A 57671-nucleotide genomic window follows, 5' to 3' on the forward strand; every position below is an offset into this window, starting at 1 on the left:
GCCGCAAGCGCATGCAGGGCTACGAGACGCTGTGGCAGCCCGGCATGGACCACGCCGGCATCGCGACCCAGAACGTCGTCGAGCGCGAGCTCGGCAAGGAGGGCAAGTCGCGGCACGACCTCGGCCGGGAGGCCTTCGTCGAGCGCGTCTGGCAGTGGAAGGCCGAGTCCGGCGGTCAGATCAGCGGTCAGATGCGGCGCCTCGGCGACGGTGTCGCGTGGTCCCGCGAGCGCTTCACCATGGACGAGGGCCTCTCCCAGGCCGTCCAGACCATCTTCAAGCGGCTCTACGACGACGAGCTGATCTACCGGGCCGAACGCATCATCAACTGGTGCCCGCGCTGTCTGACCGCCATCTCGGACATCGAGGTCGAGTACCAGGACGACGACGGCGAGCTCGTCTCCATCACGTACGGCGAGGGCGACGAGACGCTCGTTGTCGCCACGACCCGTGCCGAGACCATGCTCGGTGACACGGCCGTCGCCGTTCACCCCGAGGACGAGCGGTACAAGCACCTGGTCGGCAAGCTCATCAGGCTGCCGCTGACCGACCGCTCCATCCCGGTCGTCGCCGACGAGCACGTCGACCCCGAGTTCGGCACCGGCGCCGTCAAGGTCACCCCGGCCCACGACCCGAACGACTTCGAGATCGGCCAGCGCCACGACCTGCCGTCGCTCACCGTCATGGACGAGCACGCCGTCATCACCGCCCACGGCCCCTTCCAGGGCCTGGACCGCCTCGAGGCCCGCTCGGCCATCGTCGCCGCACTGCGCGCCGAGGGCCGGATCGTCGCCGAGAAGCGGCCGTATCTCCACTCCGTCGGCCACTGCTCGCGCTGCAAGACCACCATCGAGCCGCGTCTGTCCATGCAGTGGTGGGTCAAGGTCGGCCCGCTGGCGAAGGCGGCCGGTGACGCGGTCCGCGAGGGCAAGGTCAAGATCCATCCGCAGGAGATGGAGAAGCGGTACTTCGACTGGGTCGACAACCTCCACGACTGGTGCATCTCGCGGCAGCTGTGGTGGGGCCACCGCATCCCGGTCTGGTACGGCCCCGACGGCGAGGTCGTCTGCGTCGGCCCCGACGAGCAGCCGCCGACGGGTGAGGGCTGGCACCAGGACACGGACGTCCTCGACACCTGGTTCTCCTCGGGCCTGTGGCCGTTCTCCACGCTCGGCTGGCCCGAACAGACCGAGTCGCTCGCGAAGTTCTACCCGAACTCCGTCCTGGTCACCGGCTACGACATCCTCTTCTTCTGGGTCGCCCGGATGATGATGTTCGGCCTGTACGCGATGGACGGCACCCCGCCGTTCCACACCATCGCCCTGCACGGCATGGTCCGCGACCAGTTCGGCAAGAAGATGTCGAAGTCCTTCGGCAACGCGGTCAACCCGCTGGACTGGATGGACAAGTACGGCTCGGACGCCCTCCGGTTCACCCTGGCCCGCGGCGCCAACCCCGGTGTCGACGTCCCGATCGGTGAGGACTGGGTCCAGGGCTCCCGCAACTTCGCCAACAAGATCTGGAACGCCACGCGCTTCGCGCTGATGAACGGCGCGACGGTGGAGGGGCCGCTGCCGGAGCCGTCGGCCATGTCGTCGACGGACCGCTGGATCCTCTCCCGGCTGAACTCGGTGGTCGCCGAAGTCGACGCCCACTACGACGACTTCCAGTTCGCCAAGCTCTCCGACGCGCTGTTCCACTTCGCGTGGGACGAGGTCTTCGACTGGTACGTCGAGCTGTCCAAGACGACGTTCCAGGCGGGTGGCGCGGCGGCCGAGGCCAGCAAGCGCGTCCTCGGCGAGGTCCTCGACGTCACGCTGAAGCTGCTGCACCCGGTCGTCCCCTTCGTCACGGAGACGCTGTGGACCACCCTCACGGGTGGCGAGTCGGTCGTCATCGCCGAGTGGCCGAGGGACAGCGGTTTCCGGGACGCCGACGCCGAGCGGGAGATCGAGACGCTCCAGTCCGTCATCACCGAGGTCCGCCGCTTCCGCGCCGACCAGGGCCTCCAGCCGGGCCAGCGGGTTCCGGCCCGGCTGACGCTGGACGGCACGGCGCTGGCTCCGCACGAGGCCGCCATCCGTCAGCTGCTCCGGCTCCAGCCCGAGGGCGAGGCCTTCTCGGCCACGGCGACCCTGCCGGTCGCCGGTGCCACGGTCGCGCTGGACCTGTCCGGCACGATCGACGTCGCGGCGGAGCGCAAGCGGCTGGCGAAGGACCTGGCCGCCGCCGAGAAGGAGAAGGCCCAGGCCACCGCCAAGCTCGGCAACGAGGCCTTCCTGGCCAAGGCACCGGACCACGTGGTGGAGAAGATCCGCACGCGGCTGGCGAAGGCGGACGAGGACATCGCCCGCATCCGGACCCAGCTGGAGCGACTGCCGCAGGCGTAGGCGTCCGTACGCCGGCGAGGCCCCCGGAGCTGTCACAGTGCCGGGGGCCTTTCCCGTCCCCGAGGGGTGCGGGCAGCCGCGCCCGCCGCGGGCCTTCCCGTCCCCGAGGGCGCGAGGAACCGCGCGGCCGGCCCCGTACCGCCCTCGGCCGGACGACCTCGCCGGGCACCCCGCACCGGCCCTCGAGCCACCGCACGCTTTGTCACCGCGGCTCCGTAGACTGGCCCCGTGAGCGACCTCCCCGGCAACAGTGACACGCCCGACCCCCTCGACTCCTTCGAGGAGATCATCGCGGCCGAGACCGACCGCGACCCCGACCTCGCGGTGATCGAGGCCGGCAGCCGCACCCTGCGCACGCAGGGCGGTCCGCAGCAGGCCGACGTGCCGACGCGGCCCGAGGACCCCGAGGTCGACAAGGCCCTGCGCGAGGTCGAGGCCGAGCTGGCCACGCGGTGGGGCGAGACCAAGCTGGAGCCGTCCGTCAGCCGGATCGCCGCGCTGATGGACGTGCTGGGCGAGCCGCAGCGGTCGTACCCGTCGGTCCACATCACCGGGACCAACGGCAAGACCTCCACCGCACGCATGATCGAGGCCCTCCTGGGCGCCTTCGAGCTGCGCACCGGGCGGTACACCTCCCCGCACGTCCAGTCGGTCACCGAGCGGATCAGTCTCGACGGGGCGCCGATCTCCGCCGAGCGGTTCATCGAGACGTACCAGGACATCAAGCCGTACGTGGAGATGGTCGACGCGCAGCAGGAGTACCGGCTCTCCTTCTTCGAGGTGCTCACCGGCATGGCGTACGCCGCCTTCGCCGACGCGCCCGTCGACGTGGCCGTCGTCGAGGTCGGGATGGGAGGTTCCTGGGACGCGACCAACGTCATCGACGGGGACGTCGCCGTCGTCACGCCGATCGACCTCGACCACACCGACCGGCTCGGCGAGACGCCCGCCGCGATCGCCGCCGAGAAGGGCGGGATCATCAAGCAGGACGCGACGGTCATCCTGGCCCAGCAGCCGGTCGACGCCGCCCAGGTCCTGCTGAAGAAGGCCGTCGAGGTCGACGCGACCGTGGCCCGGGAGGGGCTGGAGTTCGGGGTCGTCGCCCGGCAGGTCGCCGTCGGCGGACAGCTGCTGACCCTGCGCGGGCTGGGCGGCGAGTACGGCGAGGTGTACCTCCCGCTGCACGGCGCCTACCAGGCCCACAACGCCGCCGTCGCGCTCGCCGCCGTCGAGGCGTTCTTCGGCGTCGGCTCCCAGCGGCCCGAACCGCTGGACATCGACACCGTCCGCAAGGCCTTCGCGTCCGTGTCGTCGCCGGGCCGGCTGGAGGTCGTACGGCGGTCCCCGACCGTCGTGCTGGACGCCGCCCACAATCCGGCCGGCGCCCGTGCCACCGCCGAGGCGGTCGGTGAGGCCTTCGACTTCAGCCGGCTGATCGGCGTGGTCGGGGCCAGCGGCGACAAGAACGTGCGGGGGCTGCTGGAGGCCTTCGAGCCGATCTTCGCGGAGATCGTCGTCACCCAGAACTCCAGCCACCGCGCCATGGACGCCGACGAGCTGGCCGCGATCGCCGTCGAGGTGTTCGGCGAGGAGCGCGTCCAGGTCGAGCCGCGGCTGCCCGACGCCCTGGAGGCGGCGATCACGCTCGCCGAGGAGGAGGGCGAGTTCGCGGGGGGTGGCGTGCTGGTCACCGGTTCCGTCATCACGGTCGGGGAGGCCCGACTGCTTCTGGGGAAGGGCTGAGTCCTCCACATGCGTACGCTCTGTTCCTCGACTCTGATCGGCGAGTTCTTCATCATCGGCTTCGCCGGTCTGGTCGCCATGAAGGACCCCGACCTGTCCGTGTCCACGGTGTGGACGGTGTGCGGTGTCGCGATGCTGCTGAGCGTGTTGCTGTGCGGCATGGTCACCCGGCCCGGCGGTGTCGCGCTCGGCTGGATCCTGCAGATCGCGCTGGTCGCGTCCGGCTTCTTCGTTCCGATGATGTTCGTGCTGGGGGTGCTCTTCGGGGCCCTGTGGTGGGCGTCCGTGCACTTCGGCCACAAGATCGACGAGGCGAAGGCACGGCTTGCCGCGCAGGCCGACTCCTCCCCTGCTGACGCTGTGTAACAGCAGTCCGGACACGCCCTGTAATCTCGTCCCACCGCACACCGGCAGCAGAAGGAGCCTCCCGTGAGCCAGCGCACCCTCGTCCTCCTCAAGCCCGACGCCGTCCGTCGTGGCCTGACCGGCGAGATCATCAGCCGTATCGAGCGCAAGGCCGGCTGGCGGATCACTGCGCTGGAGCTGCGCACGCTGGACCAGGACACGCTGGAGCAGCACTACGGCGAGCACAAGGGCAAGCCCTTCTACGAGCCGCTGGTGGAGTTCATGTCCTCCGGCCCGGTCGTGGCCCTGATCGTCGAGGGCGACCGCGTCATCGAGGGTGTACGCCAGTTGGCCGGTCCGACGGACCCGATCGCCGCCGCGCCCGGCTCGATCCGCGGCGACTACGGCGTCATCGTCCGCGAGAACCTCATCCACGCCTCCGACTCCGAGGAGTCCGCCGAGCGTGAGGTGAAGCTCTTCTTCCCGGGGCGTTCCTGACGACACGACGGCGGCCGGCCGCGGATCTTTCGCGGATTTTTCTGAGGGGCCGTCACCTCGCCCCTTCGTCCGACCAGGGACGGCCGTACCTTTTCGGTCGTCCCTTGGCATATGCGGTGCCGATCGGGGGAACGCGTGCCCCCGATGGACCGTCTCCACAAGCGAGGCGCTGCGGCATCTGCTGACAATGGCGAAGACCCTCGCGCAGTGTTCGTGCAGGCGCGTTTACGATGGAAGCCTTCACGTCACAGCACCCACCTCGCCGACCTGAAAAGCCCTCAAAAGCTTCACGGGAAGGCCAGTCGAATCCTGATGGGGAACTCAATGTCGTTCATCGGCCGTGACATGGCTGTCGACCTCGGGACCGCCAACACGCTGGTGTACGTCAGGGGTCGCGGGATCGTACTCAACGAGCCGTCCGTCGTCGCGATCAACACCAACACCGGCGGCATCCTCGCGGTCGGTGCCGAAGCGAAGAAGATGATCGGGCGTACCCCTGGCAACATTGTCGCCGTGCGTCCGCTGAAGGACGGCGTCATCGCCGACTTCGAGATCACCGAGCGGATGCTCCGCTACTTCATCCTCAAGATCCACAAGCGGCGGTATCTCGCCAGGCCGCGTGTCGTGGTCTGCGTGCCCTCCGGCATCACCGGCGTCGAGCGCCGCGCCGTCATCGAGGCGTCGACCCAGGCCGGCGCCCGGCAGGTGCACATCATCGAGGAGCCCATGGCGGCGGCCATCGGCTCCGGCCTGCCGGTCCACGAGGCCACGGGCAACATGGTGGTGGACATCGGCGGCGGCACCACGGAGGTCGCGGTCATCTCGCTCGGCGGCATCGTCACCGCCCAGTCCATCCGCGTCGCGGGCGACGAACTGGACAACGCGATCATCCAGCACATCAAGAAGGAGTACTCCCTCCTGCTGGGTGAGCGGACGGCCGAGCAGATCAAGATCACCATCGGCTCGGCGTACGACCTCGACTCCGACGAGCACACCGAGATCCGCGGCCGGGACCTGGTCTCCGGACTGCCCAAGACGGTCGTCATCTCCGCCACCGAGGTGCGCAAGGCGATCGAGGAGCCCGTCAACGCCATCGTCGACGCCGTGAAGACCACCCTCGACAAGTGCCCGCCCGAGCTGTCCGGCGACATCATGGACCGCGGAATCGTTCTGACCGGCGGCGGCGCTCTGCTGCGCGGTCTGGACGAGCGGCTGCGGCGCGAGACGGGCATGCCCATCCACATCGCCGAGGACCCGCTGGACAGCGTGGCGCTCGGATCCGGCAAGTGCGTCGAGGAGTTCGAGGCGCTCCAGCAGGTCCTGGACGCCGCGCCACGCAGATGACGTAACGCTTCGATTCCGCCGTACGAGATGATCTCCTCTCGTGCGGCGGATCGTTGATATAGAGGCATAAGATCCATAAAGTCTCGAAGCGCCCCATACCGCGCCCCTCGGTTTTCCCAGGGGCTACCCGAATTCCCGAAATTCCTATGAGGAAGGGCACGGCCGCCGCACGTGAGGGACACACGAGAGAGCCGGCTGCTCCTGGTGCTGCTGATCGCCGTCGCGTTCGCGCTGATCACGGTGGACATCCGCGGCGGGGAGGACTCACCGGTCGACGGTGCCCGGCAGGCCGCGGCCGCGGTCTTCGGTCCGATCGAGGACGGGGTGTCCTCGGCGGTCGACCCGGTCGGCAACGCCGTCTCCGCGATCCGCGACTCCGGTGAGCGCCACGACCGGCTCGCGGAGCTGGAGGAGGAGAACGCGGCCCTCAAGGCGAAGCTCGGCAGCGACGACCGCAACCGCAGCCGCCTGGCCCAGCTCGACAAGATGCTGAGGACCGCCGGCGCCGGCCAGTACGGCATCAAGGGCGCCCAGGTCATCGCGATCGGCGCCGCCCAGGGCTTCTCCTGGACCGTCACCATCGACGTCGGCGCCGGCGACGGCATCGAGCGCGACATGACCGTCCTGAACGGGGACGGGCTCGTCGGGCGCGTGACGACCGTCGGTCCCGACACCGCCACCGTGCTGCTCGCCAGCGACCCCGACTTCACCGTCGGCACCCGCATGGAGGCCGGCGACGAGCTCGGCTTCGCCTCCGGGCAGGGCGACCGCCCGCTGCGCGTCGAACTCCTCAACGGCAAGGCGGAGGTGAAGAAGGGCGACCGGCTCGTCACCTTCGGCTCCCAGGCCGACAAGCCCTTCGTGCCCGGCGTCCCGGTCGGCGTGGTCTCCCGCGTCGACCCCTCCGGCGGCGACCTGACCCGCACCCTCTACGTCACGCCGTACGTCAGCTTCACCAAGCTCGACATCGTCGGTGTCGTCGTCGAGGCCCCGAAGAAGGACCCGCGCGACACCGTGCTCCCCGCGAAGCCCAAGCCGGTCCCCACGCCGACGGTGACCGTCACGGTCACCCCGAACGCGAACGAACCCGCCGACGGCCAAGAGCAGTAGGAGCTGACACTTCCCATGCGCGTCAACCGGATCCTGCTCTCCGTCCCGCTGGTCGTCGTCGCCCTGGTGATCCAGGTGAGCGTCCTCGCCCGCCTCCACCTCCCGGGCGCCGTCCCCGACCTGCTCCTGCTCACCGTCCTGGGCCTCGCGATGGTCTACGGCCATGTCGGCGGCGCCCTCATCGGCTTCGGCGCCGGCCTGCTCGCCGACCTCGCCCCGCCCGCCGACCACGCCGCCGGCCGCTATGCCCTCGTGCTGTGCGTGATCGGCTACCTCGCCGGGCTCGTCAAGCCGGAGACCGGCCAGATCAAGTCGGCCACCGGCCCGATGGCCGTGGTCGTCGCCGCCGCGATCGGCTCCACCCTGCTGTACGCGGGCGTCGGCGCCCTCGTCGGCGACACCGCCGCCCGCCATGTGGGCCTGCCCGGCCTGCTGTTCACGGCGGCCCTGTACGACCTGCTGCTCGCCCCCTTCGTCGTACCCGCGGTGATGTTCCTGGCCCGGCGCGCGGAGAACGACCCGCTCGCCGAGACCGGCTCCGCCAAGGCGGCCGACATCTCCTCCGGCTGGCTCGCCTCCGGCACCGGTCTGAGGATCGGAGGCCAGCGGGGCGGCCTGAAGCTGAAGATGGCCCGCTCGCGGGTCGCCCGGGCCGGCCGTATCAAGGGGGTCAAGCGGCTGTGACCGCGGGCGCCCGCGCGCGGAGCGCGCCAGTGGACGGAGCACCCGAACGGGTGAGGTCTCGCCGGAACGGGGCCGCACAGTCCCGTCGTTCATCATTCGCACGCACACACGTCCGCGCACACACGTCCGCGTACTGAGAGGGGGAGGCAGCCGCAGTGACCAACATTCCCGAGACCGGGCGGACCCCACGGGTCCAGATCCGGCTCGTCGTGATCCAGATCCTCGTCCTCTCCCTCCTCGGCACCCTCGGCGGCCGGCTGTGGTACCTCCAGATCCGGGAGGGCGACCAGTACGCCAAGGAGGCCTCCGGCAACCACGTCCAGCAGGTCGTCGAGCCCGCCGTGCGCGGCTCCATCCTGGACGCGCGCGGGGTGCCGCTCGCCGACAACGAGACCCGGCTCGTCGTCTCCGCCTCCCGCACCGACCTGCTGAAGCAGAAGGACGACGGCAAGGCCGTCCTCACCAAGCTCGCGGCCGTCCTCGGCATGACCCCCGAGGAGGTCATGCAGAAGGTCCGGCTGTGCGACGCCGAAACCCCCCAGCCCTGCTGGAACGGCTCCCCCTACCAGCCCATCCCCATCACCGACGAGGCGACGCCCAAGCAGGCCCTGCAGATCCGTGAGCGTGCCGAGGACTTCCCCGGCATCACCGCGGAGCCCGAGGCCGTCCGCCGCTACCCGAGCCCCGGCGAGGCCAACACCGCCCAGGTCCTCGGTTACCTCTCCCCGGTCACCGACGAGGAGATCACCAAGGCCCAGGACACCGACTCGCCCTTCCTCCGCTCCGACCAGGTCGGTCGCAGCGGCCTGGAGCGCCAGTACGACAAGGAACTGCGCGGCAAGGCCGGCGTCACCCGCTACGAGGTCGACAACCTGGGCCGGGTCATCGGCCAGGCGGAGGCCACCCCGGCCGAGCCCGGCTCCAACCTCGTCACCAGCATCGACGCCCGCGTCCAGCGGGTCGCCGAGTACGAGCTGAACGAGGCGATGAAAGAGGCCCGCAGGCAGCACGACCGCAACACCGGGACCAACTACAAGGCCGACGCCGGCGCGGTGGTCGTGATGGAGGCCAGGACCGGCCGCATCGTCGCCATGGCGTCCAACCCGACGTACGACCCGAACGCGTGGGTCGGCGGCATCTCCGCCAAGGACTACAACAAGCTGACCGGGAAGTCCTCCAACTACCCGCTCCTCAACCGGGCCATACAGGGTCAGGCGGCGCCCGGCTCGATCTTCAAGGTGGTCTCCACGGCCGCCGCCGTCCAGGCCGGCTACGACTTCGACGGCCGCTACGAGTGCTCCAGCTCGTACTCGGTCGGCGGCCAGGTCTTCAAGAACTTCGAGTCGCAGAACCACGGCGCGATCGACCTCGGCCGCGCCCTGGAGGTCTCCTGCGACACCGTCTACTACCGGCTCGCGCACGCGCAGTGGCAGAAGGACGGCGGCATCAACCCCAAGAAGGGTCAGCCCAAGGACTACTTCTACAAGGCCGCTCACCAGTTCGGTCTCGGCAAGGAGACCGGCATCGACCTGCCCAACGAGGTCTCCGGCCGCGTCCCCGACCGGGAGTGGAAGCAGGCGTACTGGGAGGCCAACAAGGACGCCTGGTGCAAGACCGGCAAGAAGGACGGCAGTTACGTCGAGAAGATCGCGTACGAGAACTGCCTCGAGGGCAACAAGATGCGCGCCGGTGACGAGATCAACTACTCCATCGGCCAGGGCGACACCCTGGTGACGCCGATTCAGATGGCCACCATCTACGCGGCCATCTCCAACGGCGGCACCCTGTACGACCCGACGGTCGGCAAGGCGATCGTCAGCGCCGACGGCAAGCAGGTCACGGAGATCGAGCCGCAGTCCCACGGCAAGCTGCCGGTGAGCAAGCAGACGCTGGCCCAGATGGACGACGCCCTGGAGGGCGTGGCCACCCGCGGTACCGCCGCCTGGCGCTTCGGCGGCTGGCCGCAGGACGAGATCCCGATGCACGCCAAGACCGGTACCGCGGAGGTCTACGGCAAGCAGACCACGTCCTGGTTCGCCACGTACACCAAGGACTACGCGATCGTCATGACGATCTCCCAGGGTGGTACGGGCTCCGGCGCCTCGGGCCCGGCCGTGCGCAACATCTACGACGCGCTGTACGGCGTCGCCGACGACGGCACGATCAACGAGAAGAACGCCCTGCTGCCCACCCCGCAGAAGAGCCTGCCGAAGGTCAAGGCGGACGGCACCATCGCGTCCCCGAAGATCTCCAAGGACCCGGCCAAGGAGCAGCGGGCCGGCCAGAAGGCCACCGAGGAGGGTGCGCCCACGTCCGACGGCACGCAGCCCGCGGCGACCGTGGCCTCGCCCGAGGCGGAGAACCGTGACACCCGACGTCGGGGACGGCGTGGGCGAGGAAGGCGGAGGAAGTGCACATGACCGGCGCGAACAGCTTCTCCGTCTCCGGGTACGGACCCGAACGGGCCGGCTGGACGCGGCTCCTCGCCCGCGACTCGATGGCCCGGCGCCTGGACTGGCCGATACTGCTGTCGGCCACGGCCCTGTCGCTGATCGGCTCGCTGCTGGTGTACTCGGCGACCCGCAACCGCACCGAGATCAACCAGGGCGACCCGTACTACTTCCTGGTCCGGCACCTCATGAACACCGGCATCGGGCTCTGCCTGATGATCGGCACGGTCTGGCTCGGCCACCGCACCCTGCGCAACGCGGTGCCGTTCCTCTACGGGCTGTCGGTCCTGCTGATCCTGCTGGTGCTCACCCCGCTCGGCTCCACCGTGAACGGCGCGCACTCCTGGATCGTGCTCGGCGGCGGCTTCTCGCTCCAGCCCTCGGAGTTCGTGAAGGTCACGATCATCCTGGGCATGGCGATGCTGCTGGCGGCCCGGGTCGACGCGGGCGACAAGCCCTACCCCGACCACCGCACGGTGCTGCAGGCCCTGGGTCTGGCCGCGGTGCCGATGCTGATCGTGATGCTCATGCCCGACCTCGGGTCGGTCATGGTCATGGTGATCATCGTGCTGGGTGTGCTGCTGGCCTCCGGCGCCTCCAACCGCTGGATCTTCGGCCTGCTCGGCGCGGGCGCGGCCGGCGCGGTCGCCGTCTGGCAGCTGCACATCCTGGACGACTACCAGATCGCCCGCTTCGCGGCCTTCGCCAACCCCAGCCTCGACCCGGCGGGCGTCGGCTACAACACCAACCAGGCCCGCATCGCGATCGGTTCCGGCGGACTGACCGGCGCCGGACTGTTCCAGGGCTCGCAGACCACCGGCCAGTTCGTCCCCGAGCAGCAGACGGACTTCGTCTTCACGGTCGCCGGTGAGGAACTCGGCTTCGTCGGCGGCGGCCTGATCATCGTCCTGCTGGGTGTCGTGCTGTGGCGCGCCTGCCGCATCGCCCGTGAGACGACCGAGCTGTACGGCACGATCGTCGCCGCCGGGATCGTCGCCTGGTTCGCCTTCCAGTCCTTCGAGAACATCGGCATGACCCTGGGCATCATGCCGGTCACCGGCCTGCCCCTGCCGTTCGTGTCGTACGGCGGTTCGTCGATGTTCGCGGTGTGGGTGGCGGTGGGGCTGTTGCAGTCGATCCGGGTGCAGCGTCCGATGTCGGCATGAGACGTGTGGACGTCGCGTGACGTGCCGCCGGCCGTGCGCGAGGCGGGAGGTCGAGCCCGGTCGGCCCTGCCGCCCGGGCCCGACTGCCACTAGATTCGGGTCATGGCGGAGACGAAACGCGAGATCGAGCGCAAGTACGAATCCGACGGCAAGGGATTGCCCGACCTGACCGGCGTCGCCGGGGTCGCGGCCGTCCTCGACAGGGGCGTCGCCGAACTGGACGCCACCTACTACGACACCGCCGACGAACGGCTCGCCGCCGCCTCCCTCACCCTGCGCCGCCGCACCGGCGGTTCCGACGCGGGCTGGCATCTGAAGTTCCCGGTCGCCCCGGGCGTCCGGGACGAGATCAGAGCCCCGCTGTCCGATGCCGTGCCGCCCGTCCTCGCCGGGCTGGTCCGCTCCCGCGTCCGGGACGGCGAGCTGGTGCCGGTGGTCCGGCTGCGCTCCGCCCGGGATGTCCGTGACCTCGTCGACGAGGAGGGGCGGCTGCTCGCCGAGGTGAGTGTGGACGCCGTCCGGGCGGACCGGCTGACCGGGCGGGGCGGCTCCGCGCGGTGGACCGAGATCGAGGTCGAGCTCGCCGACGGCGGCGACCCGGCGTTCCTCGACACGGTGGAGAAACGGCTCCGCACGGCAGGCATACGGCCGTCCGTCTCCGCGTCGAAGCTGGCGCGGGCGCTGGCGGAGACGCGGCCGCAGCGGAACCAGGTGGAGCAACAACAGGGCAAACGGCAGGGGAAGGGGAAACAGCCGGGGAAGGGGAGCGGGAAGGGGAGCGGTAGGCGGAACGGGGATGAGGGCGGCAAGGCGGGCGGGCAGCGGAGCGGGAAGCGGGCGAACGCCGGGGAGGAGACACCTCCCGGCGGACCGGTGACCGCCGGGGACCACGTCCTCGCCTACCTGCGCGCCCAGCGCGACGCCCTCGTCGAGCTGGACCCGGCCGTCCGCCGGGACCTCCCCGACTCCGTGCACCGCATGCGGGTCGCCACCCGCCGAGCGCGCAGCGCCTTCCGCTCCTACGCCAAGGTCCTCGACCGCTCCGTCACCGACCCGGTCGGCGAGGAACTGAAGTGGCTCGCCGGGGAGCTGGGCGTGGACCGGGACCAGGAGGTGCTCACCGACCGTCTGACGGCCGCCCTCGACCGACTCCCGCGCCCGCTGGTCACCGGCCCGGTCCGCAACCGGCTGCGCGCCTGGTCACGGGCGCGCGGCAGCGGCTCGCGCCGGCGCCTGATCGCCGTACTGGACGGCCGGCGGTATCTGGCGCTGCTGGACGCGCTGGACCGGCTGGTGGACGACCCGCCCCTGCTCGTCGCCGCCGCGGGCGATCCGTCCGAGGTGGTCGCCAAGGCCGTGCGCAAGGACTTCCGGAGGGTGGCCGCGCGGGTGGAGGAGGCGCTCGGGCTGCCGCCCGGGCCGGAGCGGGACGTGGCGCTGCACGAGGCCCGCAAGAGGGCCAAGCGGACCCGTTACTCGGCGGAGGCGGCCGTGCCGGCGCTCGGCGAACCGGCCGTCGACCTCGTCCGGCTGATGCAGTCCCTCCAGAGCCTGCTCGGCGACCACCAGGACAGCGTGATGACCCGCGAGGCCCTGCGCGACCTCGCCGCCCAGGCGCACGCGGCGGGAGAGAACGCGTTCACGTACGGGCTGCTGTACGGCCACGAGGAACGGCGCGCGGAGCTGACGGAGGCGGCGCTGCCGCAGGCGTGGGCGACGATCGGCGCGGCGACGGCGGTCTGAGAGCTCTCCGGGCCGGGTTACGCTTGATGGTCACCCCTGTCAGCTCACGAAAGTTCCCCCGATGTCTGTCGAGTCGGTGTTCCCGCAGCTCGAAGCGCTGCTCCCGCATGTGCAGAAGCCGATCCAGTACGTGGGCGGCGAGCTGAACTCCACCGTCAAGCCCTGGGACGACTGTGACGTCCGCTGGGCGCTGATGTACCCGGACGCGTACGAGGTCGGTCTGCCCAACCAGGGCGTCATGATCCTCTACGAGGTCCTGAACGAGCAGGAGGGCGTCCTCGCCGAGCGCACCTACAGCGTGTGGCCGGATCTGGAGGCACTCATGCGGGAGCACGGCGTCCCGCAGTTCACGGTGGACAGCCACCGTCCGGTGAAGGCGTTCGACGTGCTCGGACTCTCCTTCTCGACGGAGCTGGGCTACACGAACATGCTGACCGCCCTGGACCTCGCCGGTATCCCGCTGGAGTCGAAGGACCGGACGGTCGACGACCCGATCGTGCTGGCCGGCGGCCACGCGGCCTTCAACCCGGAGCCGATCGCCGACTTCATCGACGCGGCGGTCATCGGCGACGGTGAGCAGGCCGTGCTCGACATGACGAGGATCATCCGCGCGTGGAAGGCGGAGGGACGCCCCGGCGGCCGGGAGGAGGTCCTCCTCCGCCTGGCGAAGACCGGTGGGGTGTACATCCCGGCGTTCTACGACGTGGAGTACCTGCCGGACGGCCGGATCGCGCGCGTCGTACCGAACAGGTCGGGTGTCCCGTGGCGCGTGTCCAAGCACACGGTCATGGACCTGGACGAGTGGCCGTACCCGAAGCAGCCGCTGGTTCCGCTGGCCGAGACGGTCCACGAGCGCATGTCGGTGGAGATCTTCCGCGGCTGCACCCGCGGTTGCCGCTTCTGCCAGGCCGGTATGATCACCCGCCCGGTGCGCGAGCGCTCCATCACGGGTATCGGCGACATGGTCGAGAAGGGCCTGAAGGCGACCGGCTTCGAGGAGGTCGGCCTGCTGTCGCTGTCCAGCGCCGACCACAGTGAGATCGGTGAGGTCGCCAAGGGCCTGGCGGACCGCTACGAGGACGACAAGATCGGCCTCTCCCTGCCCTCCACCCGCGTGGACGCCTTCAACATCGACCTGGCGAACGAGCTCACGCGCAACGGCCGCAGGTCGGGCCTGACCTTCGCCCCCGAGGGCGGCTCGGAGCGCATCCGCAAGGTCATCAACAAGATGGTCTCGGAGGAGGACCTGATCCGCACGGTCGCCACCGCCTACGGCAACGGCTGGCGCCAGGTGAAGCTGTACTTCATGTGCGGCCTGCCGACGGAGACCGACGAGGACGTCCTGCAGATCGCCGACATGGCGACCAAGGTGATCGCGAAGGGCCGTGAGGTCTCCCGCTCCAACGACATCCGCTGCACGGTCTCGATCGGCGGCTTCGTCCCCAAGCCCCACACCCCGTTCCAGTGGGCGCCGCAGTTGAGCGCGGAGGAGACGGACGCCCGCCTGGAGAAGCTCCGGGACAAGATCCGCGGCGACAAGAAGTACGGCCGCTCGATCGGCTTCCGCTACCACGACGGCAAGCCCGGCATCGTCGAGGGCCTGCTCTCCCGCGGCGACCGCCGCATCGGCGCGGTCATCCGTGCCGTCTACGAGGACGGCGGCCGCTTCGACGGCTGGCGCGAGCACTTCTCGTACGACCGCTGGATGAGCTGTGCCGACAAGGCGCTGGCCGTGTACGGCGTGGACGTCGACTGGTACACCACCCGTGAGCGCACCTACGAGGAGGTCCTGCCCTGGGACCACCTCGACTCCGGCCTGGACAAGGACTGGCTCTGGGAGGACTGGCAGGACGCCCTCGACGAGACGGAGGTCGAGGACTGCCGCTGGACGCCGTGCTTCGACTGCGGTGTCTGCCCGGCCATGGACACCCACATCCAGATCGGTCCGACCGGCAAGAAGCTGCTGCCGCTGTCGGTGAAGCAGCCGGCGGGGAGTGGACACAGCCACTGAGGACACACGCGCCGAGCCCCCTTCCTCCCGGGAAGGGGGCTCGGCGCTGTGGCAACCGCCCGTGCGATGGTGTCGCCGGTCAGTTGTTGCCGGGCTCCGGGGAGTTCAGCGGCGGCCTGACTTCGTCTCCTTCCTGCGTGCCTGCGACCGCCTGCCGGGCCTGCCGGGCCTGCCGGAGTCCATTCGCCGTCAGGCCGGGTTCGATCGGGAGTTCGCCGCCCGCCAGGCTGTCGCCGAGCCGTCCGCCGCGGCGCGCCGCCCGAAGGCCTCCCGCGCGGGAAAGGCCGCGGGGTCGGGGCGCCGGGAGCAGACGCGGCGAGGCCGGCGCGGCAGGACGGGATCCGGACCGGCGGCTGTGGCGTCTACGTGGACATGGACCTGGACAAGCCACCCGCCCGACAGCCCGCGCAGCAGACCCCGGAGGGCTGTCTCGTCGTCGCGATCCGGTTGCCCGTGCGGATCGTCGTGCTCGTGCTGGTCGTACCGGTGCGGATGGTGTGGGACGCGCTCGTCGCCGCCGGCCGCCTCCTCAGGGACACGGTGCTGCGGCCGGCCGGGCGGGCCTTGCTGTGGCTGGGCAAGGTCCTGGTCGTGTGGCCGCTCGCGGCCCTGTGGAGGTACGTCGTCGTCCCCGTCGGCCGGGCGCTCGCCTGGCTCGGCAAGACGCTGGTCGTCGTCCCCGCGGTGTGGTGCTACCGGCACGTCCTCACCCCCGTCGGACACGCCTGCGCCTGGCTGGCCCGCACTGCCGGTGCCGGCCTGGCCTGGCTGTACGCGCAGGTGCTGGCTCCCGCCGGCGTCGGCCTTCGCGCGGTGCTGGCCTGGCTGGCGCGCCACCTGGTCGTCGCCCCGGCCCGCTGGTTGCACGAGTGGGTCCTCGCCCCGGTCGGACGGGCGATCGTCCTGTGCGCGCGGGGCCTGGGGTGGCTGCTCGGGACGCTCGTCGCCGGGATCGGCCGGGTCCTGTACTGGACCACCCGGATCCTCCTCGTCCTGCCCGCGCTCGCGCTGTGGCGTTGGGTCCTCGCGCCGGCCGGCCGCGTCCTCGCCGTCGTCGGACGGGAGGTGTGGGACGCCCTCGGGCACGCCTGGCGGATCGCGGGACGCGTCTCGCTCGCCGTCGGGCGGTTCCTGGCGGCCCTCTTCCGGTGGATCTTCGTGGAGCCGGTGCGCTGGGTGTACCGCGCCGTGCTGACCCCGGTCGGACACGTCGTCCGCGACACCGTCCTGTGTCCCGCCGCCGAGGCCGCCCGCGCGACGGGCCGGGCCGCCCGCCAGGCCCTGACCGCCGCCCGGGAATCCGTACGGCAGGCCCGCGCCGACGTCCGGCGGATGCTGTTCGGCGAGCCCGGCAAGCGGGAGGCGGTGGTCCGGAGGGAACCTTCGCGCCGCGAGACACGTACTCTTGGTAGCAGTACGACCGCTCTCACGAAGGACTGAACGACACTGGGCAAGCGACAGCCCGAAGGCCCGCCGCCCGCACCCGCGGTGCAGCGCATCCGACTGCGCTACACCAAGCGCGGCCGCCTCCGGTTCACCAGCCACCGTGACTTCCAGCGCGCCTTCGAGCGTGCGTTGCGCCGTGCCGAGGTGCCGATGGCGTACTCGGCGGGGTTCACGCCGCACCCGAAGGTGTCGTACGCCAATGCCGCACCCACCGGCACGGGCAGCGAGGCGGAGTACCTGGAGATCGCGCTCACCGAGGCGCGGGACCCGCAGAAGCTGCGTGAGCTCCTCGACGCGTCGCTGCCCGCCGGGCTCGACGTGATCGAGGCGGTCGAGGCCCGCACCCCTGGGCTCGCCGACCGGCTCACGGCCTCCGTGTGGGAACTGCGCCTGGACGGCGTGGACCCCGGGGACGCCGACCGCGCGGTGGACGCCTTCAACGCGGCCGACACCGTCGAGGTCGAGCGCCTCACCAAGAACGGCGTCCGCACCTTCGACGCCCGCTCCGCCGTCGTACGGCTGGAAACGCACTTTCCACAGGCTGATAGGCCTATCGACCAGCCCTGTGCGATACTGCGGCTGGTGGTTCGGCACGTGACGCCTGCCGTACGACCCGACGACGTCCTGTCCGGTCTCCGCGCCGTGGCCGACCTGGCGCCGCCGGTCCCCGCAGCGGTGACCAGGCTGGCGCAGGGGCTGTTCGATGAAGAGACCGGCGCGGTGACCGACCCGCTCGCGCCCGACCGCGAGGCAGCCGAGGCCCGCTCAACGGCCGATGCGACTGCCGCCGCGAAGGCGCCGGCGTAAGGAAGGTTCCGCACAGGGACGGACGTCGTAGCGCCGCCCTCGTACTCGGGAGCCACCTGGGTCGGGCAGCGCACCGACCAGAAGACTTTCGCCAGGCCGTACGCAACATGCGTACGGAACCGGCGAGACAGGACACAGAGAGCTCCCGTGCGGCGGCCGCGCCCCGGACGGCGGCACCGCGCACAGCGCGAGCCGCGGACGTCAACGGCGATCGACGAGGTCGACGCCGGACCAGGTGCGGCGCCCGGGAGCCTGACGGGAGACACACCCGCATGCTCGAGCCGACCGAAACCACAGAGTCCGTGACGGACTCCGAAGCGAACACCCCCAGCGACACCCTGCCGCCGCGCCGTCGGCGCCGTGCCGCATCCCGCCCGGCGGGTCCGCCGGCCGCCTCCGCCGACACCCCGGCCGAGACCGTCGCGCCGGCCATACCGGCCGCCGCGCCCGCCGCCGACCTGGTGGCGGACGACAGCGACGAGGAGAAGACGGACGAGACCGTCGAGGCCGCCGGGACCCCGGCCGACGAGGCCGCCGCGCCCGCGCGTCCGCGCCGCCGTGCCACCCGTCGGGCCTCCGCCCCCGCCGGGGCTCCGGCGCCCGCCGAGGCCGCCGAGACGGTCGTGCCGGTGGCCGCCGCCGAGACGCCGGAGCCGGTCGCGGAGGTCGCCACCGCCGAGGACATCACCTCTGCCGAGGAGAGCGCGGCCGTCGTCGAGGACGCCGCTCCGCGCCGTACCCGCCGCCGCGCCACGCGGCGCGTCTCCGCGCCCACCGGGGCTCCGGCGCCCGCCGAAGCCGTCGAGACGGGGGCACCCGCGGCCGAGCCCGCTCAGGAGCCCGCTCAGGAGTCCCCCGTCGAGGAGCCCGCCGCCGAGGCCGCGCCCGCGCGTACCCGTCGTCGCGCCACCCGACGGGCAGCCGCGCCCGCCGGTGTGCCGCAGGCCGCCGAGCCCGAGACGCGGACCGCCGAGCCCGAGGCGCAGGCCGCAGAAGCCGTCGCCGAGCCGGTGACCGCCGAGGCGGAGGCGCCCGCCGAGGCCCCCGCGGCCGAGGAGGCCGCTCCGCGGCGTACCCGCCGCCGGGCCACGCGCCGCGTTTCCGCACCCGCCGAGACCGCCGATGCCGCTGAGGCCACCGAGGCGGAGGAGGCCGCTGAGGCCGAGGTGCCCGCTGTCGAGGCTCCGGCGCCCGCCAAGGCCGCCAAGGGGGCCCGCAAGGCCGCCGAGCCCGCCGAGGCTCCCGCGACCGCTCAGGCCGACGAGGAAGCCGCTCCCCGTCGTGCGCGGCGACGCGTCGCCCGCAAGGCAGCGGTCGGTTTCTCCGAGCCCGCGCGGCCGGCCGGTGAGGACGCCGAGGCGCCGAGGCGTCCTGCGCGCCCCGCCGTCGCCGTGTTCCAGCCGCCCGTGTTCACCGAGCCCCGGTTCCAGACGCCGCAGCGCGCGGCTGCCGAGGCGGCGGCCGCCGATGCGGAGCCCGTCGAGCCCGAGGTCGAGCCGGCCGAGGCCGTCGAGGAGGTCACGGAGGAGCCGACCGGGGCCCGCCGTCGCCGCCGTCGCCGGGGTGCCGGCCAGGGCGAGGAGAGCGCCGAGGCCGCGCCCGTCGCCGTCGAGGACGAGGACGAGCCGGAAGAGGCCGACGAGACCGCCGAGGACGCCGTCGAGGGTGACGACGAGGCCGAGGAGAGCGGTTCGCGCCGCCGTCGCCGCCGGGGTGGCCGTCGTCGCCGTCGTGGCGAGGCCATGGACGGCGAGGCCGGGGAGGCCGAGGCCGAGGAGCTCGCCGCCGAGCAGGCCGAGCAGGACGCCGAGGACACCGCCGAGCAGGAGGAAGAGGACGCCGAGGAGGAGCACGCCGACGACACCGGTGGCTCCACCGCCGGCAGCCGTCGTCGCCGTCGTCGCCGCCGCCGTGCCGGGGACGCCTCCACGGACGTCGAGCCGGGCGAGGGCGACCCCGAGCGCACGGTCGTCAAGGTGCGCGAGCCGCGCAAGGCGAGCGAGCCGTCCGACGAGGTGCAGTCCATCAAGGGCTCGACCCGCCTGGAGGCCAAGAAGCAGCGCCGCCGGGAGGGCCGTGAGCAGGGTCGCCGCCGCGTCCCCATCATCACCGAGGCCGAGTTCCTGGCCCGGCGCGAGGCAGTCGAGCGCGTGATGGTGGTCCGCCAGCACGGCGACCGTACGCAGATCGGCGTCCTGGAGGACGGCGTGCTCGTCGAGCACTACGTCAACAAGGAGCAGGCGGTCTCGTACGTCGGGAACGTCTACCTCGGCAAGGTGCAGAACGTGCTGCCGTCGATGGAGGCCGCCTTCATCGACATCGGCAAGGGCCGCAACGCCGTCCTGTACGCCGGCGAGGTCAACTTCGAGGCGTTGGGCATGGCCAACGGGCCGCGGCGCATCGAGTCCGCCCTGAAGTCCGGCCAGTCGGTCCTCGTGCAGGTCACCAAGGACCCGATCGGGCACAAGGGCGCCCGTCTGACCAGCCAGGTCTCCCTGCCGGGCCGCTACCTCGTGTACGTGCCCGAGGGCTCGATGACCGGCATCAGCCGCAAGCTGCCCGACACCGAGCGGGCCCGTCTGAAGACCATCCTCAAGAAGATCGTCCCCGAGGACGCGGGCGTCATCGTGCGCACCGCCGCCGAGGGCGCGAGCGAGGACGAGCTGCGCCGTGACGTCGAGCGGCTCCAGGCGCAGTGGGAGGAGATCCAGAAGAAGGCCAAGAGCGGCAACGCGCCGACGCTTCTGTACGGCGAGCCGGACATGACCGTCCGGGTCGTGCGCGACATCTTCAACGAGGACTTCACCAAGGTCGTCGTCAGCGGCGACGACGCCTGGTCGACCATCCACGGGTACGTCTCGCACGTCGCGCCGGACCTGGCCGAGCGGCTGTCGCGGTGGACCTCCGAGGTCGACGTGTTCGCCACGTACCGGATCGACGAGCAGCTCGCCAAGGCGCTGGACCGCAAGGTCTGGCTGCCCAGCGGCGGTTCGCTGGTGATCGACCGGACCGAGGCGATGGTCGTCATCGACGTCAACACCGGCAAGTTCACCGGTCAGGGCGGCAACCTCGAGGAGACGGTCACCAGGAACAACCTGGAGGCGGCCGAGGAGATCGTGCGTCAGCTGCGGCTGCGCGACCTCGGCGGCATCATCGTCATCGACTTCATCGACATGGTGCTGGAGTCCAACCGGGACCTGGTGCTGCGGCGCCTGCTGGAGTGCCTGGGCCGCGACCGCACGAAGCACCAGGTCGCCGAGGTGACGTCGCTGGGGCTCGTGCAGATGACCCGCAAGCGGGTCGGACAGGGTTTGCTGGAGTCGTTCTCCGAGACCTGTGTCCACTGCAACGGCCGCGGGGTCATCGTCCACCTGGACCAGCCGTCCTCCGCCAACGGCGGCAAGCGCAAGAAGCGCGGCCGCGGCGGGGACGGGCAGGCGCCCGACCACGAGCACGAGGCCGTGGCCGCGGAGACGGCCGAGGCCGTCGTGGCCGTCGCCGAGGAGGCCGAGAGCGAGGCCGAGGTCGCCGCAGCGGTGGCCGCGCCGGTCGCGCTGGAGTCCCCCGACTTCGCGCCGGACGAGGAGCTGTACAGCAGCGTCGCCGAGGCGGAGGCAGCGGCCACGCGCGGACGCGGCCGTCGCCGGGCAAGCCGTCGGGCGTCTGCTCCGGCGGGCGCGCCGAGGGGCTCGCGGAGGGCCGTCGCCGAGGCGCCCGCCGAGGCGCCCACGGCGCAGGACGTCACCGTCGAGGAGGAGGCGGAGCGTCCGGTGCAGCCGGCCGAGGCCGTCGCCGCGCACGCCGAGCCGGTCGCCGTCGAGGACCCGGTCGTCGAGGCGCCTGTCGCCGAGGCTCCGGCTGCCGAGGCGCCGGCTGTCGAGGAGGCCGCGCCCAAGGGCCGTACGCGTCGTCGGGCCACCCGCAAGGTGTCCGCGCCGGCCGGTTCGCCCGCCGGGGCGGAGGCGGCCGTGGTGACGGTCGCCGAGTCCGCTCCCGAGGAGGCTGCGGCGCAGGCTCCGGTGGAGCAGCCCGCCGACTCCGAGGCGGAGGCCGTCGCCGAACCGGTCGTCGAGAGCGCGGCTCCGGCCCGTCCGCGGCGCCGTGCCGTGCGCAAGGCCACCGCGCCCACCGCGCCCGAGGAGACGGCCGTCGTGGTCGTCCCGTCGGCCGCGGCGGAGGCTCCGGCGGACGCCGCCGCCGAGACCCCGGCCGAAGCACCCGCGCAAGCCGCTGCCGAGACCCCGGCCGAGGCTCCCGTGGAGGCCCCGGCCGGCGGCGAGGCGGGCGAGGAGGCGGCGGAGGCCGCCCCGGCCAAGAAGGCGGCCGCTCGCAAGACCGCCAAGAAGGCCACCGCGAAGAAGGCCGCCACCAAGAAGACCGTGGCCAAGAAGACCGCCGCGAAGAAGACGGCGGCCAAGAAGACGACGGCCAAGAAGGCCGCGAAGGCGGTGTCGAAGAAGACGGCGGCGGCGCAGCAGAGCGCCCCGTCCGTCTCGGCCACGACGGAGGACTGACCGGTCCCGCAGGCCGCAGGGCAGGCATCACAGAGGCGGCGCGGGGCACCCGGTTCCGACACCGGGCGACCCGCGCCGCCGCTTGCGGCGCCGCGCGTCACCGCGCGGGTTACCCTGTGTTCCGCTTGTGATGGACCGCACCCGTCCAGGGGGTTTCACTGTGGTAACCCTAGGGAAAATCGCCATCTCCGTGCTGGTAACGTGAACTGTGGTCCCGGTGGCCACAGCCATGCGCACCGTGACCGCAGCCGAACTGCACGTCCGGTCCTCCAGCCCGGATACGGCTGTCTTCCCGCAAGGAACCCTCGGGGGCGGGGTCCTGTGTACAAGCCGTTCGCCCGCCCACAGGCAGCGGTGAACACCCAGGGATGCGGCCGTGCCGGGTTCGACGCGGCCCCTTCCCGACCATGCACGACGCGCCTTCGAGGTCGCCGTAGAGGAGGGGATGTCGATGACCGACGCCCATGAGTTCATACCGGCCGCCAGACCTGTGATCGACGAGGAGGAGATCGAGGCCGCGGTGCGCGTGCTGCGCAGCGGCCGGGTCGTCCAGGGTCCCGAGGTGGCAGCCTTCGAGGAGGAGTTCTCGGAGCTGGTCGACGGGCGGCACTGCGTCGCGGTCAACTCCGGCACCTCCGCGCTGCACCTGGCCCTGATGGCGCTCGGTATCGGCCCGGGCGACGAGGTCATCGTGCCGTCGTTCTCCTTCGCGGCCTCCGCCAACGCGGTGCGGCTGGTCGGCGCCGACGTCGTCTTCGCCGACATCGAGGCGGACACCTTCTGCCTGGACCCGGCGGCGGTCGAGGCGGCGATCACCGCGCGCACCGCGGCGATCATGCCGGTCCACCTGTACGGCCACCCGGCCGCGATGGACCGGATCATGGCGATCGCCGCCCAGCACGGTCTCGCCGTGGTCGAGGACGCCTGCCAGGCCCACGCGGCCGCGCTGCACGGCACCCCGGTCGGTGCCTTCGGTGCCGCGGGCACGTTCAGCTTCTACCCGACGAAGAACATGCACAGCCTCGAGGGCGGCATGATCAGCACGGCTGACGCGGAGGTCGCCCGGACCCTGCGTCTGCTGCGCAACCAGGGCATGGAGCAGCGTTACGCCAACGAGATCGTCGGCGCCAACGTGCGGATGACGGACGTGTCCGCCGCGATCGGCCGGGTGCAGCGCGCCAAGCTGACCGGCTGGACCGAGCAGCGCATCGCCAACGCCACCTACCTCACCGAGCACATCACCGCGGCGAACGTCGTCACGCCGAAGGTCGCCGAGGGCGCGCGGCACGTGTACCACCAGTACACGGTGCGCATCCGGGGTGACCGCGACGCCGCCATGGCCCGTCTCACCGAGGCCGGCATCGGCAACGCCGTGTACTACCCGACCCCGATCCACCGTCTCAAGCCGTACTGGGAGCCGGACCAGAAGGCCGGCCGCGCCTGGGACCTGCCGGAGACCGAGCGGGCGGCCGCCGAGGTCGTCTCGCTGCCCGTCCACCCGGCCCTGTCCGCGCAGGACCTGGAGCGCATCGTGAGTGCTGTGAACGCGCTGGGAGAACAGCTGTGAGCAAGCCGTTGCGGGCCGGACTCATCGGCCTCGGTTCGATGGGGCGTCACCACGCCCGTGTGCTGTCCGGTCTGGACGGTGTCGAGCTGGTCGGTGTCGTCGACCCGATGGGCGACAAGTTCGGTGCCGCCCAGGGCGCGCCGATCCTGAACACCGTTCAGGAACTCATCGCCCTCGGGGTCGACTACGCCGTCGTGGCGTGCCCGACCCATCTGCACGAGGAGGTCGGTCTGGCACTCGCCGAGGCCGGCGTCTGCGCGCTGATCGAGAAACCGGTCGCCGAGACCGTCGAGGGCGCCCGTCGGCTCGTCGACGCGTTCGAGTCGCGCGGTCTGGTGGCCGGGGTGGGCCACATCGAGCGGTGCAACCCGGCACTGCGCTCGCTGCGTGCCCGCCTGGAGGCCGGCGAACTCGGTGACGTCTACCAGGTCGTCACCCGCCGGCAGGGCCCGTTCCCGCACCGCATCGCCGACGTCGGCGTGGTCAAGGACCTCGCCACGCACGACATCGACCTGACCGGCTGGGTGACGGGACGCCAGTACGTGTCCATCGCCGCGCACACCGTCTCCAAGAGCGGCCGTGAGCACGAGGACATGGTCTCGGCGGTCGGCCGCCTGGACGACGGCACCATGGTCAACCACCTGGTCAACTGGCTGAGCCCGCTCAAGGAGCGGTTCACGTCGGTCACCGGTGAGCGCGGCTGCTTCATCGCCGACACCCTCACCGCGGACCTGACGTTCCACTCCAACGCGGCGGTGACCACCGAGTGGGAGGCGCTCCAGGCCTTCCGCGGTGTCTCCGAGGGCGACATGATCCGCTACGCCATTCCGAAGCGCGAGCCGCTCCAGGTCGAGCACGAGCTCTTCCGGGACGCCGTGCTCGGCAAGGCCGCCGACATCTGCACGCTCCGCCAGGGCATGCGGACCGTCGAGGTCGCGGCCGCGGTGCTGCAGTCGGCGACGGACAACCGCAGCGTGTCCCTTCAGCCGGAGGATCTGGCCTTCCATGGCAGCTGAGCGTCACCCATCGGGGGAACGGTGCGTGCTCGGCGGGACTCCTATGTTCTGTGAGACCTTCCCCGCAGGACCCAGCCGGCCGCCGGCTGTCGGAGACCAGGAGCCGGAGAATGAGTGCTGCGCCTGACGTCAGCGTCATCGTTGCCGTCTACAACACGATGCCCTACCTGACGGAGTGCCTGAACTCGCTCCTCGGGCAGAGCATCGGCCGGGACCGGCTGGAGATCGTCGCCGTCGACGACGGCTCCACCGACGACAGCGGCCGCGAACTCGACCGGTTCGCGGCGCTGTACCCGGACACCGTCAAGGTGATCCACCAGCCCAACTCCGGCGGCCCCGCCGCGCCCAGCAACCGGGCGCTGGAGGTGGCCACGGGCCGGTACGTGTACTTCATCGGCTCCGACGACTACCTCGGCGAGGAAGCCCTGGAGCGCATGGTGAAGTGCGCCGACAGGAACGAGTCGGACGTCGTCGTCGGCAAGATGGTCGGCACCAACGGCCGGTACGTCCACCAGGCGCTCTACAAGGAGAACGCCGTGGACGTCAGCCTGTACGACTCCGCGCTGCCGTTCACCCTGGCCAACACCAAGCTGTTCCGGCGTGAGCTGGTCGAGAAGCACAAGCTGCGCTTCCCCGAGCACATGCCCGTGGGCAGCGACCAGCCGTTCACCATCGAGGCGTGCGTGCGCGCCCGGAGGATCTCGGTGGTGGCCGACTACATCTGCTACTTCGCCGTCAAGCGCGGCGACGCCAGCAACATCACCTACCGCGCCGACCACCTGGCGCGGCTGCGGTGCGCGGCGGAGATCATGGACTTCACGGCCGGCCTCATCGAGGCGGGCCCGCAGCGTGACGCCGTCCTGCGCCGGCACTTCACCTGGGAGCTGGCCAAGCTCATCCAGGACGACTTCCCCGGCCTGGACCGCGAGCTGCAGGGGCAGATCTGCGCGGGCATCGCGCGGCTCGCCGACGCCTACTTCACCGACGGCGTCCGGGACGCGATGGACGTCAAGCGCCGGGTGCGGATCGCGCTGGCGCACGCCGGGGCGATCGACGAGCTGTGCGAGGCGATCACCTCCGAGAAGGAGCACGGCGCCCCGCCGTTCGTCGTCGAGGGCGACCGCGCCTACGCCCGCTACCCGGGCTTCCGCGACCCGCGCATCGGCCTGTCCGACCGCACCTACGAGCTGCTCGACGAGTCGGTCCCCGGCCGGCTCGCCGCGGGTACGCACCTGCTGACCTCCGGCTGGGAGCAGCAGGACGACCGGCTCACCTACACGGCGTCCGTGCGGGTGCCGGTCGTCGGTGACGCCGACGCGGCCCGGCCCGTGCTGCGACTGGTCAAGGGCGCCATGCCCAAGTCGGCGGACAAGCCAGGCGGGCGCCGGCTGAAGGCCGGGCAGGTCCTGCCGCCGGTCGTCGGCGAGATGCGGGTGGAGCCCGCCCAGGACGGCGCCGCCAGCGTGCTGCACGCCCGTGTGCCGCTGGACCACGACACCGCCAAGCGAGGCGTCCGGGTCCACCTGGACCTCGCCGGCCGGACGTACGAGATCCCCGTGCGCGGCGAGGGGCTGCCCATGCCGCTGGCCCGCCTGTGGGGGCCCGCCGGGGACCCGTACCGGGCGTCGGCCGTGGTGAACGACAAGGGGCGTGTGGTGATCGACACGGCCCAGCTGTATCCCCCGAAGAGGACACTGGTACGGCGGGCGCTCGGGCGCCTGCTCCGGAAACTGAAGTCCGGTGCCGTCCGCGTGAAGCGGGCCGGTGCCAAGAAGTCCAAGCCGAACGGTGCGAAGAAGCCGACCGGTTCCAAAAGGAAGTAGCGACCCTCCATGAACATCTGTGTAGTAGCGCTCGGCAAGATCGGGCTCCCGCTGGCGGTGCAGTTCGCCTCCAAGGGCCACCGGGTCATCGGCGCGGACGTCAACGAGAAGGTCGTCGAGCTGGTCAACGCCGGTGTCGAGCCGTTCCCCGGCGAGCACGACCTCGACGTCAAGCTCAAGCAGGCCGTCGACGCCGGGCTGCTGAGCGCCACGACGGACACCGCGGCCGCGGTCGCCGACTCCGAGGCCGTCGTCGTGGTCGTCCCGCTCTTCGTGGACGCCGAGGGCGTGCCGGACTTCGGCTGGATGGACGCCGCGACGAAGGCGATCGCCAAGGGCCTCAAGCCCGGCACGCTCGTCTCGTACGAGACCACCCTGCCGGTCGGCACCACCCGCACCCGCTGGGCGCCGATGCTGGCCGAGGGTTCGGGCCTGACCGCGGGCGAGGACTTCCACCTGGTGTTCTCCCCGGAGCGGGTCCTCACCGGCCGGGTCTTCGCCGACCTGCGCCGCTACCCCAAGCTGGTCGGCGGCATCGACGAGGCGTCGACGGCCCGCGGTGTCCAGTTCTACGAGCAGGTCCTCGACTTCGACGAGCGCGCCGACCTGCCGCAGGCCAACGGCGTGTGGGACCTGGGCACCGCGGAGGCCTCCGAGCTGGCCAAGCTCGCCGAGACCACCTACCGGGACGTCAACATCGGCCTCGCGAACCAGTTCGCGCGCTTCGCCGACCAGAACGGCATCGACGTCAAGAAGGTCATCGAGGCCTGCAACTCGCAGCCCTACAGCCACATCCACCAGCCGGGCATCGCCGTCGGCGGCCACTGCATCCCGATCTACCCGCGGATGTACCTGTGGAACGACCCGGCCGCCACCGTCGTGCGCTCCGCCCGTGAGGCGAACGCCGCGATGCCCGAGTACGCCGTCGACCTGCTGGCCGCCGCCTACGGCGACCTGACCGGCGTCAACGTGCTCGTGCTGGGCGCCGCCTACCGCGGTGGCGTCAAGGAGACCGCGTTCTCCGGCGTCTTCCCGACCGTCGAGGCGCTCAAGGCGCGCGGCGCGGTCCCGTTCGTCTCCGACCCGATGTACACGGCGGAGGAGCTGGCGGCGCACGGACTGACCCCGCACAACGGCGAGAAGGTCACCGCGGCGATCCTCCAGGCCGACCACGCCGAGTACCGCGCCCTGACCCCGGCCGACCTGCCGGACGTCACGGTCCTGGTCGACGGTCGCCGTACGACCGACCCGGAGGCCTGGAAGGGCGTCCGCCGGGTCGTCATCGGCGGCTGACGGACGCTCGCAGGGCGCACACAACCTCATGGCCCCGCCCCCGGAACCTCGGGGCGGGGTCCTGGTGCAGGAAGGGTTCTTCATGACCTGGCTGATCACGGGCGGCGCCGGCTTCATCGGCTCGCATGTGGTGAAGGCGATGACCGACGCCGGTGAGTCCGTCGTCGTCCTGGACGACCTGAGCACGGGCCGCGCCGAGCGGCTCGCGGACGGTGTCGTGCTGGAGACCGGCACGGTCCTCGACCGCGAGGCCGTCGACCGGGTGCTGCGCGAGCACGCCGTCACCGGCATCGTGCACATCGCCGGCAAGAAGCAGGTGGCCGAGTCCGTCGAACGGCCGCTGTACTACTACCACGAGAACGTCGAGGGCCTGCGCGTGCTGCTCGACGCGGCCGCCGCCGCGGGCGTGGGCCGCTTCCTGTTCTCCTCCTCGGCCGCCGTGTACGGCATGCCGGACGTCGACCTCGTCACCGAGAAGACGCCGTGCGCGCCCATCAACCCGTACGGCGAGACCAAGCTGGCCGGCGAGTGGCTGGTGGCGGCCGTCGGTGCGCGGCACCGGATGGCGACCGCCTCGCTGCGCTACTTCAACGTGGCGGGCGCGGCCACGCCCGAACTGGGCGACGACGGCGTCTTCAACCTGGTCCCGATGGTCTTCGAGCGGCTCGACGCCGGGGAGTCGCCGTGGATCTTCGGCGACGACTACCCCACCCCGGACGGCACCTGCGTCCGCGACTACATCCACGTCGAGGACATCGCCGCCGCGCACGTCGCGGCCGCGCAGCGGCTCGCCGCCGACCCGGACGCCCGGCTCGTCCTCAACATCGGCCGCGGCGAGGGCGTCTCGGTCGCGGAGATGGTCGGGATCATCCAGGACGTCACCGGGCGCACCGACGCCGAGCCGCGGGTGCGCGAGCGCCGTCCCGGCGACCCGGCGCGGGTCGTGGCCTCCGCCGACCTGATCCGCGAGGAGCTCGGCTGGAGTGCGCGGCGGGGCGTGCGGGAGATGGTGGAGTCGGCGTGGGCGGGGTGGCGGCTGCGGCACCCGTGACGTCCCACGGACGAGCGTGACGCGGAAGGGCCCCCGGGATGATCCCGGGGGCCCTTCTTCCGTCTCTTCCGTCCTGGCGTCAGCTCTCCTCGAGGAACAGCTTCTCGAAGTGCTTCTGCACCACGGGCCAGTCCCACACCGTCAGCGCGTGCTCGGTGGCGAGCTCGCCGGCGGCGCGCCAGGCCTCTTCCGAGGCCGTGACCTTCAGGATCCGCTCGGCCGCCTCCGCGGGGGAGGCGACGACCCAGCCCTCGGGGTAGAGGGTGCGCGCGCTGTTGGGCTTGCCCGCGTAGAACGGCCAGTCCCGCACGACGGGGACGGCACCGCTGGCGGCGCCCTCCATCAGACCGACGTGGCAGCCCTCGCGCACGGAGGAGCTGAGGATCGTACCGATCTCGACCAGCTTCGACGGGACGTCGTCCGTCGGACCGAGCTTCACGACCGCGCCGGACTCCTCCAGCGGCGCCAGCAGCCGATCGAGCTCACGCCGGTACTCGCGGGTGGCCTGGCTGGTCTTCGGGTCCATGTCGCCGCCGACCAGGATCAGCCGGTAGCGCTCGTCGTGCTTGCGGACCCGCTCCAGGACGTCCACGGCCCACTTGGGGTCCTTGGCGACCTGGCTGATACCGATCAGACCCAGGTTGAAGCGGGCCTCGGCCGGCTTGGGCCGGTTGAAGCCCGACAGGTCCATGGCGTTGTCCAGGACGTGGAAGCGCGGGGCCTGCTCGCCGCGGAGCATGGGCACGAGCGAGGTGGTGAGGTCCTTCACGTGCGGGGCGACGAAGACGAGGTCGTCGACCCGGGAGAAGTCCGTCATGTGCGGCCAGCGCGTGAACGCCTCGTAGCTGTGCAGGCGTACGACGATCCGGGTGTCGCCCGGGTCGATCGTGGTGAGCATGCCGGCCGGGCCCGCCGCCCACTCCAGGAACAGCGTGTCCGCCCAGTCGAGGTAGGGGCGCATCAGGCGCTCCACCTCTTCCTGGTAGTCGCTCGCGCCGTCGGACAGCCGGTCCTTGAGCATCCTCGGGGCCGCCCAGGAGATCCGCTTGAGGTGCTTGTTCGCGGCCAGGTCCAGGTAGCGCAGCTCGACGCCGGGGTGGTCGGCGAAGTGCTCCTTGATGAGGTGCAGGAAGTTGTCGTTGGCGCTCGTCGCCACCAGCAGCCGCAGCGGGCGGTCGGTGGGCACGGGTGCCGCGGGCACCGTGCGGCCACGGGGGCGGCTGAGGGCCTGGAACGCCTTGGAGCGGTACATCGGGGCGACGAAGCCCTCGGCGTCCTTCGCCAGCGGCGACGACAGCTGGTCGATGTGCAGCACCCGGTGGAAGTCCAGGAACAGCGCCCGGTTCAGCGCCTCGGCCGCCTCGTCGGTGCGGCCCCTGGCGAACTCGGCGTCGGCGTGAACGAGATGGGCTTTGACGGCCTTGCCGAGGCTGCGCGGGCTGATGCCCTTGCGGATCTCCTGCATGGCGCCCTCGTAGTAGAGGTCGGCCCGCAGCTTCGGGTCCGGGATCTTCGCGGCGGCGTCCGCCAGCGTCAGCGCGGCACCGCTGGTGCGGCCCGCCCACTGCATGCCCTCGGCGACGTACCGCGAGGTCGCGGCGCGCACCTTTATGGGCACGCCGGGCGCGGTCACGGCGGAACGCCACAGCCGGGCGCCGACGCCCGAGCGCATCACGGGCCGCGGGGTGGCCGCCCGCACCAGCTGGGCGGGCAGGCTGTCGACGCTGCGGCGCACATCGCGGGCGACGGCGTGCAGCGGCGGCAGGACGGAGGAACGGGCCGCGGTGCCGCCCTTCTCCTTGAGTTCCTCCACGGCCTTCAGCGCGGGCGCGAGCCCGAACTTGGCGGCGGCGCCCCGGTTGTACTCGGCCAGCCGCCACACCGTGTACACGGCGGAGGCGTCCAGGGCGACGAGCACGTCGGCCTTGCGGGCCCGGGAGCGCAGCCACGAGTCGCGGCCGATCTGCATCCACAGGCGCAGGCCGCGCGGCGACTTGCCGGCCCGGCGGCGCAGCGCCTGGCTGCGGTGCTTGAGGTTGCGCGGCAGCTGGTGGGCGCCGGCCAGCGCGACCTTCGCGAGTTCCTCGGGGACGCCCTCGGCCTCCAGGTGGAAGCTGCCCGCCAGGTAGACGCGCGCACCCAGGGCCTCGAACTTGCGCACCGTGGAGGCCAGGACGCCGAACTGCGGTCGGTCGGTGGCGACGAGCAGGACTTCGGTCACTTGGCGAGCTCCTCGACAAGGTTCTTGACGGCGACGGACATCAGCGCCTCACGAGTGAACTGGTCGGCGTGGGCCATCGCTTCGGCGTGCTCCGCGTCGGTCGTCTCCACCGCCATGTGCGCGGCCTTGATGAACGACTCGGTCAGGCCCTCCACGTCGAGACCGGGAGCGCCGGTCCACAGCGGGTGGCCCTTCAGCACGTTGGAGGCGTCGTGCTCGACGGCGTGCGCCGACACGATGGGCAGGCCCGTCGCCATGTACTCGTACACCTTGCCGGAGGTGACGTACCGGCCGCCGATGAGGATCAGCACCATGGCGTCCCAGCCGGCGTAGATCGAGGAGACCTCGGCCTTCGCCGCGGGCCCCCCGTAGAAGACGCCGTCGGACTCGGCCTCCTTGAGGACCTCGGCGTGCCGGTTCGCCCCGCGGCTGGCGCCGTTGCCGAGGTGGCCGCGCAGCTCGAAGCGCGCGTTCGCCAGCAGGGGCTCCTTCTCACGGGCCGCGCGCCAGGCGTTCAGCACCGTCTCCAGGTGCGGGATGCTGAAGTTGACGGTGCCGAGGTAGCCGAAGACCAGACCGGACTCGCGGTCCGCCTTGTGCACCCAGCCCGGCGCGCTGTCGGCGTCGTAGCCGTTGCGCACGACGTGCACGCGGTCGGCGAACTCCGGGTAGCGCTTGCGGTAGTGCTCGGCGATGGGGTCGTTGACGACCCACAGGGACACCGCGTGGTCGAGGACCTTCTGCTCCCAGCGGCCCTCGTCGGAGTCGCGGGAGAAGGCCTCGACGCCGTCGATGACGTCGATCGACCAGCCGTCGCGGAAGTCCACCGCGTACGGCACCCTCGCCTCCTCCCACAGCTTCCAGGCCGCGGCGAGGTTCACGTACGGCACGCAGCTGGCGAGCAGCAGGTCCGCCGGGTGCTCCCGGTGGATGCGCAGCACGGCCTGCTCCAGGTCGCCGCGCCACTCACCGAAGTTGGGCTCCGGGAAGGTCTTGGTCTGGCGGCGGCGGAGCTGGGCGACCCAGCCGTTGGGGTCGAGGGCGCGCGCCTCGTCGTAGAGGCGGATGTCCGTCTCCAGGTCTTCGCGCGCCAGCGGCAGTTCGACGATCTTCACCCGCGGGTCGACCTGGTCCAGCAGGGTGAGGTCGATGCCGGAGTCGAGTTCCCAGGATTCCCGGGCGATGTTGACGACCGTGACGTCCCAGCCCGCCTTGACGAACTGGTTGGCGGTCTCGCGCATCCGGTACGTGGAGCTCTTGGCGGCCGGCGGGAATCCGATGGCGAGGTAGATGACGTGGGGCCGCTTGCCTTCCGCAGGCGGACCGGGCGGGGGAGACGATGACATAGCTGTTGACGCTAGCACGCTGACATGCGCGGACTGTGGGTCGCTTGTGGCCGCCCGCGGGGCGGACGGCCACGACCTCCGGTACCGCGTCAGGCGGGCCGGCTGCCCCCCTTCCACTCCTCCATGAGCCGGACGACGTTGTGCGCCGCGCGGCCGTCGCCGTAGGGGGTGCCGGGGTCGGCGGTCGGCACGGGACGGGTCACCGTCTCGGCCCACTCCTGCGGCGACAGCGTGTGCGGGTCGGGAACGAGGACGTTCCAGCCCGTGTTGACGGTTTCCACCCACTCCGTCTCGGGACGGATGGTGGTGCAGATGCGCTCCAGCAGGAACGCCTCCTTCTGCAGCCCGCCCGAGTCGGTGACCACACCGACGGAGGCCAGGACGGCGGCGACCAGGCTCGCATACGGCAGCGGGCGGCCGACGTGGACGTTGCCCTGGGCCAGCTCGATGCCGTGTTCCTTGGCGCGGGCGACCAGACGCGGGTGCGCGGCCAGCGCCACCGGCACCGGCAGCTTCGCGAGCGAGTCGACGATCGCGGCGAGGCGCTCGGGGTCGTCGGTGTTGTCCGGGCGGTGCAGCGTCGCCAGCAGGAACGGCTGCGCCGGGTCGATGCCCTCGGGCAGCTCGGGGGCCGGGAACTCGCCGGCCCGCACCTGGTCGCGGATGCGCAGGCAGATGTCGACCATCACGTCGCCGGCCAGGCGGGTGCGGTCGGCGAGGCCCTCGCTCGTGAGGTGGCGCACGGCCTCCTCGGTGGGGGCCAGCAGCAGGTCGGCGCAGTGGTCGGTGAGGACGCGGTTGTGCTCCTCCGGCATCCGCCGGTTGAAGGAGCGCAGGCCCGCCTCCAGGTGCGCCACCGGCAGGTGCATCTTCACGGCCGACAGGGCACCGGCGATGGTGGAGTTGGTGTCGCCGTACACGAGCACCCAGTCGGGCTGCTCCCGCTCCAGGACCGGGTCCAGCGCGGAGAGCACGGCACCGGTCTGCACGCCGTGGCTGCCCGAGCCCACGCCGAGGTGGACGTCGGGGTCGGGGATGCCGAGGCCGGAGAAGAAGACGTCGGAGAGGTCGGCGTCGTAGTGCTGCCCGGTGTGCACGATCACGTGCTCGTGCTCAGTCTCCGCGAAGGCCGCCGCGATGGGGGCGAGCTTCACCAGTTGGGGTCGGGCTCCGACGATGCTGATGACTTTCACTGAGCACTCTTCTTCTCGGGTCGGGCTGGTGGGGCGGACCGGCGTGCCGGGCGGCGGCCGTGGTGCCACGGACGCACACCGGATGCAATGGTAGGCAATGACCGTGCTGACCAGGTCCGCGCCGGGATGGCCTCGGCCCCGAGGGTCGTGTCCATGCCGTGGTCAGAAGCCGTTGTGCGGCCCCGAGGGGGGCCGCATAACGATTTCGTGACCGGGTGTTCAGCGCCCGTCGGTGAGCACGTCACCTGCCCAGACCCAGTATCCGGCGAGCCCGCCCGCCGTGATCCGGCACATGGGCCTGCCGTTGATCACCGAGCGGCGGTCGAAGGGGGCGTTCGACGGGGCGGCGAACGTCACGGTCCGCGTGCTGCCCACCGCTCCGTCTGTGCCGAACTTGTAACACGTGACCTCGGTGCCGGCCGGGAAGGTCAGCGTGCGGTCCGGGTGGTAGACCGTCGGCAGGTACTCGCCGAGCAGGAACGCGTTCGGGTAGTACTCGCCCACCCACCAGCCCGCGTACGCCCCCGCGTCGATCCGGTAGTAGACGCCGCGGCCCTGGATCCGGCGGCGCCGGCTCGCGGGCGCCTGGGTGGCGCGGCTGAACGTCACGTTCTGGCGCGCGAGTTCGACGTCCGCCTGCGCCTTGTCGTAGTCGCCGTCCGACTGGGTGCCGAACTGGTACAGGGTGTGCGTCCCGGCCGCGAAGGCGATGGTGGCGCCCGCCGGGAGCACCCCGGAGGGGAAGTCGTCCGTCAGCAGGTCGGTCATGTGGGCGAAGCGGGGGCTGGCCGTCTGCCAGTGCAGCTGGCGGAGCTGGTTGATGTGGTGCTGGTGGTAGGTGTACGCCGGGATGCGGTGGGTCTGGCAGTAGTACGAGGCCCAGCGCTGGTTGCGCAGCAGCGGGAAGTACCGGTCGATCGTGGTGCACGCCCCGTCGTACAGCTGCACCGCCAGCTCGTTGCCGGTCTCCTGGATGTAGTCCCAGAGGCCGAACATGGCGAAGATCATGCCGTTGTACGTGTAGTCGCCCGTGCCGGGCTCGGCGCCCGGGTACTCCTGGATCCAGAGGTAGCCGGCGCTGTTGCGGTTGACGACCCAGGGGGTGGCGTTGTCGGCGAGGAGCAGTGAGGCGAAGGCGCCGTCGGCGGCCGCCCGGTAGAGGGCCTTCTCCTCCTCGGTGACCCCGTCCAGCTGGGAGAGCTGGACGAACAGGCTGATCGCCTCGCCCTGCGCCATGCCGGAGTACCAGGGCGCCTTGTAGGAGACGCCGCTGTGCTCGGCGTGGGTGAAGTCGAAGGGGTACGGGAAGTACCAGGCGCCGCGGGTCTCCACCCGGGTGTCGATCAGCCGCTTGGCCTGGGCCTTCGCGCGGGTGAGGAACAGCGCCCTGCGGGTGGGGTCGGTCTCGGTGCGGTAGCTGGTGATGCAGCCGAGGCCGAACTGGATCTGGGTGACCGGCTGGTTGTAGCCGGGGGCGGTCCAGCTCGGGCGGTAGAGGATCACGCCCTCGCTGTCGAGGTAGGTGTGCTCCGTGTTCGGTGTCACGTTCGCCCAGGTCGTGGGCCGGTCGCGCCAGGGGCGCATGGGCTCGGGCAGATCGGCGACGGCACGGTAGCCGCTGACGTTGAACTCGAACGGCAGGGTGGTCGGCGCGGCCGTCTGCACCGTCGCCAGGTCCGGGGCGCCGAGTCGCTGGGGCAGGCGCCTGCTGGGCGGGGAGACGACTCCGCCGGCCAGCTGGTCGGGCAGTGGCGGCAGCGGCGGCTGGGGCGCGGTCCGGTGCGGAAGGCTCAGTACCCAGGACCGGGGGATGCCGGAGAAGCGCGGGTCCCCGGCGGCCTTCACGCCCGAGGCGGCGGCCGCCGCCTGGCTCCCCACACCGACGAAGGAGACACCGAGCGCGGTGCCTCCCGTGAGACGCATGAACGCTCTGCGGTCGAAGTCTCTGTGGTCCACCGCGGAACGGTTGGTGTCAGCCATGGCTGATTCCCCCCTACGAAGATCAACAACTTCGTGGATCCTACGGGGGAGATCAGTGCAGGGATGGTGAATTTCGAAAGTGCAAGCGGGTGAAGTCCGCACGGGTGACGTTCATGCGGTGACGTGCGATCCGGTGACGTCATCCGGTGGCGTCACACGGTGCTCGTACGGATGAGGGGAACCGGCGAGGGCCGGCCCGAGCGGCTGCCCGGACCGGCCCTCTCCGCGGGTGCGGTGACCTCAGAGAGCGCGCTCGCTCAGCACGCCGTCCTTCTCGTCGTACAGGGCGCCGGTCTGCGGGCACTCCCACACGCCGGGCTCGCCCTCCCGCTCGACCAGGCGGACACCCACGCGTCCGACCCAGCCGACCCGGCGGGCCGGGACGCCCACGACCAGGGCGAAGTCCGGCACGTCCTTGGTGACGACGGCACCCGCGGCGACCATCGCCCAGCGGCCGATGGTGATCGGCGCCACGCACACGGAGCGGGCCCCGATCGACGCCCCGTCGGCGATCCTCACACCGACGGCCTCCCAGTCGCCGCCCCGCTTCTGCTTGCCCTCGGGGTCCACCGAGCGCGGGTTGTGGTCGTTGGTGAGGACCACGGCGGGCCCGATGAAGACACCGTCGCCGAGCTCGGCCGGCTCGTACACGAGGGCGTAGTTCTGCAGCTTGCAGTTGTCACCCATGCGCACGCCAGAGCCGACGTACGCGCCCCGGCCGATCACGCAGCCCTCGCCGAGCCGGGCGCCCTCGCGGATCTGCGCGAGGTCCCACACGCTGCTCCCGGCGCCGATCTCGGCACTCTCGTCGACCTGGGCGCTGGGCTGGACCCTGTAGTTCACTTCTTCGCCTTCCGGTGTCTGCGTTCGCCCGGCGAGCATACGGCGAGGGGCCGCCCGCCTGTCACGGACGGCCCCGGACGGAGCACCTGCGGGTCAGCGGCCGTCGGTGACGACCTGGTTGGCGGGGATCCAGTAGCCGGCCAGCTCCTCCGACGTGATCCTCAGCATCGACCGCCCGTTGACCATCGACCGGCGGTCGAACTGCAGGCTGTGTGCCTCGGAGTACTTCAGCGTCTTGAGCGTGCCGGCCGTCCCGTTGGTGCCGAACCGGATCGCCTCGACGGAGGCGTTCGCGGCGATCGTCAGGGTGCGCGGCGACCGGTAGGTGATCGGCAGGTGCTCACCGCGCAGGAACGCCTTCGGGTAGGCCTCCCCGATCCAGTAGCCCTTGTACGCCCCGGCGGCGATCCGGTACCACACGCCCGCGCCCTTGATCCGCCGCCGGATGTCGATGGGCGCCTGGGTGGCCTTGGCGAAGCTGACCTTCTTCGTGCCGAGGATCTTGTCCTGCTGGGCCTTGTCGTAGTTGCCGTCCGCCTTGGTCCCCACCTTGTACAGGGTGTGAGCGCCGGCGGCGATGGCGATCACGGAGCCGCTCTTCACGCCCGGCGGCGGGAAGTCCTCGATCAGCATGTCCAGCTGGTGGGCGAAGACCGCGCTGTTGGTGTGCCAGTGCAGCTGCTGCCACAGCGTGATGTGGTGGTGGTGATAGGTGACCGCAGGGATCCGGTGGGTCTGGCAGTAGTACGAGTACCAGCGCGGGTTGCGCAGCAGGGAGAAGTACCGCGCCATGGTCGTGCAGGCGCCGTCGTACAGCTGGGCCGCGAGCTCGTTGCCGGTCAGCTGGACGTAGTCCCACAGGCCGAACATGGCGAAGATCATGCCGTTGTACGTGTAGTCGCCCGTACCGGCCGTCTTGAACGGGTACTCCTGGATCCACAGGTAGCCCGACCTGTCCTTGTTCACCACCCACGGGGCGGCGTTGTCACCGCGCAGCAGCGAGGAGAAGGCGCCGTCGGCGGCTATCCGGTACCGGGCCTTCTCGTCCTCGGTGAGCCCGTCCTGCAGGCCTGCGAGCTGGGCGAAGAGGCTGATGGCCTCGCCCTGCGCCATGCCGGAGTACCAGGGCGCCTTGTAGGCGACGCCGCTGTGCTCGGCGTGCGTGTAGTCGAAGGGGTACGGGAAGTACCAGGCGCCGCGCGTCTCGACGCGCTTGGCGATCAGCCGGTCGGCCTGGGCCTTGGCGCGCTTGAGGAACGTGGCCTTGCGGGTGGGGTCCTTCTCGACGCGGTAGCTGGTGATGCAGCCGAGGCCGTACTGGATCTGCCCGACGGGGTGGTCGTAGACCTTGCCGTCCTTGGCGTAGTACATGTACACACCGTCGGCGTTCAGGTGGTACGTGCCCGTCGAGAGGTTCGCGTTCGCCCAGGTGGTGGGCCGGTTGCGCCAGGGCCGCATGGCCTCCGGCAGGTCCGGGCTGATCTTGTAGCCGGCCTTGTTGAACTCGAACGGCAGTGAGGTCGGTACGTCCGTCTCGACCGGCGTGCCCCCGGTGTAGGGGATGCGCGTGGACGGGCTCGGCGCGCTGACGGTGCCCCCGTCCAGCGGGTCCGGCAGCGGCGGCACGGGGATCGGCTCAGCGGTCCCCTGCGGCAGGCTCAGTGCGAGCGAGCGCGGCATGTTCGCGAACGGGTCGGGCGTGGGCGACTCGAAGACACCGGTCGCCATCGCGGTGAAGGTGCCGCCCCCCACGACGGCGGCGCCCGCGGCGGTGCCGCCCGCCAGCCGTATGAACCGTCTGCGACCTACCTCTGCGCGCCTCTTTCCGGCCATGAATCAGGTCCCCCCAGGGCATCGATCTTCAGATGTGTGGAGTTCACGCGGTGGACGTGTGACTCCGCAGTGGTAGAGAGAAGTTCAACTGAACGCCCAACAGGCGGGGTTGGGGCATAACGGTGCGTCAGGGGACATTTGCCGGGGGTTGGGGGGATTCTGTGATGGAACTGTGATCAGAGGGGAGGTGCGGATGTCGGACTTGCGCGTCCCGCGTGGCTCGAGGGCCGGTGGGCGATCGACATCGTTCGACCGGCTGTTCGCGGGTGGTGGCACCGGGTGCCGGCGGCAGGGGCGTGGGGGACCGGCGGTGCGGGGCTGCCGTCACCGTGTCGGCGGGCCGCTCGAGGGTGAGGTGGGGTGCCCCGTGGATGTCCGTGGACGGCTTCACCGTCCAGGAGGGCGAGTGCCCCGAGGGTGGGCGGCGGTGAGGGGGACAGGAGGCTTCGGCCCCGGTTTGACCCCCGTACACCCGCCCCGTAACCTAGACCGTCGGCGTGTCCACTGACGTGCCACATCCCCGTAAACCTCTTCCTCCCGGGTACCTCGGTGGCCGGGAGAGGCCGTCCGTTGTTCCTGCCCGGGCGGCTGGACTGCGGGGGTGCCGTTCCGAGCGAGAGAGTGAGATCCGCGTGTACGCCATCGTGCGCAGCGGTGGTCGCCAGCACAAGGTTGCTGTCGGCGACATCGTTGAGGTTGACAAGATTTCCACCGCCAAGGTTGGCGACACGGTCGAGCTCTCGACCCTGCTCGTTGTCGACGGCGACGCTGTGACCAGCGACCCGTGGGTGCTGGCCGGCATCAAGGTCCAGGCCGAGGTCGTGGACCACCACAAGGGGCAGAAGATCGACATTCTGCGCTACAAGAACAAGACCGGCTACCGCCGTCGTCAGGGCCACCGCCAGCAGTACACGGCGATCAAGGTCACTGAGATCCCCGCGGCTGCGAAGTAAGGGACTGAGGAGACATGGCACACAAGAAGGGCGCATCGTCCACCCGGAACGGTCGCGACTCCAACGCCCAGCGGCTCGGCGTGAAGCGCTTCGGCGGTCAGGTCGTCAACGCGGGTGAGATCCTGGTCCGCCAGCGCGGCACCCACTTCCACCCGGGCTCCGGCGTGGGCCGCGGCGGCGACGACACGCTGTTCGCGCTGCAGACCGGTGCGGTGGAGTTCGGTACCTACCGTGGCCGCAAGGTCGTGAACATCGTTCCGGTCGCCTGACCCGAGCGAGTCGTTCGATCTTTTCGCGAGGCGGACCTCACTTCCCTTCCGGGAAGGCGGGTCCGCCTTTCGCGTGTTAACCCAGGAAACACCCCCGTACGTCTCTGGAGGCACCCACCATGACCACCTTCGTGGACCGCGTCGAGCTGCACGTCGCCGCGGGTAACGGAGGTCACGGCTGTGCCTCCGTCCACCGTGAGAAGTTCAAGCCGCTCGGCGGCCCGGACGGCGGCAACGGCGGCCGCGGCGGGGACGTCATCCTCACCGTCGACCAGTCCGTGACCACGCTGCTCGACTACCACCACTCCCCGCACCGCAAGGCCACCAACGGCAAGCCGGGCGAGGGCGGCAACCGGTCCGGCAAGGACGGGCAGGACCTCGTCCTCCCCGTGCCGGACGGCACCGTCGTCCTCGACAAGGCCGGCAACGTGCTCGCGGACCTCGTCGGACACGGCACCTCCTTCGTCGCCGCCCAGGGCGGCCGCGGCGGGCTCGGCAACGCGGCGCTCGCGAGTGCCCGCCGCAAGGCGCCCGGCTTCGCGCTGCTCGGCGAGCCGGGGGACCTGCAGGACATCGTCCTGGAGCTGAAGACCGTCGCCGACGTGGCCCTGGTCGGGTATCCGAGCGCGGGGAAGTCATCCCTGATCTCGGTGCTGTCCGCCGCCAAGCCGAAGATCGCCGACTACCCGTTCACCACCCTCGTGCCCAACCTGGGCGTGGTGACCGCCGGGTCGACCGTCTACACCATCGCCGACGTCCCCGGCCTCATCCCGGGCGCCAGCCAGGGCAAGGGACTCGGCCTCGAGTTCCTGCGGCACGTCGAGCGGTGCAGCGTGCTGGTGCACGTCCTGGACACGGCCACGCTTGAGTCCGACCGCGACCCCGCCTCCGACCTCGACGTCATCGAGGCGGAGCTGCGCGAGTACGGCGGGCTCGACAACCGTCCGCGCATCGTCGTCCTGAACAAGATCGACGTACCGGACGGCAAGGACCTGGCGGAGATGGTCCGGCCGGAACTGGAGGCGCGCGGCTACCGCGTCTTCGAGGTGTCCGCCGTCGCGCACACGGGGCTCAAGGAGCTGTCCTTCGCGCTCGCCGACCTCGTCGCCAGGGCGCGGGCCGCCAAGCCCAAGGAGGAGGCGACCCGGATCGTCATCCGGCCCAAGGCCGTGGACGACGCCGGCTTCACCGTCACGCGCGAGGAGGCCGCCGGGGAGCCGCTGTTCCGTGTCCGCGGTGAGAAGCCGGAACGCTGGGTGCGCCAGACCGACTTCAACAACGACGAGGCCGTCGGCTACCTCGCCGACCGGCTCAACCGCCTCGGTGTCGAGGACGAGTTGATGAAGGCGGGCGCCCGCTCGGGTGACGGTGTCGCCATCGGCCCCGAGGACAACGCCGTCGTCTTCGACTGGGAGCCGTCCGTGACCGCCGGAGCCGAGATGCTCGGCCGCCGTGGTGAGGACCACCGCTTCGAGGCCCCGCGGCCCGCCGCCCAGCGTCGCCGCGACCGCCAGGCCGAACACGACGAGGCGGCCCAGGAGTTCGAGGGATTCGAGCCCTTCTAGACGCCGAGAGCCCCGGCTCTCCGTAGTCTCAGGGACCCGTTGCGGTATGGCACCCGTTGCCCTCCCGCAACGGGTCCCCCTCTGTCCCCCTTTTTGTCATGCACACGAGGCGCGGCGTTCAGCGCGGTGACTAGGTGTGCATGACAGCTTCCTTGTGTCCAAGAGACCAGTGACACAAGGGAGTTCACCGATGGCCGCTGGACCGGACCGAGCCGCCGCCACCGGCCGGCGCCGCTTCCTCACCGCCGGTGCCGCCGTCGTCGGCGCCGCCGCCTCCGCCCAGCTGTGGCTGCCCGGCACCGCACGGGCCGCCGAACCCCCGCTCCCAGGCGGGCTGTTCAGCCTCGGCGTCGCCTCCGGCGACCCCCTGCCCGACGGGGTCGTGCTGTGGACGCGGCTCGCCCCCGCCCCGCTGACCGGCGGCGGCATGCCCGACCGGGTCGTCCCGGTGGAGTGGGAGATCTCGCCCGACGAGCGGTTCGCAACCGGCGTCCGCCGGGGCGTCGCCCAGGCCCGTCCCGAGTACGGGCACAGCGTTCACGTGGACGTACGCGGACTGCGCCCGGGGCGCGCCTACTGGTACCGCTTCCGCGCCGGCGGGCAGCTCTCACGCGTCGGCCGTACCCGCACCGCGCCCCAGCCGCTCGCCTCCGGCGGCTCCCTGCGCCTCGCCCTCGCCTCCTGCCAGAACTGGCAGCACGGCTACTTCACGCCGTACGCCGACATGTACGCGCAGGATCCCGACGTCGTCGTCTTCGTCGGGGACTACATCTACGAGTCGGCACCCTCGGCGAGCGGCCCGCGCACCCACGAGGGGAGCGGGGAGCCGTACGGCCTCACCCAGTACCGCAACCGGTACGCGCAGTACCGCACCGATCCCGACCTGCAGCGGATGCACGCCCACGCGCCCTGGGTGGTGACGTTCGACGACCACGAGGTCGACAACGACTTCGCCGGGGAGATCCCGCAGGACCCGGCCAAGCAGTCGCACGACGCGTTCGCGGCCCGGCTGACCGCGGCCTACCAGGCGTACTACGAGCACATGCCGGTCCGGGCGACCGCGATCCCCGACGGACCGCACATCCGGATGTACCGGCGCTTCCAGTTCGGCCGGCTGGCCCGGCTCAACGTCCTCGACACCCGGCAGTACCGCAGCGACCAGGCCACCAGCCAGACCGGTGCCCAGGACCCCGCGCTCACCATGCTCGGCGCCGAGCAGAAGCGGTGGCTGCTGGACTCGCTCCACGGTTCGAACACCCGGTGGAACCTCGTCGCCTCGCAGATCATGATGGCGGAGACCGACCTGCTGGCCGGCGCGGGCAAGCGGTGGTACTACGACGCCTGGGACGGCTACCAGGCCGAGCGCAACGCCCTGCTGGGGGAGTTCCAGAAGGTCCGCAACCCCGTGGTGCTCAGCGGGGACCGGCACCTCACCATGATCAGCGATCTGCGCGAGGACTTCGCCGACCCGTCCTCCGCGGTCGTCGGCGCCGAGTTCGTCGGCACCTCCGTCTCCAGCAACGGCGACCAGGACCAGGCCGCCTTCCACGCCCAGTGGGACCCGCTGAAGGCCGACAACCCGCACTGGAAGCTGATCGACGCCCACCGCGGCTACCACCTCTTCGACGTCCGCCGCGACGCCGTGGACGCCCAGGTCCGTGTCGTGGACACCGTCCTGAAGCCGCAGGCGACCGCCCGCACGCTGGCCAGGCTGCGGGTCACCGACGGCACGCCGGGCGTCCGGCGGGCGTGACGGAGGCGGGGGAGGAGCCCGGGACGCAGCGGGGCCCGGTGCGCCAGGACTCCGGGCACAGGGCCCGGTGCGCCTGGACCCAGTGGACAGGACTCGGTGCGCGCGCCCAGCTCAGAGCACAGGACTCGGTGCACACGGCTCGGCGCACGAGACTCAGTAACGTCCCATGCTCCTCTCAGCGTCGCCTCAGGAACCGCTCCTACCGTCCCTTGACCATGGAGACGGACTGTACGAAGACGGACTGTACGAACAGCCAGGCCCGCGTGGTCACCGGCCGCCCCGCCGCCCTGCCCGCCGGAACCCGCCTGCTGCACATCGGCCCGCACAAGACCGGGACCACCGCCATCCAGGGCGCCCTGTTCGCGGCGAAGGAGCGGATGCGGGAGCACGGCGTCGAGTTCCCGGCGGCCAGCAGACACCCCATGCAGGCGGTGCTGGCCGCCTGCGCCCGCCCCGGGATGATCGGTGACACCACGCCCACCGAGCGGCACTGGACCCGGCTCGTCGAACAGGTGAGCGCCACCGGGCGCAGCACCTCGGTGGTCAGCAGCGAGTTCTTCGCCGACGCTCCCGACGACGCGACCATCGCGCGGATCGTCGAGCAGCTCGGCGGGGAGCGCGTGCACGTGCTGGTCACCCTGCGGCCGCTGGGGCGCATCATGCCCTCGCAGTGGCAGCAGTACGTGCAGAACGGGCTGCGCATGGGATACGAGGAGTGGCTGGAGCACATGCTCCGCAAGGCCCCGTACGAGAAGCCCAACCCGAGTTTCTGGCGGCGGCACCGGCACGACCGGCTGGTCGAGCGGTGGGTGCGGGTGGTGGGGGCCGACCGGGTCACCGTCGTCGTGGTCGACGACCGGGACCGCGAGGGGCTGATGCGCACCTTCGAGGCGCTGCTGGGGCTGCCCGCGCGTCTTCTGCAGCCCGTTCCCGACACGGCGAATCGTTCACTCACCCTCGCCGAGACGGAAATGCTGCGGAACCTCAATAAGGAATTCCGTGGCAATGGTCTCCCCGACGAGCTCTATTCCAAGCTGGTTCGCAACGGCGCGGTCATGCATATGAAGAACACGTGCAGTCCCACGCCGCGCGACGTGAAGATCTCCACACCCGCGTGGGCGGTCGAGGCGGCCGCCGCGATCGGCGCCGAGATGGCCGGGCGTATCGAGGCGATGGGCGTGCGGGTGATCGGTGACACCGGCCTGCTGTCCGCCGTGCCGGAGCCGGCCCGCGGCGCCGCCGAGGAACCCCGGATCGCGCCCGAAGTGGCCGCTCAGGCTTTGTACGGGGCGCTCGCCGCGGTGGCCGAGGGGACAGGGAGGGGCGCGACCCGCCCGGTGCACCGGACGTCCTCGAAGGAACTCGTGAAAGTGTTGGGGCATCGCTGCCTCAAGCGGTTGCGACGGCGCTGAGCCGCTTTCCCGTCACTCTCGGCTATGTGCTGCATCCTGTGGAGTTACTCACAGGATTTCACGGGGGCGCCGGAGGAAGACTCACCCGCGTCTCGTCAAACACCGGCACCGCCAGGTGAATGACAGGTGGCGCGCACATATGCACTGAAGGGCGCTCACCTTGCATCGCGGTTACCGCAAGTGGGACCATTTCCCCGTTCCCTGTCGCCCCAAGGTAGGTCACCTGTGTCCCAGCACATAGCCAAGCCCCGTACCACCGCAGTGATCCTGGCCGGTGGCACCGGCCAGCGGGTGGGTCTGTCGATCCCCAAGCAGCTGCTGAAGATCGCCGGCAAGGCAGTCATCGAGCACACGCTGACCACCTTTGAGAAGGCCGACTCCGTCGACGACGTCATCGTGCTGATGGCGCCGGGCTATGTGCCGGACGTCGAGAAGATCGTGGCCAAGGCCGGGTTCCGGAAGGTGTCCCGGATCATCGAGGGCGGCTCCACCCGGAACGAGACCACCGAGCGCGCCATCGCCGCCCTGGGCGAGGGGCTGGCCGACGGCGAGGACCTCAACGTCCTCTTCCACGACGCCGTACGCCCCCTGCTCTCGCAGCGCGTCATCGACGACTGCGTCGCCGCGCTCGAGCGCTACCAGGCCGTCGACGTCGCCATCCCGTCCGCGGACACCATCATCGTCACGCGCACGCACGGCGAGGACGGCGAGTTCATCACGGAGATCCCGGACCGCTCCCGGCTGCGTCGCGGCCAGACCCCGCAGGCGTTCAAGCTGTCGACGATCCGTCGGGCGTACGAGGTGGCGGCGGGCGACCCCAACTTCCAGGCCACCGACGACTGCACGGTCGTCCTGCGCTACCTGCCGGACGTGCCGATCCACGTCGTGGCGGGCGACGAGTACAACATGAAGGTGACGCAGCCGGTCGACGTCTTCATCGCCGACAAGCTCTTCCAGCTCGCCTCCACCGCCGCCCCGGAGCAGAACGGCGAGGACGCCTACCGCGACCTGCTCACCGGCAGGACGCTGGTGGTCTTCGGCGGTTCGTACGGCATCGGCAAGGACATCGCCGAACTCGCCGAGTCCTACGGCGCGAAGGTCTACGCCCTCGGCCGCTCCACCACCGGCACGCACGTGGAGAACCCGGAGGAGGTCGACGACGCGCTGTCCAAGGCGTACTCCGAGACCGGCCGGATCGACTACGTCGTCAACACCGCGGGCGTCCTGCGCATCGGCAAGCTCGCCGAGACCGACAACGCGACCATCGAGGAAGCGCTGAAAGTCAACTACCTGGCCCCGGTGCAGATCGCTCGTTCGGCCTACAAGTACCTCGCCGAGACCAAGGGCCAGCTGCTGCTGTACACCTCCAGCAGCTACACCCGCGGCCGCGCCGAGTACAGCCTCTACTCCTCGACCAAGGCCGCCATGGTGAACCTCACCCAGGCCCTGTCCGACGAGTGGGCCGGCGACGGCATCCGGGTCAACTGCATCAACCCGGAGCGCACGGCGACCCCGATGCGCACCAAGGCCTTCGGCCAGGAGCCCGCGGGCAGCCTGCTGTCCTCCGAGGCGGTCGCCCGCACCTCCCTCGACGTGCTGCTGTCCGAGCTGACCGGGCACGTCATCGACGTCCGCCAGCAGGACCCGACCGCCGACGCCAGCCGCGCCTCCGGCTTCGAGCAGGCCCTGGCGGGCGTGCTGGACCGACAGGACGGCGTGGCATAATCAACCCCAAAAAGCCATTGGAATTCAGGCCTCTGTGGCTCTCGGTTTACCGAGGATTCACAGAGGCCTGAATCCGTAAAAATCCCGAAATCTTGAGAAGGGATTTTCCGGACTTTCCGGCTTCTATGACCGGCACCCCTCCCAGAGCAGGTTCCTCCGTGATAACCACCGCTATTCGCGTCGCCCGGGTGGGCAGCGCGGCCGAGCTGGCCGCGGCGGCCCTCATGACGCTGGGCTACCCCGGCCTCATGCTGGCCGCGCTCGTCCCGAGCGTCCCCGCCTTCGCCGCCGCGGCCGCCGTGACGTACCTGGCGGACCTCTATCTCCACCGCAAGGGCAGCTACCTCATCACCCTGCTGGGCAAGGTGAGAGCCGGTCTGTCGACGCGCTTCCTGGTCCGAGAACTGCTGCTGATCCTGCTGCTGGCCAGACTCGACCTCTCCAAGGAACCGGTCTTCTACGCGGCGATCGCCTGCTTCACGGTCTTCTTCGGTCTGCAGGCCCCGCACGGCGCCCTGGTCACCCTGATCGGCAACCGCCGCCAGATGCCGGTCGTCACCCGCAACGTCGACCTGGTCTCCCGGATGCGCATCCCGGACGCCCCGCCGCGGCGCCTGCTCAGCGGGGCCGGCGTGAAGATGCTGCACCTGGACCTCGCGGCCGTCGTCGGTCTGCTCGTCTACGCCCTCACGGACGTGGAGCTCGCCGGTTTCGTCGGCGTCGGCGTCACCCTGGGCCTGGGCATGCTGTACGTCGTCGCGCTGGCGCCGTACCTGCGGGCCAAGCGCGTCCCGCCGAAGGCCGACAAGGTGCTGAAGGCGGTCAGCGCGTGGCTGCGCGAGTACCGGCCGGAGACGGTGCTGTACTTCTCCGGCTCCGCCGACTCCGCCTACCAGGTCAACATGTGGCTGGAAACGATGGAGCAGCTGGACTCCCGTCCGCTGATCATCCTGCGTGAGCGCTACATCCTGGAGAAGATGGCGCCCACGACGGTCCCCGTCATCTGCGTGCCCGGGGGGGTGCACCTGATGAACATGGACCTGTCCACGGTGCGGGTCGCGCTGTACGCGGCCAACGTCGGCAAGAACATCCACCTGCTGCGCGTGCCCACCATGAAGCACGTCTTCATCGGCCACGGCGACAGCGACAAGCTCGCCAGCGTCAACCCGTTCAGCAAGGTCTACGACGAGGTGTGGACCGCCGGACGCGCGGGCCGCGACCGCTACGCCATCGCCGACGTCGGCATCCGCGACGAGGACATCGTCGAGGTGGGCCGCCCGCAGCTCGCGCCGATCGAGCCGTGGAAGGGCACGCCCGAAGGGCGGATCCCGACGATCCTGTACGCGCCCACCTGGGAGGGCTGGGACGACAACCCGGGCAACACCTCGATCCTGCTGGCCGGCGAGAACATCGTGAGGAAGCTGGTCGCGGCCGAGCCGCCGGTCCGGGTCCTGTACAAGCCGCACCCCTTCACCGGGACCCGCAGCGCCAAGGCGGGCGCCGCCCACCGCCGTATCACCGCGCTGATCAAGAAGGCCGCCGCCGAGCGCGCCGCCGACCCCCGCTTCACCGCGGACCCGGCGGCCCAGGCCCAGGCCAAGGCCGACCTGATCCGCCTGAAGGCCCGTCTGGACGCGCTGTCCCTCGCCTTCGACGAGAAGGCCGACGAGGCCGTCACCAGCCGCGACGGCCTGGTCGACATGCGCAAGCACGAGGAGGCCGCCCGGCTGCGCGCCGAGTGGAACGACGCCTACTGGCGCTCCTTCCCCGCCTTCGAACACCGCGTCATCACCGGCACCGAACCGCGTCTGTACGACTGCTTCAACGCCTCCGACGCGATGGTGTCCGACATCTCCAGCGTCGTCTCCGACTTCATCGCGAGCGGCAAGCCGTACGCCGTCACGGACTCGGCGGAGCTGGGCGCGGAGGAGTTCAAGCGACAGAACACCGCCGTGCGCGCGGCCGTGATCCTCACCAACAGCGCGGCCGAGCTGGACCGTCTGCTGGCCGCCGTACGCGATCCGGCGGCCGACCCGCTGGCCGAGGACCGCAAGGAGCTCAAGGAGTACCTGCTCGGCCCCGACGAGCCGACCTCCATCGAGCAGTTCAACACGGCCGTGGCCAACCTCGCCCTCAAGGCCGAGGCGCGCAACATGAGCCAGGAGTCCCGGGTCGCCGCGGCGGCCGGCGGGCCGGAACTGGCGGAGGACGGCGTGACGGCGGTGTGACGCGCGGCCGGCGTCGGCCGGTCCGAGAACCCGTCGGCACAAACCCGGCACCCATCGGCTCGGCCCCCGGAGATCACTCTCCGGGGGCCGAGCCGTTTCCGTTCGCTGTGACGCGGCACACATGCGGAAGTGGAGGTAACGGAAGCAACCCCTCCTCTTCATCTCCCGTCTATCGGGTTGTCCGACTATTGACTTAGGGGAAATCGTGTGTTCCGAGGGGGACAAGTGACCCTGGCCGAGCCTGATGTCAGCGTGATCATCGGCGCCTACGAAGCCATGCCCTACCTGGTGGAGTGCCTGGCGTCGGTCGAGGCGCAGACGATGGATCCGGCGCGCATCGAGGTCATCGCGGTCGACGACGGTTCCCGGGACGGCACCGGCGAGTGCCTGGAGAAGTTCGCCGCCCGCGCCCCCATGGCGGTCACGGTCGTCCACCAGGAGAACTCCGGCGGCCCCAGCGGCCCGCGCAACGTCGGCCTCGCCAAGGCCACCGGCCGTTACGTCTTCTTCCTCGACGCCGACGACCGGCTCGGCCCCGAGGCCCTGGAACGCATGGTCGCCATGGCCGACCGCAACGGCACGGACGTGGTCCTCGGCCGCGTCGAGGGCATCAACCGCAAGCCGCCCCGGTCGATGTGGGGCAGGACCCTCGACCGTACGGACGTCTTCTCCTCCAACATCAAGTTCACGCTCAGCGCGCAGAAGCTGTTCCGCCGCGCGCTGCTGGAGCGGCACGGCATGCGCTTCGACGAGTCCCTGTGGACCGGCGAGGACGCGCTGTTCACGATGGAGGCCTACCTGCGGGCCGACGGCGTCTCCGTGCTCGCCGACTACACCTGCTACTACCTGGTGGGCCGGACCGACGGCAAGCACGTGACCAAGAAGGGGAGTTACACCCTGCGCTTCGACTCCGCGCGCGCCCTGATGGAGCTGATCGCACGGATGCTCCCGCCCGGCGCCAAGCGGGACACGCTCATGGTCCGGCCCTTCCTCATCACGCTCCTGCCGCAGTTCGGGCCGGTGTTCCTGCGGAACGACGAGGAGATCCGGCGCACCAAGATGGAGCTGGCCAAGCCGCTGATGGACGCCTACTGGAACGAGGGCGTCGCCCACCGCCTCAGGGTCCACGAACGGCTGCGCCTGCACCTGGTGGACCAGCAGCGCGCCGATCTCCTCGCGGACGTCCTGGAGTTCATCAAGGCCGAGCAGGACCCGGCCCCGGTCCTGGAGAAGCGCGGCACCCGGCTCTACCTCGCCTACCCGCACTTCCGTTCCGGGCCGGCCGGCATACCGGATCGCGTCTACCTCGCCGAACCCCGCGAGGCCAAGGCCTACCCGGGCTGGCGCAAGGGCCCCGCCGAGTCCTTCCTCCGGCGGGCAACCCGCAAGCTACGACGCCTGCTGACCCAGCACCGGGTCACCTCGAGAAGCGCCACGACGGGGTGACGCCGGGGGCAGGGCGGGAGGTGGCCGACGGGGGCGCTGCGGCCGACGGGGGCGCGGAGCGGGCCGCGGGGGCGTGAGTTGGCCGACCGGGACCCTGCGACCACGTGGGGCCGGCCGACTCAGGGGCGTGGGGAACTGCGCGACAAGCCCCCCACAACCCGCACCCGGCCAGGACATCACCCCGTGGGTCGCCGCGCCGCCGTGCAGGCGTCCCGCACCCGGCGACGGAGATCACCCCGTAGGGCACCGCCCCGCCGCGCAGGCGTCCGCCCCGGGCGACAAACAACCCCCGTAGGACGCCGCCCTCCTGCGGAGCTACTTCGTCGGCTTCAGCGCCCGCCGCAGCGGTCCCCCCACCACACGCCGCGCGCGGCGGTAGATCGAGGGCGTCGGAAGCGCGGCCTTGGCGGCCGCCGCCTTGGCGCTGACCTTGGACTTGGTCAGTTCCCGCCTCAACTGCGCGTTGGCGCTGTCCAGTTCGGCGACGCGCTGCTGCAACCACCCGAACCGGCTGGTCAGGGAGGCCAGGTCGACGTCGTTCCACGGGCGCACGCCCGCCGGGAAGGTCAGCGACCGCAGCTTCTTGTCGAAGGCCTCGCCGCCGTCGCCGTGCGTAAAGGTGTTCTCCAGGCCGTTCTTGTCCAGGAACGCCGCGAAACGGTCGAAGCGCTCCTTGTGGTTGCCGGTCAGGGGGCCGAAGTCGGCCTCCTCGTACAGGTCGGCCGGGTCGAGATCCGCGGGCACCTCGCTGAGCAGCCGGTGCGGGATCTCGAAGTAGCGGCACAGCTCCAGCGTGCGCGAGTCGAAGGCCAGCACGGTCGCGGGCGTGCCCGCCAGCAGCGCCGCGATGTTGCCGTGGATGCGCGAGCCGAACGAGTAGTCGAAGTCCCGCAGGTCGTCGATCCAGGTGAGCGGATCGATGTACACGCGGACCTTGTCCTCCCGGTACATCGGGTGGTCCGGGTGGGTCGGCATCTCGGTGATGCGGCCGGCCGGGGAGTCCACGTCCCGCCAGTGCAGCTGCTTGGCGTCGGTGAGGTTCTGGCCGATGTAGCGCAGGTTCGGGTACTGCGCGTGCGCCCGGGTGATGATCTTGTGCAGGCCGCCGCCGCGCACCGCGGTGTGCGAGCCGTTGACGGCCACCCGCGAGTCCGCGGTCAGCGCCGCCGCCCGCTTCTCGACGGTGAGCTGGTCGCCGTACAGGAACATCGACGGGCAGCCGATGACCTCGACGTCCTTGAAGCCCATGTCGTTGAGGTACTTCTCGGTGAACTCGCCGCGCACGCCGATGGTGGCGCTGTGCTCCAGCACCGCCGAGCAGAAGGCGCGCACGGTCGGCTCCATGGGCTTCAGCCGCGCCGGGTCGTAGGTCACCCCGGTCTGCGCGCCGACACCCAGCACCACGACCGGGATCTTCAGCTTGCCGATGAGCCGGGTCAGCCGCTGCAGCGCGGCCTCGAAGGAGGGGCGGAAGGCGTTGGCGAGCGGTACGACGAAGGCGTCGTACTCCTCGTTGATGCGCCCGGCCGCGCCGACGTCGGTCCGCATCCCGTTGGAGAAGACCTCGACGTTCGGCGTCGTGAGGATCTTGTGGGCGGCATCGCTGAAGATCAGGTTGCCGGAATTGGTGGCGATCACGTCGCGGTGCAGGGCTTCCTCGACGGGGATGACGTCGAAGGGGCCCTTCCCCGAGCGGAGGAGTATGCGCTTCACAGAGCGAACTTTAAGTGACACAAACTTCAAAATAAATTTTGACTCTCTTCAAGCTCCACGCGGAACGCCTACAACCTTTTTGCCCTACGCGAACTGTGAGCGAACGACTACACGCCGTGACTGTCCGGGGAGTGGGATCCGGGCGCGTCCTGCGCCCCCGTTCGCGTAGATTGCCTGCTGGGCAGCCGTGACTAGGCGAGGGGACGAAGAACAAGGTGGCAGGGGCAAGGCAGGCCGTACGCGAGGCCCGCAGGATCGTCGTCAAGGTGGGCTCCTCGTCGCTGACCACCGCCTCGGGCGGGCTGGACGCCGACCGGGTCGACGCGCTCGTCGACGTCCTCGCCAAGAGCCGCAGCGGAGGAGAGAAGGAGATCGTCCTCGTCTCCTCCGGCGCCATCGCGGCCGGCCTCGCCCCGCTGGGCCTGCGCCGCCGCCCCAAGGACCTCGCCCGACAGCAGGCCGCCGCCAGCGTCGGCCAGGGCCTGCTCGTGGCCCGCTACACCGCCTCCTTCGCCCGCTACGGCGTCCGGGTCGGCCAGGTACTCCTCACCTCCGACGACATGAGCCGGCGCGCCCACCACCGCAACGCCTCGCGCACCCTCGACAAGCTGCTCGCGATGGGCGCCTTCCCGGTCGTCAACGAGAACGACACCGTCGCCACGGACGAGATCCGCTTCGGCGACAACGACCGCCTCGCCGCCCTCGTCGCCCACCTGGTCCACGCCGACCTGCTCGTGCTGCTGTCCGACGTGGACGGCGTGTACGACGGCGACCCGAGCAAGCCGGGGACCTCGCGGATCGCGGAGGTGCGGGGCCCGGCCGACCTCGAGGGCATCGAGATCGGCAGCGCCGGCAAGGCGGGCGTCGGCACCGGCGGCATGGTCACCAAGGTCGAGGCCGCCCGGATCGCGGCCGCCGCAGGCATCCCCGTGGTCCTCACCAGCGCCGTGCACGCGGCCGACGCCCTCTCCGGCGGGGACACCGGCACCTATTTCCACTCCACCGGGCGGCGCTCCGCGGACCGGCTGCTGTGGCTCCAGCACGCGTCCACCCCGCAGGGCTCGCTCACCCTGGACGACGGGGCGGTCCGGGCGGTCGTCGAGCGGCGCAAGTCGCTGCTGCCGGCCGGGATCGCCGCCGTAGAGGGCGAGTTCAGCGCGGGCGACCCCGTCGAGCTGCGGGACGGCCGGGGGCACGCGGTGGCCCGCGGCCTCGTCAACTTCGACGCCAAGGAGATCCCCCAGCTGATCGGCCGGTCCACCCGCGAACTGGCGCGCGAGCTGGGCGCCGAGTACGAGCGGGAGGTCATCCACCGGGACGATCTGGTGATCCTGCACCCCTGAGCGGAGTCGAACGACCGCTCCCGGACCCGCTCGAACGGTCCGTACCGGTGGGGGACGTTCCGTGAAACCGCCCCACGGAGCCGTGCGGCCTGCTCAACTTTGTCTCTGGGACACATTCCGCACGAGCGCTGCGTAAAGGAGGCCGTCGTGAGACGAGTGCGCCCTGGGGTGGCAGCGGCCCGTGTGAGTACCGGCGGGACCGACAAGGCGTCCTCGGCGGACACGGCGTCGTCGAGTTCGGCGTCCTCGGGCACTGCGCCGTCCGGCATGGTGTCGACCGGGTCGGCGTCCTCGGCAGGCACGGCGTCCTCGGGTACCGCGTCCTCGGGTACGGCGCCTTCCGGCATGGCGTCATCCGGTTCGCCGTCCTCCGGTAGGGCGTCGTCCGGGTCCGCGTCGTCCGGCAGGGTGACCTCGGGCACGGCCTCTTCCGGCGCGGCATCCTTCGCCGGCCGGCCGTCCTCGCGGGCGGCCGGCGAGGAACGTGCCCTGACGAGCGTGGCGGCGGGCGACCGCTACCGGGCACCGGAGGGCGACGGACCGGAGGGCGCCCGGCCCCAGGACCTGCCCCGGCTGTGGCACGTCACCCTGAGCGTCTCCGGTGAGGAGGCCGACCTGAAAGAGCTGCGGCGCGCCCTCGAGCAGCTCGCCCACGACCACCCCTTCCTCCTGACCAGCCGCTACGCGGTCGACCACGCCGAGATCCGCTACTGGGAGGAGGCCCGCGACCTGCACGACGCGGCCGCCGTCGCCCTGCGCCTGTGGGGCGAGCACCGCCAGACCGCCGGGCTGCCGCCCTGGGAGATCGTCGGCCTGGAGGTCATCGACCGCCAGACCTACCACCAGCGCCTCGCCGAGGGCTACGGCCCGCTCCCGGCGACCCCTGTCGGAGTCCACCCGTTTTGACCCCGGCCCGACATCGGCCCCGACAGCCGTCCGCCGTTCGCCCGACAGCCCTTCTGCCGATCGCCCTGACGACCGTCCCGCCAGTCGCATCGCCGGTCGTCCCGACGCGCGTCCCGCGCGTCTCGGGGTGTGGAACGAACGGTGAACGGGCCCGTGCCGCGCACTACGCTTCCGGTATGACCACGCTCTCGCCGTACGACGCCCTCTCCCCGGTCACCCAGGCCGCCTACCGCGCCAAGGCGGCCGCCGCCGACCTCGCGCCGCTGCCCCGGGCCGCCAAGGACGACGCGCTGCTCGCCATCGCGGACGCGCTGGAGGTCCGTACGAGCGAGATCGTCGAGGCCAACGCCAAGGACATCGCCAAGGCCCGCGAGGCCGGCACCAGTGAGGCCATCGTCGACCGGCTCACCCTCACCCCGGAGCGGGTGCGGGCCATCGCCCGCGACGTGCGGGACGTCGTCGCGCTGCCCGACCCCGTCGGCGAGGTCGTGCGCGGCTCGACCCTCCCCAACGGCATCGACCTGCGCCAGGTCCGCGTCCCGCTCGGCGTCGTCGGCATCATCTACGAGGCCCGCCCGAACGTCACGGTGGACGCCGCGGCCCTGTGCCTGAAGTCCGGCAACGCGGTGCTGCTGCGCGGCTCGGCCTCCGCCTACGAGTCGAACACCGCCCTCGTCCGGGTGATCCGTGACGCCGTCGGCGGTGCCGGACTGCCCGCCGACGCCGTCCAGCTCGTGCCGGGGGAGAGCCGCGACAGCGTGCGCGAGCTGATGCGCGCCCGCGGCCTCGTCGACGTGCTGATCCCGCGCGGCGGCGCCTCGCTGATCCAGACGGTCGTCTCCGAGTCGACCGTTCCGGTGATCGAGACCGGCACCGGCAACTGCCACGTCTACGTCGACGCCCAGGCGGACATCGACATGGCCGTCGAGATCCTGATCAACTCCAAGGCCCACCGGGTCAGCGTCTGCAACGCCGCCGAGACCCTCCTCGTCCACCAGGACATCGCCGCGCAGTTCCTGCCCCGCGCCCTCGACGCCCTCGCCGACGCCGGGGTCACCGTCCACGCCGACGAGCGCGTGCTGGCCTACGCCAAGGACTCCAGGGCCACCGTCGTCGAGGCCACGCCCGAGGACTGGGAGACCGAGTACCTGTCGTACGACATCGCCGCGGCGGTCGTCGACTCCCTCGACAGGGCCGTCGAACACATCCGGCTGTGGACCTCCGGCCACACCGAGGCCATCGTCACCACCTCCCAGCAGGCCGCCCGCCGCTTCACCCAGTTGGTCGACTCCACCACGGTCGCCGTGAACGCCTCCACCCGCTTCACCGACGGCGGCCAGTTCGGCTTCGGCGCGGAGATCGGCATCTCCACCCAGAAGCTGCACGCCCGCGGCCCCATGGGCCTGCCGGAGCTGACCAGCACCAAGTACATCGTCACGGGCGACGGGCACGTACGGCGCTGACGGGCACGTACGGCGCTGAGGGGGCGTACGGCGCCCGGCGGCAGCGTGCGGACGGGCCGTGAGAGGCGTCTCATCAGGCGGATGAATTTCCATACCGTCTGCCCAAAATGACCCCCCAGGTCTACTCTGGACCCGTGCCGGAGGACGTGGGGGGCACGCCGTTCCCTGACGGCTGGGAGCCCGACGACGACCACGACCGCGGGGTGTCGGACGAAGAGTTCGCCTCCGTGGTCTTCGACGAGGCCTTCGTACGGGCGGCCGTTGTACACGAGCCGACCGCCGTCGAACGCCTCCTGGCCGCGGCACAGGCGAGAGCCGAGGCCTCCGAGGCCGAAGCCCGCCGCGCCCGCGCCCGCGGCGACCGCTACGACGACCCGTACGGTCCCGACGGCCTCGGCGATTTCGCCCATGATGCGGACTACGACGACCCGGACGACAGCGACGACGCCTGGGACCGCCGTCACGGCACCTTCGGGACCTACGGCAAGCAGGTCCGCTGGCACCGCCCCGTCGCCTGGATGCTCGCCCTGGTGATGGGGATCGGCATGGTCGCGCTGGCCTTCGCGGCCGTCTACCGGGGCGCTTCCTCCGGCAGCAGCCGGGACCAGATGCCGATGCCCGCCTCGACCGGGCTGGAACAGGGGAACGGACTCGCCCCGTCCGCGTCCGCCGACTACTCCCGGCCACCCGTCTCGGCGGTTCCGCGCACGCCCTGAGCGCCGGCGGCACGGCGGCCCGGAAGGCGGCTCCGAGTGGGCTCCCGGGTGGATGAGGACCTGTCAGAAGTTGCGGGGCGGCAGGGCGTTTACCCGGGCTCCGCGCGACCTACCCTGAAAGTATGGGCGGGCCCGGAGACCCACCGGAGGGGACACCCGAGGGAGCTCCCGGTGGAGGAGAGGACGAGTACCGATCCGTCGTCTTCGACGAATCGTTCGTCCGTGCTGCTCGCCTCCAGGAGTACTCCGCCGAGGAGCGCATCGCCGACCACGCCCCCGCCGTCCGCCGCCGCCCACCCCTGCGCCGGGGCCTGTCCCGGCAGGCGCTCGTCCTCGTCGTCCTGATCGCCCTCGCCTTCGGCACCGTGATCTACATGGGCGTCCGCCACCCCTACCAGAACCCGGCCGCCCGCCGGCCCGTGGAACCCCTGCGGATGACCGTCATCCCGCTCGCCCCGCAGGGCGCCGTGCCCGGCACGGCCGACGCCGAGTACCTCTACGGGCACAGCCCCGCCGCGCAGTACCGGATCGGCGCCGAGGGCATCCCGCTGCCCGCCTCCCGGCGCACCGCGCACTTCTCCGACAGCCAGGTCGTCACCGCCCTGACCACCGCCAAGGAGTACATCGTGCGCTCCTCCCTCTACCCGGAGGTGCTCACGGGGCAGCAGGTGCGGCCCGTGCGGGTGATGATCGACCCCGCCCAGATCGACCAGTTCGACGAGAGCTTCGCCCACCCGGCGGCGGACGGGCGGCACGCGCCGACCGGCTGGCTGGTCCGCTTCGACCCCGCCCGGGCCGAACTGGCCGACCGCAAGATCCGCGTCCAGGGCACGCTGCAAGCCGCCGAGGCCGATTCCGCAACCCTCGAGGTCACCGCCGACCACACCTTCGTGTACGCCCTGCGGCCGGCCGGAGCCGACGCGAGTTCACCCGCCTCGCTGTTCACCGTCCGCCGCGAGCTCCAGTTCCGCTTCGACCGCGAAGACCTGCGGCTGCGCCAGACCCAGCTGATCGTGTCCTACGTCCAGGCCGGACCGCTGTCCTGCGCCGAGGACTCCACGAACCATCTACGGCCGCTGCTGGCCGGCCAGACCGCCAAGGAGGGCGACCCGGCCGGCACGGACCCGTACGCAACCGGCGGCGCGACGGCGCTGTGCGGCTCACTGGCGGGGAGCGCGCAGCCGAGGGTGTGAAAGGGGGGTGACGGCGCTGTGGGGACGCCGGCGGGGGGTGTGCCGCTTCGCCGAAACGCACAGGCCCGGCCCCTGGACGCCAAGGCACGCCGCTCCACGGGTGCGGCCGCTGCACATCGAGGCCGGCCCGCGGCTCGCCAGGGCCCGCCCCGGCGTGCAGCCGAGACGCACCGGGTGCTGGAGGCCGGTCGTGCTGGGCCGGGCGGCAGGCGTACCGGGCGAGGTCGGCGTGAGCGAGGCGGCGCACCGGGCGATGCCCGCCGGCCGCTGTGGGCCGGGCGGCGCGCACCAGGCGGGTGATGCGCACCGGGCCGGGCGGACCGTTCGGTCAGTCCTCGTCGCGCGGGGGCGCGTCCGTCGGGCGGTCCTTCGGCGGTGCGGAGCCGGTGAAGCCGTCGAAGCCGCGGCGGACCCGGCCGCCCAGGTTGCCCGCCCCGCCCGCTATGTCGGTGACCAGCTTCATCAGCGGGTCCTTGGAGCTCTTGACGTGGTCGGCGTAGTGCGACGCCGACTCACGGAAGGAGTCGCTGACCGAGGTTTCCTTGTCCTCGGTGCGCCGCGGGTAGTGG

Annotated in this window: 40 protein-coding genes (2 of these 40 only partly in view); 32 read left to right on the forward strand and 8 right to left on the reverse strand. The window is 71.2% G+C overall.

The window, feature by feature from the left end; all coding sequences use genetic code 11:
* From ACIBBD_RS32805 to galE, 19 genes are all read left to right on the forward strand, one after another.
* Positions 1-2390: the 3' portion of a valine--tRNA ligase gene (locus ACIBBD_RS32805; protein WP_399423206.1), read on the forward strand. Its footprint begins 235 nt before the window's first position; the window shows 2390 of its 2625 coding nt (coding positions 236-2625); the start codon falls outside the window, past its left edge; it ends in the stop codon at positions 2388-2390.
* Positions 2391-2618: 228 nt separating this feature from the next.
* A complete protein-coding gene (locus ACIBBD_RS32810) occupies positions 2619-4133 on the forward strand; it encodes a bifunctional folylpolyglutamate synthase/dihydrofolate synthase (RefSeq protein WP_399423207.1) in 1515 nt (504 codons plus the stop codon).
* 9 nt (positions 4134-4142) lie between these two features.
* Entirely contained in the window at positions 4143-4499 is a 357-nt protein-coding gene (locus ACIBBD_RS32815) for a DUF4233 domain-containing protein (RefSeq protein WP_399423208.1), read from the forward strand.
* Between the two features lie 63 nt (positions 4500-4562).
* Entirely contained in the window at positions 4563-4976 is a 414-nt protein-coding gene (gene ndk / locus ACIBBD_RS32820) for a nucleoside-diphosphate kinase (protein WP_399423209.1), read from the forward strand.
* 324 nt (positions 4977-5300) lie between these two features.
* Positions 5301-6320, forward strand: a complete 1020-nt coding sequence (locus ACIBBD_RS32825; RefSeq protein ID WP_399423210.1) for a rod shape-determining protein — start codon at positions 5301-5303, stop codon at positions 6318-6320.
* Positions 6321-6491: 171 nt separating this feature from the next.
* Complete coding sequence (gene mreC, locus ACIBBD_RS32830) at positions 6492-7430, forward strand: rod shape-determining protein MreC (protein ID WP_399423211.1); 939 nt, start codon at positions 6492-6494, stop codon at positions 7428-7430.
* 15 nt (positions 7431-7445) lie between these two features.
* Positions 7446-8114, forward strand: coding sequence for a rod shape-determining protein MreD (gene mreD / locus ACIBBD_RS32835; protein ID WP_399423212.1), 669 nt, complete (start codon positions 7446-7448; stop codon positions 8112-8114).
* Between the two features lie 155 nt (positions 8115-8269).
* Positions 8270-10534 (forward strand): penicillin-binding protein 2, encoded by a 2265-nt coding sequence (mrdA, locus tag ACIBBD_RS32840; protein WP_399423213.1) that lies wholly within the window; start codon positions 8270-8272, stop codon positions 10532-10534.
* Positions 10531-11730: a rod shape-determining protein RodA gene (gene rodA, locus ACIBBD_RS32845; RefSeq protein ID WP_399423214.1), complete on the forward strand. Its 1200-nt coding sequence runs from the start codon at positions 10531-10533 to the stop codon at positions 11728-11730. The genes mrdA and rodA overlap by 4 nt, the downstream gene beginning before the upstream one ends.
* A gap of 102 nt (positions 11731-11832) precedes the next feature.
* Positions 11833-13473: a CHAD domain-containing protein gene (locus ACIBBD_RS32850; protein ID WP_399423215.1), complete on the forward strand. Its 1641-nt coding sequence runs from the start codon at positions 11833-11835 to the stop codon at positions 13471-13473.
* Positions 13474-13534: 61 nt separating this feature from the next.
* On the forward strand, positions 13535-15484 hold the full coding sequence (locus ACIBBD_RS32855; RefSeq protein ID WP_399423216.1) for a TIGR03960 family B12-binding radical SAM protein: 1950 nt from the start codon (positions 13535-13537) through the stop codon (positions 15482-15484).
* Between the two features lie 372 nt (positions 15485-15856).
* Positions 15857-16924 carry a hypothetical protein gene (locus ACIBBD_RS32860; protein WP_399423263.1) on the forward strand — a complete coding sequence of 356 codons (1068 nt, stop codon included), beginning with the start codon at positions 15857-15859 and terminating at the stop codon, positions 16922-16924.
* 48 nt (positions 16925-16972) lie between these two features.
* Positions 16973-17737, forward strand: coding sequence for a TIGR03936 family radical SAM-associated protein (locus ACIBBD_RS32865; protein WP_399423217.1), 765 nt, complete (start codon positions 16973-16975; stop codon positions 17735-17737).
* Between the two features lie 272 nt (positions 17738-18009).
* Positions 18010-22251, forward strand: coding sequence for a ribonuclease E/G (locus tag ACIBBD_RS32870; RefSeq protein ID WP_399423218.1), 4242 nt, complete (start codon positions 18010-18012; stop codon positions 22249-22251).
* Positions 22252-22702: 451 nt separating this feature from the next.
* Positions 22703-23818, forward strand: a complete 1116-nt coding sequence (locus tag ACIBBD_RS32875; protein ID WP_399423219.1) for a DegT/DnrJ/EryC1/StrS family aminotransferase — start codon at positions 22703-22705, stop codon at positions 23816-23818.
* Positions 23815-24834, forward strand: a complete 1020-nt coding sequence (locus tag ACIBBD_RS32880) for a Gfo/Idh/MocA family protein (protein WP_399423220.1) — start codon at positions 23815-23817, stop codon at positions 24832-24834. The genes ACIBBD_RS32875 and ACIBBD_RS32880 overlap by 4 nt, the downstream gene beginning before the upstream one ends.
* Positions 24835-24944: 110 nt before the next feature.
* On the forward strand, positions 24945-26657 hold the full coding sequence (locus tag ACIBBD_RS32885; RefSeq protein WP_399423221.1) for a glycosyltransferase family 2 protein: 1713 nt from the start codon (positions 24945-24947) through the stop codon (positions 26655-26657).
* A gap of 9 nt (positions 26658-26666) precedes the next feature.
* Complete coding sequence (locus tag ACIBBD_RS32890; protein ID WP_399423222.1) at positions 26667-27950, forward strand: nucleotide sugar dehydrogenase; 1284 nt, start codon at positions 26667-26669, stop codon at positions 27948-27950.
* 82 nt (positions 27951-28032) lie between these two features.
* The gene (galE, locus tag ACIBBD_RS32895) at positions 28033-29001 is read left to right on the forward strand and encodes a UDP-glucose 4-epimerase GalE (protein WP_399423223.1); all 969 of its coding nucleotides are present in this window, start codon (positions 28033-28035) and stop codon (positions 28999-29001) included.
* A 79-nt stretch (positions 29002-29080) separates the two neighbouring features.
* Here the strand turns inward: galE and ACIBBD_RS32900 are convergent, their stop codons facing one another.
* The 6 genes from ACIBBD_RS32900 to ACIBBD_RS32925 form a co-directional block, all read right to left on the reverse strand.
* Positions 29081-31222, reverse strand: a complete 2142-nt coding sequence (locus ACIBBD_RS32900) for a glycosyltransferase family 1 protein (protein ID WP_399423224.1) — start codon at positions 31220-31222, stop codon at positions 29081-29083.
* Positions 31219-32463 carry a glycosyltransferase gene (locus ACIBBD_RS32905; protein WP_399423264.1) on the reverse strand — a complete coding sequence of 415 codons (1245 nt, stop codon included), beginning with the start codon at positions 32461-32463 and terminating at the stop codon, positions 31219-31221. The genes ACIBBD_RS32900 and ACIBBD_RS32905 overlap by 4 nt, the downstream gene beginning before the upstream one ends.
* 194 nt (positions 32464-32657) lie before the next feature.
* A complete protein-coding gene (gene wecB, locus ACIBBD_RS32910) occupies positions 32658-33761 on the reverse strand; it encodes a non-hydrolyzing UDP-N-acetylglucosamine 2-epimerase (protein ID WP_399423225.1) in 1104 nt (367 codons plus the stop codon).
* A gap of 219 nt (positions 33762-33980) precedes the next feature.
* Positions 33981-35741, reverse strand: coding sequence for a D-glucuronyl C5-epimerase family protein (locus tag ACIBBD_RS32915; RefSeq protein ID WP_399423226.1), 1761 nt, complete (start codon positions 35739-35741; stop codon positions 33981-33983).
* Between the two features lie 240 nt (positions 35742-35981).
* The gene (locus tag ACIBBD_RS32920; protein ID WP_399423227.1) at positions 35982-36584 is read right to left on the reverse strand and encodes an acyltransferase; all 603 of its coding nucleotides are present in this window, start codon (positions 36582-36584) and stop codon (positions 35982-35984) included.
* 93 nt (positions 36585-36677) lie between these two features.
* Complete coding sequence (locus tag ACIBBD_RS32925) at positions 36678-38417, reverse strand: D-glucuronyl C5-epimerase family protein (protein WP_399423228.1); 1740 nt, start codon at positions 38415-38417, stop codon at positions 36678-36680.
* 632 nt (positions 38418-39049) lie between these two features.
* Between ACIBBD_RS32925 and rplU the strand changes: the two genes are divergently transcribed.
* The 8 genes from rplU to ACIBBD_RS32965 all read left to right on the forward strand — a co-directional run bounded on the left by rplU (position 39050) and on the right by ACIBBD_RS32965 (position 49768).
* The gene (gene rplU / locus ACIBBD_RS32930) at positions 39050-39370 is read left to right on the forward strand and encodes a 50S ribosomal protein L21 (protein ID WP_004931419.1); all 321 of its coding nucleotides are present in this window, start codon (positions 39050-39052) and stop codon (positions 39368-39370) included.
* Positions 39371-39384: 14 nt separating this feature from the next.
* Positions 39385-39639 (forward strand): 50S ribosomal protein L27, encoded by a 255-nt coding sequence (rpmA, locus tag ACIBBD_RS32935; RefSeq protein ID WP_399423229.1) that lies wholly within the window; start codon positions 39385-39387, stop codon positions 39637-39639.
* A gap of 119 nt (positions 39640-39758) precedes the next feature.
* Entirely contained in the window at positions 39759-41204 is a 1446-nt protein-coding gene (gene obgE / locus ACIBBD_RS32940; protein ID WP_399423230.1) for a GTPase ObgE, read from the forward strand.
* A 190-nt stretch (positions 41205-41394) separates the two neighbouring features.
* Complete coding sequence (locus ACIBBD_RS32945) at positions 41395-42957, forward strand: alkaline phosphatase D family protein (protein ID WP_399423231.1); 1563 nt, start codon at positions 41395-41397, stop codon at positions 42955-42957.
* A 215-nt stretch (positions 42958-43172) separates the two neighbouring features.
* On the forward strand, positions 43173-44369 hold the full coding sequence (locus ACIBBD_RS32950) for a hypothetical protein (RefSeq protein ID WP_399423232.1): 1197 nt from the start codon (positions 43173-43175) through the stop codon (positions 44367-44369).
* 225 nt (positions 44370-44594) lie between these two features.
* On the forward strand, positions 44595-46094 hold the full coding sequence (locus tag ACIBBD_RS32955) for an SDR family NAD(P)-dependent oxidoreductase (RefSeq protein ID WP_399423233.1): 1500 nt from the start codon (positions 44595-44597) through the stop codon (positions 46092-46094).
* Between the two features lie 158 nt (positions 46095-46252).
* Complete coding sequence (locus tag ACIBBD_RS32960; protein ID WP_399423234.1) at positions 46253-48322, forward strand: hypothetical protein; 2070 nt, start codon at positions 46253-46255, stop codon at positions 48320-48322.
* 225 nt (positions 48323-48547) lie between these two features.
* Positions 48548-49768, forward strand: coding sequence for a glycosyltransferase family 2 protein (locus tag ACIBBD_RS32965; RefSeq protein ID WP_399423235.1), 1221 nt, complete (start codon positions 48548-48550; stop codon positions 49766-49768).
* Positions 49769-50083: 315 nt separating this feature from the next.
* Here the strand turns inward: ACIBBD_RS32965 and ACIBBD_RS32970 are convergent, their stop codons facing one another.
* Positions 50084-51481, reverse strand: coding sequence for a polysaccharide pyruvyl transferase family protein (locus ACIBBD_RS32970; protein WP_399423236.1), 1398 nt, complete (start codon positions 51479-51481; stop codon positions 50084-50086).
* 215 nt (positions 51482-51696) lie between these two features.
* Here ACIBBD_RS32970 and proB point away from each other — a divergent pair, with 215 nt between their 5' ends.
* The 5 genes from proB to ACIBBD_RS32995 all read left to right on the forward strand — a co-directional run bounded on the left by proB (position 51697) and on the right by ACIBBD_RS32995 (position 57102).
* Complete coding sequence (gene proB / locus ACIBBD_RS32975) at positions 51697-52824, forward strand: glutamate 5-kinase (protein WP_399423237.1); 1128 nt, start codon at positions 51697-51699, stop codon at positions 52822-52824.
* A gap of 345 nt (positions 52825-53169) precedes the next feature.
* Positions 53170-53730, forward strand: a complete 561-nt coding sequence (locus tag ACIBBD_RS32980; protein WP_399423238.1) for a hypothetical protein — start codon at positions 53170-53172, stop codon at positions 53728-53730.
* Positions 53731-53906: 176 nt separating this feature from the next.
* Positions 53907-55193 carry a glutamate-5-semialdehyde dehydrogenase gene (locus tag ACIBBD_RS32985; RefSeq protein ID WP_399423239.1) on the forward strand — a complete coding sequence of 429 codons (1287 nt, stop codon included), beginning with the start codon at positions 53907-53909 and terminating at the stop codon, positions 55191-55193.
* Positions 55194-55300: 107 nt separating this feature from the next.
* Complete coding sequence (locus ACIBBD_RS32990) at positions 55301-55909, forward strand: hypothetical protein (RefSeq protein WP_399423240.1); 609 nt, start codon at positions 55301-55303, stop codon at positions 55907-55909.
* A gap of 122 nt (positions 55910-56031) precedes the next feature.
* Entirely contained in the window at positions 56032-57102 is a 1071-nt protein-coding gene (locus ACIBBD_RS32995) for a hypothetical protein (RefSeq protein ID WP_399423241.1), read from the forward strand.
* 328 nt (positions 57103-57430) lie between these two features.
* On the opposite strand, the gene ACIBBD_RS33000 is transcribed toward ACIBBD_RS32995, so the two are convergent.
* Positions 57431-57671, reverse strand: partial view of a M48 family metallopeptidase gene (locus ACIBBD_RS33000; RefSeq protein WP_399423265.1) — the final stretch only. It continues 854 nt past the right edge of the window; the window shows 241 of its 1095 coding nt (coding positions 855-1095); its start codon lies off the right edge, out of view — the gene reads right to left on this strand; the stop codon is at positions 57431-57433.

The organism is Streptomyces sp. NPDC051315, assembly GCF_044455165.1.
Lineage (GTDB): Bacteria > Actinomycetota > Actinomycetes > Streptomycetales > Streptomycetaceae > Streptomyces.

Coding starts and splice junctions, on each gene's coding strand:
- ACIBBD_RS32925 (WP_399423228.1), bottom strand. CDS start 38,417: ATGGCCGGAAAGAGGCGCGCAGAGGTAGGTCGCAGACGGTTCATACGG.
- ACIBBD_RS32885 (WP_399423221.1), top strand. CDS start 24,945: ATGAGTGCTGCGCCTGACGTCAGCGTCATCGTTGCCGTCTACAACACG.
- ACIBBD_RS32875 (WP_399423219.1), top strand. CDS start 22,703: ATGACCGACGCCCATGAGTTCATACCGGCCGCCAGACCTGTGATCGAC.
- ACIBBD_RS32815 (WP_399423208.1), top strand. CDS start 4,143: ATGCGTACGCTCTGTTCCTCGACTCTGATCGGCGAGTTCTTCATCATC.
- ACIBBD_RS32890 (WP_399423222.1), top strand. CDS start 26,667: ATGAACATCTGTGTAGTAGCGCTCGGCAAGATCGGGCTCCCGCTGGCG.
- galE (WP_399423223.1), top strand. CDS start 28,033: ATGACCTGGCTGATCACGGGCGGCGCCGGCTTCATCGGCTCGCATGTG.
- ACIBBD_RS32980 (WP_399423238.1), top strand. CDS start 53,170: ATGGCGTCATCCGGTTCGCCGTCCTCCGGTAGGGCGTCGTCCGGGTCC.
- ACIBBD_RS32905 (WP_399423264.1), bottom strand. CDS start 32,463: ATGCGCGAGACCGCCAACCAGTTCGTCAAGGCGGGCTGGGACGTCACG.
- mreD (WP_399423212.1), top strand. CDS start 7,446: ATGCGCGTCAACCGGATCCTGCTCTCCGTCCCGCTGGTCGTCGTCGCC.
- ACIBBD_RS32985 (WP_399423239.1), top strand. CDS start 53,907: ATGACCACGCTCTCGCCGTACGACGCCCTCTCCCCGGTCACCCAGGCC.
- ACIBBD_RS32870 (WP_399423218.1), top strand. CDS start 18,010: ATGCTCGAGCCGACCGAAACCACAGAGTCCGTGACGGACTCCGAAGCG.
- obgE (WP_399423230.1), top strand. CDS start 39,759: ATGACCACCTTCGTGGACCGCGTCGAGCTGCACGTCGCCGCGGGTAAC.
- ACIBBD_RS32860 (WP_399423263.1), top strand. CDS start 15,857: ATGGACCTGGACAAGCCACCCGCCCGACAGCCCGCGCAGCAGACCCCG.
- ACIBBD_RS32915 (WP_399423226.1), bottom strand. CDS start 35,741: ATGGCTGACACCAACCGTTCCGCGGTGGACCACAGAGACTTCGACCGC.
- ACIBBD_RS32855 (WP_399423216.1), top strand. CDS start 13,535: ATGTCTGTCGAGTCGGTGTTCCCGCAGCTCGAAGCGCTGCTCCCGCAT.
- ACIBBD_RS32990 (WP_399423240.1), top strand. CDS start 55,301: ATGACCCCCCAGGTCTACTCTGGACCCGTGCCGGAGGACGTGGGGGGC.
- rpmA (WP_399423229.1), top strand. CDS start 39,385: ATGGCACACAAGAAGGGCGCATCGTCCACCCGGAACGGTCGCGACTCC.
- ACIBBD_RS32945 (WP_399423231.1), top strand. CDS start 41,395: ATGGCCGCTGGACCGGACCGAGCCGCCGCCACCGGCCGGCGCCGCTTC.
- ACIBBD_RS32995 (WP_399423241.1), top strand. CDS start 56,032: ATGGGCGGGCCCGGAGACCCACCGGAGGGGACACCCGAGGGAGCTCCC.
- ACIBBD_RS32850 (WP_399423215.1), top strand. CDS start 11,833: ATGGCGGAGACGAAACGCGAGATCGAGCGCAAGTACGAATCCGACGGC.
- ACIBBD_RS32825 (WP_399423210.1), top strand. CDS start 5,301: ATGTCGTTCATCGGCCGTGACATGGCTGTCGACCTCGGGACCGCCAAC.
- rodA (WP_399423214.1), top strand. CDS start 10,531: ATGACCGGCGCGAACAGCTTCTCCGTCTCCGGGTACGGACCCGAACGG.
- ACIBBD_RS32950 (WP_399423232.1), top strand. CDS start 43,173: ATGGAGACGGACTGTACGAAGACGGACTGTACGAACAGCCAGGCCCGC.